General features: G+C 61.7%; 37 protein-coding genes, 2 pseudogenes and 1 CRISPR repeat array (1 of these 40 running past the window's edge). Of the genes and pseudogenes, 17 read left to right on the top strand and 22 right to left on the bottom strand.

The window, feature by feature from the left end; genetic code table 11:
- The 21 genes and pseudogenes from CKO42_RS15990 to CKO42_RS15895 form a co-directional block, all read right to left on the bottom strand.
- On the bottom strand, window positions 1-526 hold the 5' portion of the coding sequence (locus CKO42_RS15990; protein ID WP_200246196.1) for a phospholipase C/P1 nuclease family protein. The gene continues 1,373 nt to the left of window position 1, outside the view; 526 of the gene's 1,899 nt are visible here — the first part of the coding sequence; it begins with the start codon at window positions 524-526; its stop codon lies beyond the left edge, outside the window.
- Between the two features lie 168 nt (window positions 527-694).
- Window positions 695-1,315 (bottom strand): hypothetical protein, encoded by a 621-nt coding sequence (locus CKO42_RS15985; protein ID WP_200246194.1) that lies wholly within the window; start codon window positions 1,313-1,315, stop codon window positions 695-697.
- Window positions 1,316-1,451: 136 nt separating this feature from the next.
- Complete coding sequence (locus CKO42_RS15980) at window positions 1,452-2,840, bottom strand: trypsin-like serine protease (protein WP_200246193.1); 1,389 nt, start codon at window positions 2,838-2,840, stop codon at window positions 1,452-1,454.
- A 26-nt stretch (window positions 2,841-2,866) separates the two neighbouring features.
- Window positions 2,867-4,771 carry a glutamine--fructose-6-phosphate transaminase (isomerizing) gene (gene glmS / locus CKO42_RS15975; protein WP_200246191.1) on the bottom strand — a complete coding sequence of 635 codons (1,905 nt, stop codon included), beginning with the start codon at window positions 4,769-4,771 and terminating at the stop codon, window positions 2,867-2,869.
- A 108-nt stretch (window positions 4,772-4,879) separates the two neighbouring features.
- On the bottom strand, window positions 4,880-6,247 hold the full coding sequence (glmU, locus tag CKO42_RS15970) for a bifunctional UDP-N-acetylglucosamine diphosphorylase/glucosamine-1-phosphate N-acetyltransferase GlmU (RefSeq protein WP_200246189.1): 1,368 nt from the start codon (window positions 6,245-6,247) through the stop codon (window positions 4,880-4,882).
- A gap of 181 nt (window positions 6,248-6,428) precedes the next feature.
- Window positions 6,429-6,851, bottom strand: coding sequence for a F0F1 ATP synthase subunit epsilon (locus CKO42_RS15965; RefSeq protein ID WP_200246187.1), 423 nt, complete (start codon window positions 6,849-6,851; stop codon window positions 6,429-6,431).
- Window positions 6,852-6,880: 29 nt separating this feature from the next.
- A complete protein-coding gene (atpD, locus tag CKO42_RS15960) occupies window positions 6,881-8,257 on the bottom strand; it encodes a F0F1 ATP synthase subunit beta (RefSeq protein WP_200246185.1) in 1,377 nt (458 codons plus the stop codon).
- A 114-nt stretch (window positions 8,258-8,371) separates the two neighbouring features.
- A complete protein-coding gene (atpG, locus tag CKO42_RS15955; protein ID WP_200246183.1) occupies window positions 8,372-9,241 on the bottom strand; it encodes a F0F1 ATP synthase subunit gamma in 870 nt (289 codons plus the stop codon).
- A 116-nt stretch (window positions 9,242-9,357) separates the two neighbouring features.
- Window positions 9,358-10,899, bottom strand: a complete 1,542-nt coding sequence (gene atpA, locus CKO42_RS15950; protein ID WP_200246181.1) for a F0F1 ATP synthase subunit alpha — start codon at window positions 10,897-10,899, stop codon at window positions 9,358-9,360.
- Between the two features lie 13 nt (window positions 10,900-10,912).
- Window positions 10,913-11,452: a F0F1 ATP synthase subunit delta gene (locus tag CKO42_RS15945; protein ID WP_200246179.1), complete on the bottom strand. Its 540-nt coding sequence runs from the start codon at window positions 11,450-11,452 to the stop codon at window positions 10,913-10,915.
- 9 nt (window positions 11,453-11,461) lie between these two features.
- Window positions 11,462-11,932 (bottom strand): F0F1 ATP synthase subunit B, encoded by a 471-nt coding sequence (locus CKO42_RS15940; protein WP_200246177.1) that lies wholly within the window; start codon window positions 11,930-11,932, stop codon window positions 11,462-11,464.
- A 60-nt stretch (window positions 11,933-11,992) separates the two neighbouring features.
- Window positions 11,993-12,226, bottom strand: a complete 234-nt coding sequence (gene atpE, locus CKO42_RS15935) for a F0F1 ATP synthase subunit C (protein ID WP_200246175.1) — start codon at window positions 12,224-12,226, stop codon at window positions 11,993-11,995.
- Between the two features lie 72 nt (window positions 12,227-12,298).
- Window positions 12,299-13,165 carry a F0F1 ATP synthase subunit A gene (gene atpB / locus CKO42_RS15930; RefSeq protein ID WP_200246173.1) on the bottom strand — a complete coding sequence of 289 codons (867 nt, stop codon included), beginning with the start codon at window positions 13,163-13,165 and terminating at the stop codon, window positions 12,299-12,301.
- A 15-nt stretch (window positions 13,166-13,180) separates the two neighbouring features.
- Entirely contained in the window at window positions 13,181-13,528 is a 348-nt protein-coding gene (locus tag CKO42_RS15925) for an ATP synthase subunit I (protein ID WP_274608928.1), read from the bottom strand.
- 296 nt (window positions 13,529-13,824) lie between these two features.
- A complete protein-coding gene (locus tag CKO42_RS15920; protein ID WP_200246171.1) occupies window positions 13,825-14,757 on the bottom strand; it encodes a ParB/RepB/Spo0J family partition protein in 933 nt (310 codons plus the stop codon).
- A gap of 56 nt (window positions 14,758-14,813) precedes the next feature.
- Complete coding sequence (locus CKO42_RS15915) at window positions 14,814-15,608, bottom strand: ParA family protein (protein WP_200246169.1); 795 nt, start codon at window positions 15,606-15,608, stop codon at window positions 14,814-14,816.
- On the bottom strand, window positions 15,601-16,311 hold the full coding sequence (gene rsmG / locus CKO42_RS15910; RefSeq protein ID WP_200246167.1) for a 16S rRNA (guanine(527)-N(7))-methyltransferase RsmG: 711 nt from the start codon (window positions 16,309-16,311) through the stop codon (window positions 15,601-15,603). Before rsmG ends, CKO42_RS15915 begins: the two co-directional genes overlap by 8 nt.
- Before the next feature lie 75 nt (window positions 16,312-16,386).
- Window positions 16,387-16,653: pseudogene (gene gidA, locus CKO42_RS28565) on the bottom strand (tRNA uridine-5-carboxymethylaminomethyl(34) synthesis enzyme MnmG); the annotation flags it as partial.
- A gap of 332 nt (window positions 16,654-16,985) precedes the next feature.
- Window positions 16,986-18,552 (bottom strand): annotated as a pseudogene (mnmG, locus tag CKO42_RS15905) (tRNA uridine-5-carboxymethylaminomethyl(34) synthesis enzyme MnmG); the annotation flags it as partial.
- Between the two features lie 150 nt (window positions 18,553-18,702).
- The gene (locus CKO42_RS15900; protein WP_242479435.1) at window positions 18,703-19,581 is read right to left on the bottom strand and encodes an Rpn family recombination-promoting nuclease/putative transposase; all 879 of its coding nucleotides are present in this window, start codon (window positions 19,579-19,581) and stop codon (window positions 18,703-18,705) included.
- 104 nt (window positions 19,582-19,685) lie between these two features.
- Window positions 19,686-20,585 (bottom strand): Uma2 family endonuclease, encoded by a 900-nt coding sequence (locus CKO42_RS15895; protein ID WP_200246161.1) that lies wholly within the window; start codon window positions 20,583-20,585, stop codon window positions 19,686-19,688.
- A gap of 426 nt (window positions 20,586-21,011) precedes the next feature.
- Between CKO42_RS15895 and CKO42_RS15890 the strand changes: the two genes are divergently transcribed.
- From CKO42_RS15890 to CKO42_RS15875, 4 genes are all read left to right on the top strand, one after another.
- A complete protein-coding gene (locus CKO42_RS15890) occupies window positions 21,012-22,001 on the top strand; it encodes an AAA family ATPase (protein WP_200246159.1) in 990 nt (329 codons plus the stop codon).
- Between the two features lie 234 nt (window positions 22,002-22,235).
- The gene (locus CKO42_RS28290) at window positions 22,236-23,435 is read left to right on the top strand and encodes a DUF58 domain-containing protein (RefSeq protein ID WP_338034932.1); all 1,200 of its coding nucleotides are present in this window, start codon (window positions 22,236-22,238) and stop codon (window positions 23,433-23,435) included.
- An 83-nt stretch (window positions 23,436-23,518) separates the two neighbouring features.
- Complete coding sequence (locus tag CKO42_RS15880; RefSeq protein ID WP_200246157.1) at window positions 23,519-25,657, top strand: transglutaminase TgpA family protein; 2,139 nt, start codon at window positions 23,519-23,521, stop codon at window positions 25,655-25,657.
- 289 nt (window positions 25,658-25,946) lie between these two features.
- Window positions 25,947-27,731 carry an AAA family ATPase gene (locus CKO42_RS15875; RefSeq protein ID WP_200246155.1) on the top strand — a complete coding sequence of 595 codons (1,785 nt, stop codon included), beginning with the start codon at window positions 25,947-25,949 and terminating at the stop codon, window positions 27,729-27,731.
- 254 nt (window positions 27,732-27,985) lie between these two features.
- Here the strand turns inward: CKO42_RS15875 and CKO42_RS15870 are convergent, their stop codons facing one another.
- On the bottom strand, window positions 27,986-29,518 hold the full coding sequence (locus CKO42_RS15870) for a LysM peptidoglycan-binding domain-containing protein (protein WP_242479434.1): 1,533 nt from the start codon (window positions 29,516-29,518) through the stop codon (window positions 27,986-27,988).
- A 349-nt stretch (window positions 29,519-29,867) separates the two neighbouring features.
- Here CKO42_RS15870 and rlmH point away from each other — a divergent pair, with 349 nt between their 5' ends.
- The 13 genes from rlmH to cas6f all read left to right on the top strand — a co-directional run bounded on the left by rlmH (window position 29,868) and on the right by cas6f (window position 52,157).
- Window positions 29,868-30,392, top strand: a complete 525-nt coding sequence (rlmH, locus tag CKO42_RS15865) for a 23S rRNA (pseudouridine(1915)-N(3))-methyltransferase RlmH (RefSeq protein ID WP_200246153.1) — start codon at window positions 29,868-29,870, stop codon at window positions 30,390-30,392.
- Window positions 30,389-31,108, top strand: a complete 720-nt coding sequence (locus CKO42_RS15860; protein ID WP_200246151.1) for a Maf family protein — start codon at window positions 30,389-30,391, stop codon at window positions 31,106-31,108. Before rlmH ends, CKO42_RS15860 begins: the two co-directional genes overlap by 4 nt.
- 55 nt (window positions 31,109-31,163) lie before the next feature.
- Window positions 31,164-32,618, top strand: coding sequence for a ribonuclease G (gene rng, locus CKO42_RS15855; RefSeq protein WP_200246148.1), 1,455 nt, complete (start codon window positions 31,164-31,166; stop codon window positions 32,616-32,618).
- Window positions 32,619-32,783: 165 nt separating this feature from the next.
- Window positions 32,784-37,769 carry a YhdP family phospholipid transporter gene (locus tag CKO42_RS15850; protein ID WP_200246146.1) on the top strand — a complete coding sequence of 1,662 codons (4,986 nt, stop codon included), beginning with the start codon at window positions 32,784-32,786 and terminating at the stop codon, window positions 37,767-37,769.
- A 97-nt stretch (window positions 37,770-37,866) separates the two neighbouring features.
- Entirely contained in the window at window positions 37,867-38,694 is an 828-nt protein-coding gene (locus CKO42_RS15845; protein WP_200246143.1) for a carbon-nitrogen hydrolase family protein, read from the top strand.
- A gap of 234 nt (window positions 38,695-38,928) precedes the next feature.
- Window positions 38,929-40,383: a metalloprotease TldD gene (gene tldD / locus CKO42_RS15840; protein WP_200246141.1), complete on the top strand. Its 1,455-nt coding sequence runs from the start codon at window positions 38,929-38,931 to the stop codon at window positions 40,381-40,383.
- A 201-nt stretch (window positions 40,384-40,584) separates the two neighbouring features.
- Window positions 40,585-43,440, top strand: coding sequence for a UvrD-helicase domain-containing protein (locus CKO42_RS15835; RefSeq protein WP_200246138.1), 2,856 nt, complete (start codon window positions 40,585-40,587; stop codon window positions 43,438-43,440).
- Window positions 43,441-43,566: 126 nt separating this feature from the next.
- A complete protein-coding gene (cas1f, locus tag CKO42_RS15830) occupies window positions 43,567-44,556 on the top strand; it encodes a type I-F CRISPR-associated endonuclease Cas1f (RefSeq protein ID WP_200246136.1) in 990 nt (329 codons plus the stop codon).
- Window positions 44,553-47,939, top strand: a complete 3,387-nt coding sequence (gene cas3f, locus CKO42_RS15825; RefSeq protein WP_200246133.1) for a type I-F CRISPR-associated helicase Cas3f — start codon at window positions 44,553-44,555, stop codon at window positions 47,937-47,939. The genes cas1f and cas3f overlap by 4 nt, the downstream gene beginning before the upstream one ends.
- A gap of 239 nt (window positions 47,940-48,178) precedes the next feature.
- On the top strand, window positions 48,179-49,477 hold the full coding sequence (gene csy1, locus CKO42_RS15820; RefSeq protein WP_338034931.1) for a type I-F CRISPR-associated protein Csy1: 1,299 nt from the start codon (window positions 48,179-48,181) through the stop codon (window positions 49,475-49,477).
- Window positions 49,467-50,549 (top strand): type I-F CRISPR-associated protein Csy2, encoded by a 1,083-nt coding sequence (csy2, locus tag CKO42_RS15815; protein WP_200246130.1) that lies wholly within the window; start codon window positions 49,467-49,469, stop codon window positions 50,547-50,549. The genes csy1 and csy2 overlap by 11 nt, the downstream gene beginning before the upstream one ends.
- Window positions 50,546-51,586 (top strand): type I-F CRISPR-associated protein Csy3, encoded by a 1,041-nt coding sequence (csy3, locus tag CKO42_RS15810; protein WP_200246128.1) that lies wholly within the window; start codon window positions 50,546-50,548, stop codon window positions 51,584-51,586. Before csy2 ends, csy3 begins: the two co-directional genes overlap by 4 nt.
- Window positions 51,587-51,590: 4 nt before the next feature.
- Entirely contained in the window at window positions 51,591-52,157 is a 567-nt protein-coding gene (gene cas6f, locus CKO42_RS15805) for a type I-F CRISPR-associated endoribonuclease Cas6/Csy4 (protein WP_200246126.1), read from the top strand.
- 130 nt (window positions 52,158-52,287) lie between these two features.
- Window positions 52,288-57,416: a CRISPR direct-repeat array (repeat unit 28 nt; unit sequence GTTCACTGCCGCATAGGCAGCTCAGAAA).
- Window positions 57,417-57,671: the final 255 nt, after the last annotated feature.

Raw genomic sequence — 57,671 nt, 5'->3', positions numbered from 1 at the left:
CGGCGGCCTCAACCCAAGGTGAATAGAGGCGATTAGCGCGCGGTATCGCGACCTCGGCCCATGCCATGACCTGATCCCAGCGTCGGATGCCAGGGTCGGCGAACTGCGGCAGCTCAGCGCGGCGGGCATAGGTCTGCTGCTCTTGCTGCCGATGCAGTAAAGCTGTTTCCCGAGGGTCGTTGCCCGTGTGGAGCGGATGCAGGTGGTCTTGTGCGTAGTGGAAGAACTCACCGAGTCGCTGAGCCGCACTGCTGGAGCCAGAACCAAGCTCGTCAACGACCTGGGCCGCGGTCGCCTGAAGATTGAGCAGCGATTCTGGCCGGCTGAAGTCGATACTCGGATGCAGATCGATCTCGTGGTTGATCCAGTCGCCGAGCAAGTCGGGGGCGATCGAGCCACGCTTGACGTCGTCTAAGCGATCACGAAAAGCCTGCTGAATGTCAACAGGCAGGGCATTGTAGGCGGCCTCGACGATGAGAGGATGCGTGAAGGTATGCCAAGCCCCTGCGGACTGTGAGAACAACAATAGCAAAAGCGCGTTAGCAATAACCCAAGGCCGCGCCGGTTGGCGCGGCCACGGCTGCGATCGCCTGTAATGGTTGCGCATCAGTGGATGCAGCGGGCCTGTTGTTGACGTGTTATCTAGGCTGACAGTGTCAGTGCATTCGTTTGATCACTCTGCTGCTACAGGCGGTCACTCACCGGCGCTCGGGATGATGAGATTCAAGAGATTTGACTGCCCATCACTGTAGCCGCCCAGCACATCGATACCACCTCGGCTGTTCTGCATGATCAATGTCATGATCACATCCCAGAGCTCTCGTTTAACGAACATGCCGCCGATCGTGGCAACTCCGGGCGGGATGCCGAGCATCGACAAATCATTTTGTCCCGCATCGATGTACAAGCGGAAGCACATCTGGTTTTCGTTCTGGTACTCACAGCGGAAGGTACTGAGAAAGCCGACAGCATCAGCAGGTTGACCACCGAAGGTACAGACTGAGGTGCCTTTGTCGAGGAAAGCGCTGAGCAGCCCCTCTCCAGTATTCCCCCCTGCCTGTACCTGAGACGGTAGTTGATTATCCACGAGCACATCGCCCGTATCGACATCCGCCAATGCCCCGAACAACACCGTGTAGAGCGCGTCTGCCTGGGACAGGGTATAGGAGCCATCCGATGCCTTGAAACGCGCGATCACGCAGGCATTCATCCCTTCGGCCTGCAAAAACGTGACTCCAGCATACCAGTCCTCTGCGAAGGCTTTCAGGGGTGCGACCAAGCTAACTAAGAGGGTAAGCGCAATCAACTTTTTCATCATAAATCTCCTAACACCACGATTACGACTTACAGTTTAGTCTAACTTTATGGCTACAGTATGGTTGTGACGGCGTTAGCTCGCAGGCGGCGTCGCATATTGACCTAGATCAAGTTCAAGTGGCGCGACTCAGGCTTTATTGAGGATTGTCAGCGCGGACGCCATAGGAGAACCAGGCAATCCCTTGGTCGATGAAGTGCGGGTAGTTCTGCAAAATCGACACTTTTTCAGCTTCGCTGGCGGTATAGAATGGCGCTTGCACCAGGCTGTTCCAAAACCGGTGTACAGGTATCGTGCCAGAAACCTGGGTGAGATAGGCGTACCAAGCAATGCCCTCATAACCCCATTCTGGCAGCGTCTCTAAAATATTCTCTTTTTCTTCTCTGTAGGCCGTATAAAACCAAGAGCCTGTGATTGAATGACGAAAGCGGTAGACAGGCACCAGTGAGTCGTTTTCTAAATCTGTTGGCTCGCTCCAGACTGGTCCTTCTTCAATATAGCTTTCTGGGAAATTCTTGGTTAAATAATCACGCTCCAGCGAGGATGAAGTATAAAAGTGGGATTCGCTCTGGATGTTTTGGAACCGATAGATGTTTCTTCGGCTTGTGAGCGCGAAATCAAGCCCTGTTTGGCCTTCGATCCAATCAACATAGCGTGATACTCGGGTGTAGACACCTGGGTATCCAGGGCGCGCACAACCGTTACCCCAGCTTACAATTCCGGCTAGCCGATATCCCCTAGCCTGATCAGCAACCATGAGTGGACCTCCACTATCACCTTGGCAAGCATCCTTGCCTCCTTCTAGAAAGCCAGCACATAGCATGTTCTCAGTGATCAGCGCGCCATAGAGGGTTTGACGACATCGCTCTGAGGTCAATAGGGGTAGCGTGACTTGTTGCAGGATGTCGGATGCCGCTCCATTTTCACGAAGCGTCCCCCAGCCAATGACGATGGAATCTCCTCCATTCGGAGCCAAATCCGGCTCCTGTGACGGCAACAAAGGAGAAATGGTTCCAATATATTCACCAACGATCGGCTGAGAAACACTTAATAAGGCAATATCATTTTCAAATGTGAAAGGATTATATTGAGGGTGACGAATAACCTGGAAAATCTCTCTTGTTTGCCCTCCTGAGCGAAAACTCAGAGAACCCGCCCTAACACGCATTTCCGACACATTGAACGGCCACCCTGCTCCGTCGAAGGTGCAATGGGCGGCAGTAACGATCCAGTGAGGTGAGATGAGGGAGCCACCGCATAAGTAATTGCCCGCGAGAACGGCAACCTGCCAAGGCCACTGACCTAATTGAGCGTCAGAGCCATCGACGATTCGTGTCTCGGGCAGTCGTCCGCCCGCGACTGACGATGCCGCTAACAGCCCAGCGGATTGTGTTTCGCCATTGAACAGCGCTTGATCAGGTTCACAATGGCCGGGCGTGATCAAGCCGACGTGGATAACCCCGGTGACTTCGGCCATCAGTAGTATCAGCCCGAATAGGCTTGCCTGGATGTTACTCGGCTTCATGCGAGCCTCCTCCCGGACCTTGATGGTCATTCTACTGTGACAGATTTCGCCAGGTTGCGAGGCTGATCAACATCGGTGCCCTTCAGCACGGCGACGTGATAGGCCAGCAGTTGCAGCGGGATGGTGAAGACCAGCGGATCAATGAGATCGTCGGTCTCGGGCACCCGGATGATGGTGACACCGGGGCCTTGCTGGAACGCGACCTGGTTATCGGCAAAGACAAAGAGCTGGCCGCCGCGGGCGCGGACCTCCTCGAGGTTGGATTTGAGCTTCTCGAGCAGGGCGTTGTTCGGCGCGACCACGACGACGGGCATGTCCTCGTCGATCAGCGCCAAGGGGCCATGTTTGAGCTCACCGGCCGGATAGGCCTCGGCATGAATGTAGGAGATCTCTTTGAGCTTGAGCGCCCCTTCCATCGCGATGGGATAGGCTTCGCCGCGGCCGAGAAAGAGGCAATGGTGCTTCTCGACGAATTGTTCAGCGAGGGCGGCCACCTGGTCATCGAGCGCGAGAACACGCTCCAACTGTGCTGGTAGCGAGCGTAACAGCTCAATCTGTTGGGCAGCACGCGCCTGTTCATCAGACCGCTTGTCATCAGGCCGCTTGACGTCATCGCCTGGTCGGGGCTGATCGGCCTGATCCCCCTGAATCGCCGGCTGCAGACGCGCCAGTGTCAGCGTCAACAGCAGCAGCGCCACCAGCTGGGTGGTGAACGCCTTGGTTGAGGCAACACCGATCTCGGGTCCCGCGCGGGTCAGCAACACCAGATCAGACTCGCGTACTAGGCTGCTTTCCGGCACGTTGCAGATCGCCAGCGTGGTCGCGTAACCACTCTCCTTGGCGATGCGCAGCGCGGCCAGGGTATCGGCGGTCTCCCCCGATTGTGAGATCGTCACGAACAACGAGCCCGGCGGCACCACATGTTTGCGATACCGGTACTCGCTGGCAACCTCGACATTGCAGGGCAGACCGACGAGCGATTCGATCCAGTAGCGCGCCACCAGCCCGGCGTGGTAGCTGGTTCCGCAGGCAACGATGGTGACCGCCTGCGCCTCAGTAAATATCTGTTCGGCGTCGACCCCGAAGGCCTCGGGCAGCACGCCTTCACTGCTGAGCCGACCCTCGAGGGTGTCGGCAACGGCCCGCGGCTGCTCGAAGATCTCCTTCTGCATGAAATGCCGGTATTGACCGCGCTCGGCCGAGTCCGCCGCCACCGACGATTCACGCAGCGGCCGCTCGACCTGCTCGCCCTGGGCGTTCCAGATACGAAGCTGGTCGCGACGCAGCTCAGCAACATCGCCTTCTTCGAGAAAGATGAAGCGGTTGGTGACCGGGAGCAGCGCGAAGACGTCTGAGGCGATGAAGTATTCTTGGAAGCCAACGCCGATAACGAGCGGACTGCCTTGGCGCGCGGCCACGAGCCGATCGGGGTAGTGGGTATCGATGACCCCAAGGGCGTAGGCCCCATCTAGGCGCGCGATGGTCTCTCGGACCGCCTCGGTCAGATCCCGGCCGGCCTCGAGCTGGTCGTAGATCGCATGGACCACCACTTCGGTATCGGTCTGGGAGGTGAAGCGATGACCGGCTGCGGTTTGTTCGCGGCGTAATACCTCATGGTTCTCGATGATGCCGTTGTGCACCAGAGCGCAGCGCTCGCGCGCCATGTGCGGATGTGCGTTCTGCGTCGAGGGCTCGCCGTGCGTCGCCCAGCGCGTGTGGGCGATGCCGAGGGTTCCGGCAAGTGGCTGCTCCTCCAGCGCGGCACTGAGCGTCGAGACCTTACCCAGCGTGCGCAGGCGGCCAATCGGTCCATCCGGTTGAATGACGGCAAGCCCTGCCGAGTCATAGCCACGATACTCGAGGCGCCGAAGGCCTTCGAGGAGGATCGGCGAGACCGGGCGATGCGCAATGGCGCCAACGATGCCACACATAGAGAAGCTCCTATAGCCGTTCACCTTGACCGCCGGACCCGAAGATTCCAGGCCGCGGATCTGTTCAGCCGATGCTGCTCGCTGTCATCGAGGGAAGCGGCTGTAAGCCTAGCTCGACGACTTCACCGGACGCTGCCAACCCTCAATCGTCGCCTGCCGAGCGCGGGTGAGGGTCAGCTTTTCCGCCGGGGCGTCGCGGCTGATCACCGAGCCAGCGCCAATGGTTGCGCCAGTGCCAACCGTCACTGGCGCGACCAGTGCCGTGTTCGAGCCAATGAAGGCGCCATCGCCAATCTGGGTTAGATGCTTGTGCGCGCCGTCATAATTGCAGGTGATGGTGCCAGCGCCGACGTTGACTCTAGCACCAATCTCAGCATCACCAATGTAGCTCAGGTGATTGACCTTGCTACCGGCGGCAATATGAGACTTTTTGACCTCAACGAAGTTACCGATATGGCAATCTTCGGCAATCTCAGTCTCCGGCCGCAAGCGGGCGAAGGGCCCAATGCGGGCGCCGGCCGCGACCGTGGCGCCGTCGATGATCGAGTTGGCGAACACTTCGACCCCGACGCCAAGGGTGCAGTCCTTGAGAAAACAGTTCGGCCCGATGCGGCAGTTTGCACCAATGCGTACCCGCCCCTCGCAGATGAGATTGACGTCGAGAAAGACATCTTGGTCACAGATCAGCGAGCCGCGCACGTCAATGCGCGTTGGGTCCGCGAGTGAGGTGCCGTCTCGCATCAGTTTCTCAGCGAGGCCATGTTGATAATGGCGCTCGAGCTGCGCGAGCTGCGCGCGGTCGTTGACACCTGCGACCTCCTCCGGGCTCTCCGGCGCACAGGTCGCAACAGCGACGCCATCGCCAACCGCCAGCCCAATGACGTCGGTGAGGTAGTATTCGCGCTGCACGTTATCGTTACCAACCCGGCCGAGCCAATCAGCCAGGCAGGCACGCTCAGCGACGATGATGCCTGTATTCACCTCGGTGATGGCGCGCTCCGCGGTGCTGGCATCCTTCTGCTCGACGATCCGCAACACGCGGTTGCTCTTATCGCGCACGATCCGGCCATAGCCGGTCGGATCAGTCAGCTCCATGGTCAACAAGCCCAAGCGAGTCTCAGCCGTGTCATCGACGAGCCGATTGAGGGTCTCGGGCTCGATCAGCGGCACATCGCCATAGAGCACTAATACCCGATCCATCGCCGCCATGGCCGGCATCGCCTGCAGAACGGCATGGCCTGTGCCCAAGCGTTCGGCTTGTTCAACCCAAACCGCCTGCGACTGCGGGAAGGCCGCCGGCACTTGCGCGCCGCCGTGGCCATAGACGACACACACCTGCGCCGCACCCAAGGCCACAGCCGCATCGAGCACATGGCCCAACAACGGGCGCCCGGCGAGTGGATGTAGGACCTTCGGCAGGGTGGATCGCATCCGCGTCCCCTTACCGGCGGCAAGAATGACAACACCGAGCTTCATCGACGCTTCCCCTTCAAACAGTCAGCGGCCTAACAGTTATAGCGCGCGGCGCGAGCGCTGATAATAACCCAACCGCATCGCACAACGCCTCTGCGGCCTCAAGTCCCACAAAGCAAAACACCCCCGCTTTAGAGGCGGGGGTGTCGATCGGACATCAAGCTCGGCGTGATCGCCGTTGCGATCAGCCTCTCATCTTGCGCAGCTTCTCGATCGCGCGCAGCTGAGCGATGGCCTCGGCGAGCTCGGCCTGTGCCTTCGCGTATTCAAACTCAGCGGTCTGGCCAGCCAGTGCATCCTCGGCGCGGCGCTTGGCCTCCAAAGCCTTGGCCTCGTCAATGTTCTCGGCTCGGATCGCGGTGTCCGCTAGGACAGTGATGATGTCGGGCTGAACCTCGAGCATGCCGCCGGAGACGTAAAAGTGCTCCTGCTTGCCGTGGTCGTCCTCGACTCGGACATCGCCGGGCTTGAGCCGGGTGATCAAGGGCGCGTGACGCGCTGCGATACCCAGCTCGCCCATCTCACCCGGTGCGTAGAGCATCGCTGCGAGGCCGGAGTGGATCGCCCCCTCCGCACTAACGATGTCGACGTGAACAGTCATTGCCATGATTCAGACCCTCCGCGACCGCAATGCGATCACATGCTCTCCGCTTTGGCGACGGCCTCGTCGATCGAGCCAACCATGTAGAACGCCTGCTCAGGCAGACCGTCATGCTCACCTTCGACGATCGACTTGAAGCCGGCGATGGTGTCCTTGAGGTTGACGTACTTGCCGGGCGAGCCGGTGAAGACCTCGGCGACGAAGAACGGCTGCGACAAGAAGCGTTGGATCTTCCGCGCGCGGGAAACGATCAGCTTGTCGTCCTCGGACAGCTCATCCATACCAAGGATGGCGATGATGTCCTTCAGCTCCTTATAACGCTGCAGCGTGCCCTGCACGGCCCGGGCGGTATCGTAATGCTCTTGGCCGACGATGTTCGGATCGAGGATACGACTGGTCGAATCCAGCGGGTCCACGGCGGGGTAGATACCCAGCTCGGCAATCTGACGCGAGAGCACCAGGGTCGCATCCAAATGCGCGAAGGTGGTAGCTGGCGATGGATCGGTGAGATCGTCCGCCGGCACGTAAACGGCCTGGAACGAGGTGATCGAGCCGGTGTGGGTCGAGGTGATGCGCTCCTGCAGGGCGCCCATCTCAGAGGCCAGCGTTGGCTGATAGCCCACGGCCGACGGCATGCGGCCCAGCAATGCCGAGACCTCGGTGCCGGCCAGGGTGTAACGGTAGATGTTGTCGATGAACATCAGCACGTCACGACCTTCCTCACGGAAGTACTCGGCCATGGTGAGGCCGGTCAGCGCCACGCGCAGACGGTTGCCCGGAGGCTCATTCATCTGACCGTAGACCAGGGCAACCTTGTCCAAGACGTTGGATTCGGTCATCTCATGGTAAAAGTCGTTACCCTCGCGGGTACGCTCACCGACACCAGCGAACACCGAGAAGCCCGAGTGCTCGGCGCCGATGTTGCGGATCAGCTCCATCAGCGTGACGGTCTTGCCGACGCCGGCACCACCGAAGAGGCCAACCTTGCCGCCTTTGGCGATCGGCATGATCAGGTCGATGACCTTGATGCCGGTCTCGAGGATCTCGGTCGCACCGGCCTGCTCCTCAAACGAGGGCGAGTCGCGATGGATCGGCCAAGATTCCTCGGCGCCGATGTCGCCCTTCTCGTCGATCGGCTTGCCAAGCACGTCCATGATGCGCCCGAGGGTCTTCGGACCGACCGGCACCGAGATCGGCGCACCGGTGTTACTCGCATCGATGCCACGCTTGAGGCCGTCGGTCGAGCCCATCGCGATTGTGCGCACGACACCATCACCAAGCTGTGCCTGGACCTCAAGCGTCAGACCGGTCGAGTCGACCTGCAGCGCATCGTAGACCTTCGGCATCGCGTCGCGCGGGAACTGAACGTCGACGACGGCGCCAATGATTTCCACCACCTTACCGGAACTCATAGCGGATTCCTCTGTTCTGCCTTGCGGCTGTTCGCAAGGGCGTGTTTACCTTGAAGTCGGTTGCCGTCGCGATCAGAAGCGCTTGCCCTGACAACTCGCGAGCAAGATCGGTCGTTAGCCAACGGCGGCTGCGCCGCTGACGATCTCGGACAGCTCTTGCGTGATCGCCGCCTGGCGCGCCTTGTTATAGACCAGCTGGAGCTCGTCGATCAGGTCGCCAGCGTTGTCGGAGGCCGCCTTCATCGCCACGCGACGCGCGGCCTGCTCGCAGGCACCGTTCTCGACCACGGCCTGATAGACCAGGGACTCGATATAGCGGGTCAGCAGACTGTCGAGGACCAACCTCGCATCTGGCTCGTAGAGATAGTCCCAGACCGGCCCCGTCGGTCGCTCTTCGTCGCCGGCTTGCAAGGGCACGAGTTGCCGAATCATCGGCTGTTGCGTCATGGTGTTGACGAATTCGTTGTAGACGACGTAAACCGCGTCGACCTCACCGTTCTCGAAGGCGTTGAGCATCACCTTGACGGTGCCGATCAGGTCCTCGATGTGCGGCTTGTCACCAAGCTGCGTGACCTGTGCCTCGACCTTGCCGCCAAAACGGCGGAAAAAGCCTAGGGCCTTGCCACCGATCGTGCAAAAGACCGGCTCGATACCTTGCGTCTTTTGCTCTTTGATGCTGGCCACCAGGCGCCGGAACAGATTGCTGTTCAAGCCGCCACACAGGCCTCGGTCCGAGGAGACGACAATGTAGCCGACGCGCTTGATCTCGCGCTGCTCGGCCATGAAGCTGTGTCGATACTCGGGCGATGCCTTCGCCAGGTGGCGAATCACCTGCAGCATCTTTTCTGCATAGGGACGCGAAGCATGCATACGCTCTTGCGCCTTACGCATCTTTGAGGTCGCGACCATCTCCATCGCACCCGTGATCTTTTGGGTACTCTTGATGCTCGAAATCTTGGTGCGGATCTCTTTGGCGCCTGCCATTGCGTGCTCCGTGTGTGAGCGGGCGCGCCCGGATGGACGCGCTCACGCCAGACCTCTATCTCGGTTGAGCCAAACTCACCTGTCGCGCCGCCCGGACGTCTGCCCGGGCCGGCACATCACCAGGTGTTGTTGGCCTTGAAGTCCTTCAGCGCACTGTGCAGCGCGCTCTGAACCTCGTCGTCGTATTTGCCCGAGGCGTTGATGTCGTCGAGCAGCGCCTTGTGACTGCTGGACATATAGCTCTGCAGGGCACGCTCGAAGTCGACGACCTTCTTCACGTCGACGTCGTCGAGATAGCCTTCATTCGCCGCGAACAGCGAGACGGCCATCTCACCGACATTCAGCGGATGATACTGCAGCTGCTTCATCAGTTCGGTCACGCGCTCGCCGCGCTCGAGTTGCTTGCGCGTCGCCTCATCAAGATCCGATGCAAACTGCGAGAAGGCCGCCAGCTCACGGAACTGCGCCAGTGCCAGACGGATACCACCGCCGAGCTTCTTGATGATCTTGGTCTGAGCCGCACCACCAACACGCGATACCGAGAGACCGGCGTTGATCGCAGGCCGAATGCCAGCGTTGAACAGATCACTCTCGAGGAAGATCTGACCGTCGGTGATCGAGATGACGTTGGTGGGGACGAAGGCCGAGACGTCACCGGCCTGGGTCTCGATGATCGGTAGCGCGGTCAGGGAGCCGGTCTTTCCCTTGACCTTACCGCCCGTGGCCTTCTCGACGTAGTCGGCGTTGACGCGCGCGGCACGCTCGAGCAGACGCGAATGCAGATAGAACACATCACCCGGATAGGCCTCACGACCCGGCGGACGACGCAGCAGCAACGAGACCTGACGATAGGCCCAGGCCTGCTTGGTCAGATCGTCGTAGACGATCAGCGCGTCTTCGCCCTTATCGCGGAAATACTCGCCCATTGCGCAGCCCGAGTAGGGTGCGATGAACTGCAGCGCCGCTGAATCCGAAGCGCCAGCGTGGACGATGATGGTGTGCTCCATCGCGCCAAACTCTTCGAGCTTGCGCTGCACCGCGGCGACCGATGAGTTCTTCTGGCCGACAGCGACGTAGATACACTTAACGCCGGTGCCCTTCTGATTGATGATCGCATCCAGGGCGACGGCGGTCTTACCGGTCTGGCGGTCACCGATGATCAACTCGCGCTGGCCGCGGCCGACCGGAACCATGGCGTCGATGGCCTTGAGGCCGGTCTGCATTGGCTGATCGACCGACTGACGTGCGATAACGCCGGGGGCGATCTTTTCGATCGACGACTGCGCCTCAGCCTTGACCGGGCCTTTGCCATCGAGCGGCGTTCCGAGCGGATCAACCACGCGACCGAGCAGGCCCTCACCCACCGGCACCTCGAGCACGCGGCCGGTGCAGCGCGCCCAGTCGCCTTCGGAGAGATGCGTGTAGTCGCCGAGGATAACGGCGCCCACCGAGTCCCGCTCCAAGTTCAGCGCGAGCCCGAAGGTGTTGTTCGGGAACTCCAGCATCTCGTAGTACTGGGCGTCAGAGAGCCCGTAGATGCGGACGATACCATCGGTCAAGCTGACAATCGTGCCTTCGGCTCGCGCCTCGGTCTTGATGTCGAACTGCTCGATCTTCTGTTTGATGAGATCACTGATCTCGGAGGGATTGAGTTGCATGGCGGTGTCCCGTTCAGAATTGCAATTCGTTAGCCAGCTGCTGCAGCCTGCCACGCACCGAGCCGTCGATAACGACGTCGTCGGCGCGGACTTCGAGACCGCCGATGAGGCTTGAGTCTTCCTCGACCGTCAGCTCGACCTCAGCGCCAAAGTGGCTCTTCAGTGACGACTGAAGGGTCTTCTGCTCTGCAGCCGACAGTGCATAAGCGCTGCGGATCTGGATGTGGCGAACACCCTGGACCGCGGTTTTGCGGGCCTCAAAGAGGCGAGCGAGATCGGGCAAGACCGTCAGCCGCTCATTTTCGGCGAGCAGACGGACCAGATTCTGGACCTCGACGCTCAACCCCTCGCCAGCGACCGCAAAGAGCAGATCCACCAGTTCGCGATCACTGAGATTCGGATTCCCGATCTGGGAGGCGACCTGCGGATCAGCAACAATGTCGGCAAGCTTGGCTAGGGCGTCGGACCAAGCATCGAGCTGCTTGCTGGCGCGGGCCACCTCGAAGGCGGCCTCGGCATAGGGTCGCGCGATGGTTGTGCTGTCTCCGGCCATTGACGCGTCCTAAAGCTGTTTTGCGAAGGAGTCGATCAGTGCCTTGTGCGCACTGGCATCGATCTCTTTTTCCAAGACCTTCTCGGCAGCGGCCACGGCCAGCGCGGCCATGCGCTCACGCAATTCCTCGCGCGCCCGATTGGTTTCCTGCTCGATCTCGGCATGGGCCGCCGTTTTGATGCGATCGGCCTCGCCCTGTGCATCACGCTTGGCCTCATCCATGACCTCGTTGTAACGCTTCTGGGCCTGAGCAACGATATCGGCCGCCTTAGCCTTTGCCGCTTTCATCTCTTCCAGGGCCTTCTGGCGGCCAATCTCTTGCTCTTGCTGGCCACGCTCGGCGGCTGCCAAGCCTTCGGCGATCTTGGTCGCCCGCTCGTCTAGCGCCTTCATGATCGGCGGCCAGACGTATTTCATACAAAACGCCACGAAGATCGCGAATGCGATCATCTGGCTGATGAGGGTCAGATTGATGTTCATCCTATTGCCTCGTTGGGGGACGCGCGGTGAGCGTTGCTGTCCGTCCGGGACGAGACGAGATCAGAGTGCGAACATCGCGTACAGACCCATCGCGATAGCGATGACTGGCAGCGCGTCGGTCAGACCCATGACGATGAAGAATTGGGTGCGCAGCATCGGGATCAGCTCAGGCTGGCGGGCAGCGCCTTCAAGAAAACGGCCACCGAGGACACCGATACCCACACCGGCACCAATGGCACCAAGACCCAGCATCAGACCGGCCGCGACGATGATAAGAGCTTCTGCGATTTCCATTTGAATTCCCCCTCGGGAGAGCGTTGAGTGATCGGAAAGATCAGTGAAATGAAAGATCAGTGAAAGTAAAGATCAGTGATCGGTCTGATGAGCCATGTCGAGATAGACGATGGTCAGCACCATGAAGATAAAGGCCTGCAGGGTGATGATCAGGATATGGAAGATCGCCCAAGCCAACTGCAGTGCGCCGCCACCCAGGCTCAGCACGATGTTATGGCCGTACATCAGCGCCACGAGAATGAAGATCATCTCGCCGGCATACATGTTTCCGAACAGTCGCAGCGAGAGCGAGAGCGGCTTCGACAGCAGGCTGATGCCTTCGAGGATCAGGTTGGCCGGGATGCCGAACTTACCGAATGGGTGTAGGGTCAACTCGCCAACGAAGCCCCCCACGCCCTTTATCTTGATGCTGTAGTACAGCACCATGAAGAAGACGGCGAGGGCCATGCCGAAGGTCACGTTCGGGTCGGTGGTTGGAACCACACGCATGAACACATGATGCGGATCAGCACCAAACAGAGACATGAATTGACCGAAGGCCCATGGAATCAGGTCCACCGGAACCAGGTCCATCAGATTCATCAAGAAGACCCAGGCGAAGATAGTGAGCGCTAGGGGAGCGACCATATCGTTCTTCGCGCTGAAGGAGCCGCGCACGTTCTCGTTGACGAAATCAATGATCATCTCAACGAAATTCTGTGCCTTGCCCGGAACGCCGGCCGTCACATTGTCGGCAACCTTGCGGAAGCCAATGAGGAACAGATAGCCGAGGCCGATCGACCAGAGCAAGCTGTCGACATGCAACGCCCAGAAGCCCATGGCGGCGGCCTCATCAGCATTGTGCGCGAAGACAAGACCTTGATCCGGCAGCCAACCCAGCGTGAGGTTGGTCAAGTGATGCTGGATGTAGTCGCTAGCGGTAAGCTCTGCGGTGGCCATCGATGAGGTCTCTTCTTAGCTATTCGAGCGTGCATCCGGGCGCTGCGCGAGCACCGCTGGCACCATTTGGACCGCCAAGTAAGCGCCAAATAGCGCCAGCGGTCTTAGGTCGTCCAGCAGTGCGAACGCCAGGCCGAAAACGGCTAGGGCAATTGCAATCTTCGCGAGCTCGGCGCCATAGATGCGAGCGAGCAAACGTCCCGGCTCTTGCGCTTGGTAGCGCTGAAAGACGCGGTATGCGAAGTACCAATTCGCGAGGAGGCAGGCGCCAGCGCCAACGGCTGCTGAGCGCACTACATCCAGACCGAACGGGAAGGCGGCCGATACGACCATCACTGCCACAATACCCTGCCAGACGAGCAGCCGTTTGAGCTGTACGCGGTCTGGAATACTCAGACTGTCGGCGTGGGTTGAAATGTGGCCGCCCTCCTAAAGCCCGAGGAGTATAAGTTCTGCTGAATATTCGGGTCAACGCCTATGGGCGACGGAGAACCGCTCACGGCGCCAAAATAGCACCGGCTTCAGGGGACAGTAAGCCACCTAAAAACAATAAAATCTCTTTAAAAACAGTGTGAAGAAGCGACACAGCGTTTGCCCTGATGCAGCCATAAACTGTTTTATATCGATAGGGCCCATCGAGATTGCTTATGCCCTTTTGGCTAGCGGATATGTGCCAGGATGCCGTCAAGCTCGTCGAGGCTGTTGTAGTTGATCACCAGCCGGCCCGTCCCCTTGCTGCCGTGCTTGATCGCCACCCGCGCCCCAAGACGCTCGGCAAGAGCGTCTTGCAGTTGGCGGATGTTCGGGTCCGGCGCCGGCTCGGTATGGCTCACGGGCGGATCATCGGCATCGGTTTGTAGGCGGCGAATCAAGCGCTCGGTGTCGCGCACCGAGAGCCCCTGCATGACTACTTGGCGCGCAGCCTTGATCTGCTGCTCTCCACGGAGGCCGAGCAGCGCGCGCGCATGCCCCATCTCGAGGCGCCTGTCGTCCAAGAGCGTCTTGACCTCATCCTCGAGTTCGAGCAGGCGCAGCAGATTCGTCACCGTACTGCGGGACTTACCCACCGCCTCGGCCACCTGCAGATGGCTGAGGCCGAACTCGTCCAGTAGACGCCGAAGCGCACCGGCCTCCTCGAGCGGATGCAGGTCATCGCGCTGAATGTTCTCGATCAGCGCGATGGCCAGCGCAGCCTGTTCGGTGACATCACGCACCACCACCGGGATACGCTCGAGCCCTGCTTGCTGGCTCGCACGCCAACGGCGCTCGCCAGCAACGATCTCGTAGCGCCCGGGCTCGACTGAGCGCACCACGATCGGCTGAATCACACCTTGGGCCGCGATTGAGTCGGCGAGCTCGCGCAAGCGCTCCTCATCGAAATCGCGTCGCGGCTGATAACGCCCCCGCTGGATCTGGTCCAACGGCAGCTCACGCACCGCCTCGCCGACGACCGGGGCGATGAGCGCTTCAGCCATAACGGGCGTTAGCTCCGCGTCGGATTCCGGCAGGGATTCCGGCAGGGCAGACTCGCGCGCCCCGCCAAGCAATGCATCGAGCCCACGGCCCAATCCTTTCTTCTTAGCAACTGTCATCGGCACTGAGGCTCCGAGATAGCGAGACGATAGCGAGACGATGGCACGGCAAGCCGCTAGGCCGCGCTCGGCGTGCGCTCGCGCCGCCGCAACACCTCGCTCGCCAAGGCTTGATAGGCAACAGCGCCGCGCGAACTCTGATCGTAGAGCAGCGCCGGCAGCCCATGGCTGGGTGCCTCGGCCAGCCGCACATTGCGCGGGATGATGGTGCGATAGACCTCAGCGGTGAAATGCGTCACCAGCTGGGTCGAGACCTGATTGGCGAGATTGTTACGCGGATCATGCATGGTACGGAGGATGCCCTCGATGCGCAGCCCGGCATTGCGGCTGCCGCGGATCTGCTCGACCGTATCGAGCAGCGCTGACAACCCTTCCAGCGCGTAGTACTCGCACTGAATCGGGATCAGGACCCCGTCAGCGGCGACCAACGCATTCACTGTCAGCATGTTCAACGAGGGCGGACAATCGACGAGCACGATCTCGTAGGCATCGGCGACACTGGCCAGCGCCTCCGCCAAGGCCCGCTCTCGCTGGTCAGACTGCATCAGCCCGACCTCGGCAGCGGTCATATCGCCGTTCGAGGGCAGCAGATCAAACCCCGGCGCCGGGGCCTCGATCCGCACCACACAATCAGCGAAGCCGGCCTCGCCCATCAGGAGATCACAGCCGGTGCGCTCGAGTCCGTTCTTATCGACCCCGACGCCCATGGTCGCATTGCCCTGGGGATCGAGGTCGACCAAAAGCACGCGCCGACCAATCGCAGCCAGCGAGGCCGCTAGATTGACCGCCGTCGTTGTCTTGCCAACACCGCCTTTTTGGTTGGCGATGGCGATGGTTCGGATACTAGACATGGATACTGCCGTCGAGGGGAACTTCAATCAGGGAACGCTCGCCGTCGACACCAGGAACAACGAGGGGGTGGAGACGGGGCTCGCCGAGCCGAGCCTCAGTCGCTAGCGATGCATCGGACTCAGCGCTGCTCCGGCTTGCGATCAGCGCCGCCAGCTCGTCCTCAGCCAAACGGCCCTTCAACGCCAGCAGGCGGCCATCTGCGAGCGATAAGCCCTGGGCGCTGGCGCAGAGGCTCGGCAGCGACGCTAAAGCGCGGGCGACAATAGTAGCGAATTTGCGCTCCGGCCGGTACGCCTCAAGTCGAATCTGGATCACCTCGACATTCTTTAGGCCGAGATCCAACACCGCCTGACGCACGAACCGCGTCTTTTTGCCATTGCTATCCAGCAGGGTGAAGTCCAGGTCCGGCCGCGCCGTGGCCAGAGGAATACCGGGAAGCCCGGCACCGGTGCCCAAGTCCAGCACCGGCCCGCGGGTCAACCAAGGCAGCACCGCCAGACTGTCGAGCAGATGCCGCGCGACCTGCTCGCGCGGATCACGGATCGCGGTCAGGTTATAGGCCTGATTCCACCGCCCGAGCAGCTGCAGATACTGGATCAGCCGGTCACGCGCGGGCTGGTCGAGGGCATGGCCGATCTCCGCCGGCATTGCCGCCAACCCGGCGTCGAGCTGGGCTCGCAGCGCCGAAGGATCAACAGCCACGCGAATCGAGTCTCATGAATCTGATCTCAACGGGATATGGGATATGGGATATGGGATATGGGATACGCAGCTCGATCAGGCACTCAGCCGCTTGAGATGGATCAGCAGGAGCGACACCGCTGCCGGGGTCACCCCCGGAATCCGCGCGGCCTGGCCCAAGGTTGTGGGCCGCACCCGCCGCAGTTTCTCCGATACCTCTGACGATAAGCCGCGAACCTTCTCGTAATCGAAATCGACCGGCAGCGAGCGCGCCTCCTGCCCACGCTGACGCTCGACCTCATCCAGCTGTCGCGCGAGATAGCCGCCATAGGCTGCCTGGATCTCGACCTGTTCGGCGATCGCTGCTGCATCCGGATGACGCGCGGCAGAGGACACTGTAGCCGCTTCGCTCGCGCCGCTTTGATCAGGTAACATGGCAACTGGCCCGCTAACTAGCTCCGGTAAGGTTTCACCTGCGCTATCGGTTTCACCTGCGCTATCGGTTTCACCTGCGCTATCGGTTTCACCTGCGCTATCGGCGCCATCAGCAACCCTGAACTCAGCGCCACCCTGACCAGCATCATGCTCATTCAGCATGGCGTCAGTCTCGGCATGGTCAGAAAGCGATGGCGATGACCGCGCAGACACACCGAGCGGATCACCGATACCCTCGCAGACAACCAGATCGAGATACCCAACCGCCGGCCGGGCCAGCAATTCCAGCGCCCGCACCTCCCGCTTGATCGACTCGCCGGTATGCCGCTCGACCTCCGCCGCCAGCTCAGTCCCAGGCCGCACCCAGCAGGCACGCAGGCGCTGCTGCTCGCGCTCAATCGCCTCGCGCTTGGCCTCGAAACGCTGCCAGCGCACGTCGTCTACCAACCCAAGCCGGCGCCCGGTCTCGGTTAGGCGAAGATCCGCGTTGTCCTCGCGCAACATCAGCCGATATTCGGCGCGGCTAGTGAACATCCGGTAAGGCTCGTTGGTGCCACGCGTAATCAGATCATCGACCAGCACGCCGAGATAGGCCTCATCGCGCCTCGGCGACCAAGGCTCCAACCCCTGCACCTGCCGAGCGGCATTCACGCCCGCCAGCAGGCCCTGTGCTGCGGCCTCCTCGTAACCGGTGGTGCCATTGATCTGACCGGCAAAGAACAGGCCCGGCACGAAATGCGTCTCGAGCGACGGCGAGAGATCGCGCGGATCAAAGAAGTCGTATTCGATCGCATAGCCAGGCCGGGTCAGATGCGCCTGCTCGAAGCCCGGGATCGAGCGCACCAGCGCGTGCTGGACATCGAAGGGCAGGCTGGTCGAGATACCGTTCGGATAGATCTCGCCGCTCTCCAGGCCCTCCGGCTCGACGAAGATCTGATGCGAGGTCTTGTCGGCAAAGCGCACGATCTTGTCTTCGATCGACGGGCAGTAGCGCGGGCCGATGCTCTCGATCACACCCGAATACATCGGCGAGCGCGACAGGCCGCCGCGGATGATCTCATGCGTGCGCTCAGTGGTACGGGCGATGTGGCAGCTGACTTGGCGCGGATGCTCAGCGGAGCTGCCGAGATAGGAGAACACCGGCACGGGTGCATCGCCTGGCTGCTCCTCGAGCTTGCTGTAGTCGATGCTGCGCGCGGCGATGCGCGGCGGCGTGCCGGTCTTCAGCCGCTCAACGCGAAACGGCAGCGCCCGCAGGCGCTCGGCGAGCGCATTCGACGGCGGATCACCGGCGCGACCGCCCTGATAGTTGCTGAGGCCGATATGGATCTTACCGCCTAAGAAGGTGCCGACCGTCAGCACCACCGCCCGCGCTCGAAACTCCAGCCCCATCTGGGTGCGCACGCCAACGACGCGCTCCGCCTGGCCATCCGACTCCAGCAGCAAATCATCGACCGCCTGCTGGAACAGATCCAGATTCGGCGCCGTCTCCACGGCCGCACGTACCGCAGCGCGATACAGCATCCGATCGGCCTGGGCGCGTGTCGCCCGCACCGCAGGCCCCTTGCGTCGGTTCAGCACCCGGAACTGGATACCAGCACGGTCGGTTGCGCGCGCCATCAGCCCGCCAAGCGCATCGATCTCGCGCACCAGATGGCCCTTGCCAATCCCGCCGATGGCCGGGTTACAGCTCATCTGGCCGATGGTCTCGATGTTGTGGGTCAAGAGCAGCGTGCGCGCGCCGACGCGGGCCGCGGCCAACGCCGCCTCAGTGCCAGCGTGACCGCCACCGACGACGATGACGTCGTACTGTTGTTCTGCCAACATGCGCCAGCTCTCCTCGCAAGTGAGCGGTTATGATAATTCGAATCGATGCGGGATCAGACGAGGGAGTCGCGAGCTGGAAGTGGCCCACGAGGCACATCGCGTGTTGACATCCGCGAGATGATTACGCAACTGAATCTGCAGCGACATGCGCTAACCAGCTCCACGCAGGCGCTGGATGTCGTCCAGGCTCAAGCCGGTTTTCTCGGCCAGGATCACGTCATCGGTGATGACATCGAGCAAGCTTCGAGCGATGCGTTCGCGCTCCATCCGACGCCCCTCCTTAAGGCCCTGCATCCGCCCGACACCATAGGACGACTGCACCATGCTCGCCTGCTGGTGTAGGTCGTCCTGATAGCGCTCGTAGGCGCGACGCTCGGGCTCTGGGAGCTTGAGCACATCGAGCTCATCCTTGGCCTGCTGCAGCCCGCGGGCAGTGAAGTCACTCTGGATCTCTTCGTTTTTCAGAAAGTAGATCCATTGGTCGAGCGGGTCGCGGGCGATGTCGTCGAACTGGTTGACTTTGATCAGGTAGTACTCGGGGAACAACTGGTGCGCTTGGTCGCATTGGTAGAGTTCACGCTGCTTGTCGCTAAGCTGTAATTCGTCTTGGCGATGCAGGCCGATGAAGCGGGTGGCGCCGTGGTAAACGTAATCCTCACCTTGGCCAAAGTCGAAATAGAGGATGCTGACCGAGATGACTTTGACAATGTCCTCGTAGGGGGCGCCTTTGGGCAGGTTGTCGACGACCGTGCGGGCGCTGCTGTGCAGGATGCGCTGCAGATAATCGAACTGGCGTTCGTACTGGACCTCGATCAGGATGATCTCGCCGTGCTGATTGCGGGCGCGTAGGTCGACCCGGTTGAGCTTCTCGAGCGGGGTATCGCGGCCGCTCTCGCTATCGAGGATTTCCAGGATCTGGATGTCATCTTGCAGCAGCTCGCTGAGGAAGCCTTCGAGAATGCCGAAGTGGGCCTTGCTGCGCAGCAGGCGCTTTAAGGCCCAATCGAAGCTGATCAGGCGGCGGGGCATGGGCATGGACTCAGAGGTTGGGTAACAGTCGTGGCTCAATAGAGGCAACGGCAATCAGCGCGTGAGCAGCGAGGTATGGAGTTGGATCGGCGAGTCCCCTGGCGTCAGGAGACGCCGCGCAGCCGGGCCAGCTCGGCCAAAAGTGCCGCTTTCTCCTCGCGCTCCTGCTGCGCGAGCTGCTCGGCCTGATGAAGCGCCTGCTCAGCCTGCTGGCGTGCCAGCTCAGCCTGCTGATACGCCTGCTCAGATTGTTCGCGCGCCTGCTCAGCGAATGCGCGCGCCCTGCGCTCCACCTCCAACACCTCCCGATCGCGCTGCCACTTAGGCAACACAAAGGGCGCATAGACCGCATCCTCGATCATCGCGGTCGGACCGGGCTGGCGCTGCAGATCCTCGAGCCGAAAGCGCAGGCCCGGCACCACCTCGGACTGCAACACGCCCTCGTCGGTTGGGATCGGTTGGTAGCGACCAAAGGCGTTACGACGGTAGAACCGTTGCCAGCGTGTTTCATGGTGCAAGATGTAGTATTCGCGCACCCCGGCGGCCTCGTATTCACGCCGCTTCTGCTCGGTGTCGCGGGCGATCTCAGCCGGAGTGCTGTCGGAGAGGGCCTCGACGCAGAGATCGAAGGTACCCTTGTAGGAGCGATCCAGATCCGCGAGCGGAATCGGGTTGCTGTCGAGCACCAGGCCGAGATCTGGCTTGCGGATCGCGACCTTGTCGGCGAGGCGCAAGCGAAAACCCATCTCCAGCGCGGTCAGCTGGGCGTTGTCGTGCGTCTCCAGATAGAACTGCAGCAGCTGGAGCAGCCATTGGTAGACGCGGATGGTCAGGGTATCGGACACCGGCTTGACCTCCAGATAACCGTCGTTCCATTCGTAGCCGTTGTCGTGCTCGTAGTAAGAGGCCCAATAATCGGCCTCGCTGACTCGGGTGCCGGCGGGGGGATCGGGGTCGAGACCGATCCTGGGCGGATCGGTTAGGGCGATGGCGGGCGGTGACATGATCTCAGACCCTCCTCGGTGCGCTTGAACAATCCAGTAAACCGACGATACCAAAGGCCATGTTCGAAAGCGATCGAGCGCGAGCCTCGCTGCCCGCAATCTAGGCTTGGCTTGCCATTTCCTCTCGCAGCACCCACAGGGACTAGACTAAGGCGATTGCTGGAAACGCGCGTATCGAATTGCGCAGGATGTTCGTTTGCCTTCCATTCGTTTGCCTTCCATTCGTTTGCCTTCTCGTTTAGCTTCTCGTTTAGCTTCTCGTTTGGCTTCTCGTTTGGCTTCTCGTTTGGCTTCAAGAAGCGTCGTCGGGAGCATAGCCGGGCTCTGTGACCGCCGAGGCGACGCGGAAGGCGAGCGAAAAGACAAGCCAGGCATTACAGGCTTTGACAGACATCGCCTAAGGGCCGATGTCCTTTGGAACCCTCTATGACCTTTGCAGAGAATCCAGCAACCGAGCTTGCTCGCTTCAAACTCACCACAGGCAAGCTTCGCAGCTCCCGCACGAGCCCCTTCGCCGCGCTGATCGAGACCGCCGGCTCGGTGATCCTCGGCAAGACCTATGAGATCAAACTGGCCTTCGTCTGCTTGCTCGCCGGCGGTCATCTGCTGATCGAGGATCTGCCGGGGGTTGGCAAGACCACGCTCGCACACCTGCTCGCGCGCCTGCTGGGTCTGCAGTATGCGCGCATCCAGTTCACCAGCGACATGCTGCCGGCCGATGTGCTCGGGGTCTCGGTCTATGACCGCGCCGCGGAGCAGTTTCGCTTCCATCCCGGACCCGTGTTCGCACAGCTGGTGCTGGCCGACGAGATCAATCGCGCCACACCCAAGGCACAGAGCGCGCTGCTCGAGGCGATGGAAGAGCGCCAGGTGACCGCCGATGGCGAGACTCGGGCGCTGCCGCAACCCTTCTTCGTCATCGCCACCCAGAACCCGGCGCACCAGATCGGCACCTTCCCGCTGCCGGAGTCGCAGCTCGACCGTTTCCTAATGCGCATCGCGCTTGGCTATCCGGACCAGGCGCAAGAGCGCATCCTGCTCGCCGGCGAGGACCGACGCGCGATGGTCGCGGGGCTGCAGCCGCTGATCGACGCGGCGACGCTGATGCAGTTCCAGACGCGCCTGGATGGCATCCATGCGGCACCGCCGATCATCGACTACTGCCTGCACATCCTCCAGTACACCCGTTCCAGCAACCGTTTTCGGCATGGGCTCTCACCGCGCGCTGGGCTCGGCCTGCTGCGCGCCGCCAGGGCCTGGGCGATGGTCGAGGGGCGCGATTATGTCGCGCCGGACGACATCCAGCAGGTGCTGCCAGCGGTGGTGCCGCATCGGTTGGCGCAAGAGACCGAACAGGGCGCGCGCACTGATTCAACCGTCGCGGCGCAGATCCTCGATGCCATTCCCATTCCTTGAAAGCGGCCGATAGGCTCAGACGATGATGACGATGATGACGATGACGCCGATGAACACCGCGTTTTCAATCAGCTTCCTCTTCATCCCCTCTGCACCTGCTGGGTGGTCTTGGCACCCTTGGCATCCTTGCGGGATCTTTGTTCTATCGCATCTTGATCGGCGTACCTCTGCGTCATCTGCGGTTGAAAAGACGAGAGAGGAGAGCGGGAGCGCCAAGGTACAGTGGCGTAGACGGTGACTCAATCACGCCAGCGCTGGCTCGACGGGCTGATGCGCCGCAACCCCCACGATCAACAGGGCGTGGCCTGCATCGGCGCGCGTCGTATCTATATCCTGCCGACCAGCACCGGAGTCACCTTCGGCGCCATGCTGTTTGCGACACTGCTCGGCTCGCTGAACTATCAGAACAACCTCGGTCTATTCCTAACCTTTCTGATGGCCGGCATCGCCTTGGTCAGCATGCACTATTGCTGGTACAACCTGCTCGGGCTCTCGGTGCGCTGTGTCGATGCCGAGCCGATCTTCTGCGGTCAGCCGGCCCGGTTTCGGGTCGAGTTCTGGAATCAGCGCGATCGGCGCCATGGCGAGCTGTGTCTGCGCGGTGGCGAGTGCGCCGAGATTGCAGCCGGCAGTCATGTCGAGATCGACCTGCACCAAAGCACGGATCAGCGCGGGCTGATGCGACTCGAGGAGTTGCTGATCGACACCCGCTATCCACTCGGCCTGTTCCGCGCCTGGGCGCTGGTGCGCACCCCGGCCAAGGTGCTGGTCTATCCACGCCCAGCGCCTCAGGCACCTCAACCGGGGCTGGACAGCGCACCAGAGCAGCGGACCAAGCAGCAAGAGGCCGCTAGGACAGCGCAAGACCAAGGGGCCGATGACTACATCGGCTCGCGCGGCTATCGCGACGGGGACTCGCCGCGGCAGATCGACTGGAAGGTGCTGGCCCGCGAGCGCGGCCTGGTGACCAAACAATTCGGCGCTGATCAAGCCGCCCAGGTGCAGCTCGACCTGCGTCAGCATTGCGGCGAGCTGGAGCAGCGGCTGTCGCTGCTGACGCGCCAGGTGCTCGATGCCAATGCGCGTGATCTCCGTTATGGGCTAACGCTCGGCGCTCAGGTAATCCCTTGTGGACGGGGCGAGCAGCATAGGCAGCGTTGCCTAGAAGCCCTAGCGCGTTGTCCGGCCGATGTCGCTCATGACGCCGATTTTGGTGCTGGTGCCGGTTCAGACAATGACGGGGGCGCAAGCTCTGGCTCTGGCTCTGGCTCTGGCTCTGGCTCTGGCTCTGGCTCTGGCTCTGGCTCTGGCTCTGGCTCTGGCTCTGGCTCTGGCTCTGGCTCTGGCTCTGGCTCTCGAGCTGATTCTAGCCAGAGCGCTCTCGATATCGCCAGCTCCAGCGCTCTTGCTGGCGCGCCGCGTGGCTCAGCATGAGTCAGCGACCCGCAAGCGATCGACCTAAGCGGTCCGCTGACCTTCCAGATCGGCCCAGTCTCCCGCGCATGTTCAGCAGGCTGTTGCAATCGCTGCGATTCAACCAGCCCTCCCAGCACAGCAAAACACCGCAGCCAAGCCGCCGTCGACATCTGCGCAACAGCCATCAAGACCGCTACCGCGATCGGCCCCCAGATCGCTGGCAGCTCACTGCCGCGACCCTACTGCTCGGGCTCGGCGCCGCGCCACTACTGTTCGAGCTACGCCTGCAGGTCGGGCTCTTCGTCCTCGGGCTCCTACTGATCAGCGGCGCAGCCATTCGCTGGCCACGCCTGCAGCCGAATCGCTGGGTCTTGGTTGCACTGACCCTGCTCGGCGGGCTCATCGTGCTCGAGAGCTATCGCTCGCTGGTTGGTCAGAACGCCGGCAGCGCACTGCTATTGGTCATGATCGCGCTGAAGCGGCTTGAGAGCCGCACGCGCCGGGATCTGCGAGTGCTGGTTATCGCCTTCGGCTTCCTGCTTGTGATCCAGTTTCTGTTCGGCGAATCGCCCTGGCTCGCGGTCTGGATGCTGCTGATGCTGATCGGCGCGATCGCCTTGCTCGCCGACCTCAGCGTCGCCGGACGATCTGACAAGCGCCTGGCAGACTGGCGAGCAGCCGGCCGCACAGCGCTCATCCTGACCGCCCAAGCCGCGCCACTCGCGCTAGTCCTATTCGTGCTCTTTCCACGCCTCGACGCACCGCTCTGGGATCTGCAGCTCGGCGACGAGCGCGCGGTCACCGGACTCAAGGACTGGCTCGAGCCCGGCTCGATCACTGAGCTGATCATCTCCGGCGAAGACGCCTTTCGGGTGCGTTTCGATGCCCCCCAGAACCCGCCGCAAGACCTGCCCGTCAACGCCATGTACTGGCGCGGCCCGGTCCTCTGGCGCACCAATGGGCAGCGCTGGCTGCCACTGTCATCGACAACGCCAACGCCAACGCCAACGAATCGGTCGGACAACGCCCAGCCAGCCGATGCCCTTCCTGTGCGAGAACTCCTCAGCGACCCCATCAGCTATACCGTGGTGCTCGAGCCGACTGATCAGCGCTGGCTGTTCGCGCTCGAGCTGCCCACTCAGCTACCGGAGCGCTCCCGACTCACCGCCGACTTCCAGCTCCTCGCCGAGAAGCCGGTGACCGATCTCCGGCTGTACCGTGCCAGCTCGGTCGTCGACTACCGGATGAGCCGACTCTCGCCAGCCCATGAGCGTGCTGCGCTGCAGCTGCCCGCAAACATCAGTGAGCGCATGCAAGCTCTAGTCGCTGACTGGCAGGCAAGCTCGGAAACACCAGCGCAAATCGTGCAGCAAGCCCTGACCTTCTTCAGCCAACCGCCGTTTCGCTACACGCTGCTACCGCCAGCGCTTGGTGCAAACCCTACCGATGAGTTCTTGTTCGAGACCCAGGCCGGCTTCTGCGAGCACTATGCCTCGAGCTTCGTCCTGCTGATGCGCCTAGCCGACATTCCGTCGCGCATCGTGCTCGGCTATCTTGGCGGTGAGTACAACCCCCTCAGCGGCGACTACCTGATCCGCCAATCCGACGCCCACGCCTGGGCCGAGGTCTGGCTCGACAGGCGCGGCTGGACCCGTGTCGACCCCACCGCGGCGATCGACCCCGCGCGCGTCGAGCGCGAGCTGCGCTTTGATACCCTCGGCCGCTCGGCGCCGGCGCGCTTCCGCGTCGAAGAGAGCAGCGCCCTCGGCCAACTGGTGCGCGGTGCCCGCTTCCTCGCCGGCGCCTTCGACTCCGGCTGGAAGAACTGGGTGCTCGGCTATTCGAGCCGCGACCAATTCCGGTTGCTGGACCAACTCGGCCTCGGACAGCTCCGAGAGTACGGTTTAGCGCTACTGATGACGGTAGCCGGATCGGCGGTGATGCTTGGATGGGCCTTAGCGTTATCACGCCGGCCAAGAGCGCGCGATCCGGTCCAACGCTGTTGGCAGCGCTTTGGGCAACGGCTCGCCCGCATCGGCCTTGGGCCGCAACGCCACGAAGCACCGCTTCATTACCGTGCGCGGGTCCTCAAGGCGCGGCCCGACTTACAGCCGACGGTCGACGCGATCGTCGACAGCTACCTCAGGCTGCGCTACCAAGCCCCTCCGACAAAGACCGACCATCGGATACTTTGCCGGCAGATTAGCCGCTTCCGGCCACGGCGCGATCGTCGGGCATAGAAGCCACCGAGACCGGTCAAGCCCGCCAGTAGCGCAAGCAGCCCAGCACCGGAAAGCGTCTGGGGCGGCTGCGCTCAGCCGCCACAGCTCCGCATGCCGGGGCCAAAGGGATTCAGCCACCAGCGGCAGCGCTCGGCGCGGTCAGCCTCTGATATCCATTGGCGCTGCCGCAGGCACCGTTGGTGATTTGCTCGAAGTTGGCGGTGATGGACTGGGAGGCTTCGATCGAGTCCCCAGCGCGACCCAGCGCTTTATACTAGCTATATGCTTCAGGTTTCGCTCATCCATTATGAAATTCCCTTACGGCACCGCTGACTTTCACAAAATCATTTCCGAGGGTTACTACTATGCCGATCGGACCGAACGCATTCGCACACTCGAAAACGTCGGCGACCAAGTGCTCTTCCTGCGCCCGCGCCGCTTCGGCAAGACCGCCTGGCTGACCACGCTGGAGAACTACTACGATCTCGCCCGTGCCGAGGAATTCGATACGCTGTTCGGGGAGCTCGCCATTGGCCAAGCACCCACCGAGCGGCACAATCAGTATTTCGTGCTGCGCTGGGACTTCTCCATGGTCGATGCCAGTGGCAGCCTGGCCGAGATTCGCCAGGCGCTGCACAACCACATCAATGCCCAAGTGGCCGACTTTGGCGTTCGCTATCGCAAGCAGCTCGGCGTGGACCTTCGCTATCATCCCAGTGATGGCCTAGTGGCTCTGCGCGCCGCGGTCAGCGCCGCGCGCGCCCAGGGCCATGATCTGTATCTCTTGATCGACGAATACGACAACTTCGCCAATGAGCTGATGCACGGGCGCCGAGCCGACTACGATGCACTGGTCTCCGGCGAAGGCCTGCTCAAGACCGTCTTCAAGGCGGTCAAATTCCTGGCCTCGGGCGCCGGCATCGACCGGGTCTTCATCACCGGGGTGTCTCCCGTCGTGCTGGCCGATATTTCCAGCGGCTACAACGTCTCCGAAAACCTCAGCCTGGACGCGCGTTTTATCGACCTCTGCGGCTTCACTGAGGCCGAAATCATCGCCGTGATCGACCAGCTCGCCGCCGAGCAGGGGCGTGATCACACCTGGTCCGAGCGCATGCTCGCGACCATGCGCACCTGGTACAACGGCTATCGCTTCGGCTACGAGCCCGGCCCAGGACTCTACAATCCCACCCTGGCCCTATACTTCTTCAAGCATCTGGCCACCACCGGGCAGCCGCCGCGGGAGATGCTCGACAGCAACCTCGCGATGGACCGCAACCGCATCGACTTCGTCGCCCGCCAGCCGCATGGGCAGGCGTTGATCGGTGCCGCGCTCGATCCTGAGCATCCACCGGTGATCGCCAGCCTGGCGCATCGCTTTGGCGTCGAGGACATGCGCCGCGCGCCCAAGGACGCGCCTTTTTTGGGCTCGCTGTTGTATTTTCTCGGTGCGCTGACACTCAAGGATCAGGATGCCATGGGGCGTCTGGTGATGGGCGTGCCCAATCTGGTCATCCGCAAGCTGTATGTCGAGAAGTTCCGCGATCAGCTGTTCCCTGAGTACCCCGAGCGCGAGAGCCTGCGCGCCGCCGCCGAAGGCTTCTACAGCAGCGGAGAGATCGCACCGCTGATCGAGGTGCTGGAGGCGAACCATCTACGTGTGTTCGACAATCGCGACTATCGCTGGTCAAACGAGCTGACGGTGAAGACGGTCTTTCTGGTGGCCTTGTTCGCCGACATCTTCTACGTGATGGACTCCGAGACGGCCATCGCGCGCGGTCATGGCGACCTGTCGCTGATGGTGCGCGAGGAGATGCGCCGCTTCGCGCTGCTCGATCATCTGCTGCAATTCAAGTACCTGAGCCTTCAGGATCTGAACCTCAGCGGCGAGTCAGTGCGCGAGCAGCCGCGCGATGCCCTCGCTGCCCTGCCCGTGGTGGCTTCGGCTTTGGACACCGCCGAGGCCCAGCTCGCCCGCCACCGCCTAGGGCTCGAGCAAGCCTACGGCGAGCGCCTGCGCTTGCACACTCACGCCGTGGTTGCGCTTGGCTTCGAGCGGCTGGTCTGGCGCAGCAGCCCGGGGCTAGGTGCTTGAGTCCTGAGGGTGCGGCCTATGGATTCATTCTCCGGGACGGCCCCGCGCCATAATGGGCCTTATGTCGGGCGCTCACCGCGCACCGGGCGGAAATAACCGATGGACTCCATTTTCCCCATGAATTCGGCGGAGCAGGCCTGCCTTGTTCGCCAGAGCGATTCTGCAAGATGGGTCATTTCTAGGAACCCTCGATTCCCATCAGCCAATCACCGTCAGCCAATCACCGTCAGCCACTCACCGTCAGCCACTCACCGTCAGCCACTCACCCTCAGCTTCTGACCAACCCGGATGGTGTTGTCATTGGGATCAAGCTGGTTGAGCTTGCGCAGCTTATCGACTGAGATACCGTTGTTGACCGCGACGCGATAGAGAGTCTCTTGCGGTTTGACGACGTGATACTTAGCCTTGGCCGTGGGTTTAGTCGTCGCCGCTGTCGCCGATGGCTTTGCGCTTGCTGGCTTGGCGGCTGGCGCCTTTGCGCTTGTCGGCTTGGCGGTACCGGTACTGGTATTGGCCAGTCTCACCGAGCCGGTCTTTGCTGCCTGCTTCGCAGAGCCGCTGTCGTTGCGAACCACGAGAGTCGCGGTGGATGGCACGCTGATGCGATCTCGGTAGGTCGGGGGATGGGCGGCAACGCGGCGCGTACTGCCGGCTGGTAGCCAGACTGTGCTCCCGGCTGGAAGCTGTGACCGACCATCGACAGCCGGATCACGCCAGTGCAGATTCGCGCGCGCCAGGCTGGCGGTCGAGACGCCGTAGTGATTCGCAACATGATGCGCTGGCATCGAGCTGCGGAGCACCAGGCGCTCATAGGACCAAGGCTGCTCGAAATTCACCCCTTCTGGGAAGTAGCGATTCGGATGATCGGCCACCTCGCGCGCAGCGACGAAGGAGGCGTAGAAGTTGCGCGAAGCAAAGCCAAACGCGCGCCCCTTGTAGTTCTTGACGATCTTGCCGATGTCGTCGCCATATTGAGCCTTGGCGTTGGCCATGCCGCCCTTACCGTGGTTGTACGATGTGATTGCCAGCGGCCAGCTGCCGAGCTTGCGATGCGCCGCTGACAGATAACGCGCGGCACCATCAGCACAGGTAATCGGGTCAAGCCGCTCATCGATGTTACGGTCGACCCGCATCCCGTATTCACGCCCAGTCGCCGGCATGAACTGCCAGATACCGGCCGCGCCGACGCTCGAGCGTGCATGGGTCTGGAATGAAGACTCGACATGGGGCAAGTAGGCCAGATCATCAGGCACGCCCTTCGCCGTCATGATCTGGCGAAAATAGGGATCGTAGCGGCCGCTGATCTCAAGCCCGCGTTTGAAGCGCTCGCGCACCCCGCGCTGGCTGCGAAGTCTGTCTGAGGCCCCGTAGATCGCACCCTTGCCCGCACCCTGCTCGATCTTGGCCAGCAACTCTTTGTCTGATGACGTCAGCGGTGTGCGCTCGCGTACCTTACGCTCGAGGGAACGCAGCTGGTCCCGATACATCGCCTCGCGCGCCTTGACCCAGGCGCGCTGTTCATTGGTGTAGCCTTCCTGCACCGTGCCGGGCAGCTCGCCCACCTCGTAGACCACCCCCATGTGCTCGTTATCATGGAAGGCGACCTGGCCGCGACTCCAGATGCCGTAGACATGGCGCCAAAAGTCGACATTGGGCTGGATCTCTTCGGGGACCGGGAACGGGCCGCTGGTGTCGTACTCGATCTTGGAGACGGAGTCGCTGCGTAGGTTGGAGCCACCCCCACAGCCACCGAGAGCAACCAGCGCCAGCAGGGCAAGCGCCCACAACAGGCCACGGGCTCTGGAAGCTATCGCAACCGGAGATCGCGACCTCAGGTTGTCTATCGTGCGACGGGGGGCGCGACGGGGAGCGCCCTTGGTCAAGCCACCCGGCAGGCTGCCAACGGTGCCCATCGCAAGTTGATCAATCGGCGATTGGATGCGGATTCCCAGTGGCTTGCTCATGGCGCAACCGCGACCTCCTCAGGTATTTTGAATGAAAACAGTGAGAATCGTCGCCTACCTGAGACGATTTCGCAAGAGCCGATCGGCACACGCTGCGATACTCCAGCGACATTCCAGCGACACTCCACTAACACGCCACCAATGCTCACCCGCAACAGTTTACCGGAGCCCGATGCGTATCCAACTCCTTTGCGTCGGCCGACGCATGCCAACCTGGGTCAACGAGGGCTTCGCCGAGTACGCGAAGCGCCTGCCGCCAAGCTGCGCCCTGTCGCTCGTCGAGATCGAGCCGGCGGCGCGAGGCAAGGGCTTAGGCCGTGGTCGCACTAAGACCGGACAGCGCGCGCAGCTCTCACCGGCAGAGCGCGACCGATTGCTGACGGAGGAAGGCGAGCGACTCCTGAAGGCGACCCCGAACACCGCGCTAGCGGTTGCGCTCGATGTACGCGGGCGCGCCTGGAGCACCGAGGCGCTGGCGCGCGAGCTCGAGGCCTGGATGGCGGGTGGGCGGGACTTGGCATTCTTGGTCGGCGGACCCGACGGACTCTCGCACGACTGCTTGGCGCGGGCCGAGCAACGCTGGTCGCTTTCACCCTTGACCTTCCCCCATCCACTCGTGCGTGTCATCCTCGCGGAACAACTCTACCGAGCCTGGACCCTGACGCAGGGCCATCCTTACCACCGCGGATCAGCATGACCGAGCACAACCACAGCCCTGATGACCCCGCGACTGATCCCGCGGCGGCGACGGCGACGGCGACGGCGGCGACCAATGTCCCCCAAGCCACCGACCTCTATCTGGCCTCACGCTCCCCACGCCGACTCGAGCTACTGGCGCAGCTGGGCCTGAGGCCGAAAGTCGTCGTCGCCGAGATCGACGAGACACCAGCAGATCACGAGGCGCCAGAGGCCTTTGTGGCCCGCATCGCGCAGGCCAAGGCACAGGCCGGCTGGGCCACCTTGAACGGGCGCGCCAGCAAACCCCTGCTCGCCGCCGACACTGCGGTCGTCATCGGCGCGCAGATCCTCGGCAAGCCGGCAGATGCCGATGCGGCGCTGCGGATGCTAGCCTTGCTTTCCGGGCGTCAGCACCGGGTGCTCACGGCCGTGACCTTGCTCGCGCCCGCTGCGAGCGCTGATCCACAGGCACGCAACCCAGCCTTGCAGCGGCAGGTCGTCGTCGAGACCCAGGTCCAGATGCGTCGAATCACGCCCGCAGAGGCCCGCGCCTACTGGGCGAGCGGCGAGCCCTCGGATAAGGCGGGCGCCTATGCGGTCCAAGGCTTAGGGGCGATCTTCGTCGAGGCGGTGCGCGGCAGCTACAGCAATGTCGTCGGTCTGCCACTGTTCGAAACCGCGCAGCTGCTGCGCGAGCAAGGCGTCGATCCGCTCGCGTTGCCCATCACATCATAACGAGGTCAAGACCGATGCCACTGAGCCACACCGCCGCCCTGCCTGCGGCCCGACGATGAGCGAAGAGATCCTCATCAATATCACTCCCCCGGAGACGCGCGTTGCGGTCGTCGAGAACGGCGTGGTACAGGAGATCATCATCGAGCGCGCCGAGCGCTGCGGGCTGGTCGGCAATATCTATCGCGGGCGTATCTGCCGCGTGCTGCCCGGGATGCAAGCTGCTTTTGTCGAGATCGGCCTCGATCGCGCGGCGTTCTTGCACGCGTCCGACATCATGAGTCCGGAAGGCGAGGCGCGCAGCGATAACATCAACAGTCTGGTCAAGGAGGGTGACCCGATCCTGGTGCAGGTGGTCAAAGACCCACTCGGCAGCAAGGGCGCCCGACTGACGACTAATATCTCCATCGCCTCGCGCTACCTGGTCTTCATGCCACGGCTCGGCAACACCGGCGTCTCGCAAAAGATCGAGGACGACGACGAGCGCAAGCGCCTGCGCGAGGTGCTGCAAGCCTACGTCGACGAGCACGAAGGTGTCGGCGGCTACATCGCTCGCACCGCGGCGGAAACGGTGAGTGACGAGAACCTCTGCCGCGACATGGCCTTTCTCGCCAAGCTCTGGAGCGGCATCCGCGAGCGCGCGGGCAACACCAGCGAGACCGGGCTGATTCATGACGACCTGCCGCTGGCGTTGCGCGCACTGCGCGACCTGGTGACACCCGAGGTCGAGCGGGTGCGGATCGACTCGCGCGCTACCGTCGATAAGGCGCGCCCGTTCGCGGTGAAGTACATCCCCGAGATCGTCGATCGCATCGAATACTACGGCGGCGAGCGGCCGCTATTTGATCTGTACGGGGTCGAGGATGAGATCCAGAAGGCCCTGCAGCGCAAGGTGCAACTGAAGTCCGGCGGCCATCTGGTGATCGACCAGACCGAGGCGATGACCACCATCGACGTCAACACCGGCGCCTTCGTCGGTCACCGTAACCTCGAAGAGACCATATTCAAGACCAATCTGGAGGCCGCGCAGGCGATCTGCCGCCAGCTTCGATTGCGCAATCTCGGCGGCATCATCATCATCGATTTCATCGATATGACCGATGAGGAGCACAAGCGCCAGGTGCTGCGCGCGCTCGAAAAGTGCCTCGCGCGCGATCACGCCAAGACCCACATCACCGAGGTCTCAGCGCTCGGCCTCGTCGAGATGACCCGCAAGCGCACCCACGAATCGCTCGAGCATATCCTCTGCGAGCCCTGTCCCTGCTGCAACGGGCGTGGCTCGCTGAAGACCGCCGAGACGACCTGCTACGAGATCTTCCGCGAGATCTTGCGTGAGTCGCGCCAATTCGAGGTCGAACAGCTGCTGGTGCTGGCCTCGCAAGAAGTGATCGACCGTCTGCTGGACGAAGAATCGGGGCATCTCGCCGAACTCGAGGAGTTCATCCACAAGCCAATCAAGCTCCAAGCCGAATCGCTCTATACTCAAGAGCAGTACGATGTGGTCTTGATCTGATCGTAATACGGATGGCGCGTTGCATCACACAAGCTACTCGCCCCTGTGACCTGAGCCCCGGAAACGCTAGGGGCCGGAGAAGCGGCGGGGGCTGGTACAGCTGCACTTGCAGTTGCAGTTGCAGTTGCAGCGGCCGCCAGCGCCCGACACCTCGACGACAGCGAGATGACGCGAACCCTGCATCGGCTCTTGATTAGAGGCACAGCTGCCGTTCTCGCGGCCGCCATCATCGCGCTCGCGGTCCTATCAATCGGCGTGCGGCTGCTGTTGCCCCACGCGGATGGGCTGCGCGAAACACTGGTCGCGCGCCTCGGCGATACCTTGGGCGTCGAGGTTGAGGTCGGCACCCTATCGATCCAGCTACGCGGGTTAACGCCGACGCTCAGCTTTGCCGATGCGCAGCTTTTGGCGCCTGCGGCGGCTGCCTCAGCTCCACGCCAGCCGCTGCTCTCAGCGCGCACCCTGCGCGTCGATCTCGACCTACTGGCCACACTCAATGCACTGCGGCCGCGGATCGAGGCGATTAGCCTGGTCGGCGCCGAGCTGCAGGTGCAGCGCGACGCAGTCGGCCAAATTCGGCTGCTCGGCTTGGATTCGATGCAGGGAAACGATGCCCAGGCGCTCGACTTCTTCCTCCGCGAGGGGCGGTTCCGGTTGCTCGACAGCCAGCTGAGCTGGCGCGATTTGGGTGCCAGGGGTATTGAACGCCGCATACACATCGAGGTTGCCGAGCTCGCGAATCGCGGTCAACGCCACGATCTGCGCCTCCGGGCGGTTGCGCTCGACCTGGCCACGATCGATACGACAAGACGCGATGCGCAAGTACAAGATGCACAAGGACAAGATGCGCAAGGACGCGATGCGCACAGACACGATGCGCCTGGACTCCAGGGCCCCAGGCCCGATACGGCCGAAACCATTGCGGCTGAAGAGGCGCCAGCGGAGACGAAGCAGGCGGGCACCCTTGAAATCCTAGGCCAGCTCGACGGCCCACCACAGCACCCCGAGCGTTGGTCCGGTCGCCTCTACGCGCGAGCCGACGGGAACGATCTCGGACTGATCACGCGCAGGCTCTTGCCGAATCAGCTCGCGCTAGACTCGAGCCACTTCCGAATCGAGAGCTGGAATCAGCTCGAGCAGGGTCGGCTAACGCAATCCCTGGCACGCGTCGGGATCGACGGGCTCCGTCTCAGGAGCCAGCGACAACCTGCTCAGGTCAGCCTCGGCGACCTCGCGGGCCTGGCACGCTGGCAGCGACAGACACGCGGCTGGCAGCTCGACCTCGGTGATCTCGAACTGCCCGGCCAGACCCGATCAGTGCCGACTAAGGCACGGGTCCGCTACCTGCGGGTCTCGGAGCCACCCCGAGCGGCTGCGTCGGACTCGTCCAAGGATCTTGCATCCGCGCCCGACCGTGCGTCCGCGCCTCATCATGCATCCACGCCTGACCGTGCGTCCCCGCCTGACCATGCCACGGCGCCCGACCAAGCCTCCGGGACCAACAAAACCTCCAGGTCCGACAATGCGTCCGGGGCCGACAATGCCTCCGAGACCAATCATGCCTCCGCGCCCAGCGCCGACCTCTTCGCCACAATCGGCGCGCTCGAGATAGGGCCAATTGCCGAGGCGCTCAGCTTGATCGTGCCTGATCTTCCCGAACCGATCATCGCGCTCGGCCAGGGCGGGCTCCATGGGCTAACCCGGAATCTCGCGGTTCGTATGACGCTCACCGCGCCAGCGGACGCTTTGCCAGAGTCCGCTGGCAATCCATCAACCGCCACCGAACAACTCCAGCAGCAGACCAGAACGCACAACGCTGAAACGCGCAACGCTGAGCAACAGGGCCTTGAGCATGGGATTGGTTCGGGAAGCCAGGCGAAGCTGGACTGGACAGCGCTCGCAATCAACGACTGGCGCCTCAGTGCCGAGATCGACAACTTGACGATCGACACCCAGGCACAGCGCGCATCGTCACCCCAAGCGGTGAGGCAGCTATCTCCGGGTAACGTATCGAGCACTGCGTCGAGCACTGCATCAAGCCATGCATCAAGCACGGCGTCGAGCAATACATCGAGGACGACATCGAGCAACGCCGCTCAGGGTCGATCGCCTGCTATACCGCCTGCTATACCGCCTGCTATACCACCTGCAACACCGCCTACTACATCGACTGGCGCCGCCATCCCGTCGCTCTCCGGACTCGATCTCAGCATCGATCTCGGCCCGCGTGGTGGCTACGCCCGCGTCGATGGCAGCAACGTCGGCCTCGACCTGCAACCGTTGTTCGCCGAGCCGCATCGGTTCACCCGCCTCGAGGGCCGCTTCGCGTGGCGCCTGATGCCGGCCGGCTCGATCCATCTGTGGACCGAAGCGCTCAGCGCCGAGACCCAGGACCTGGAGACCCTCACCCGCCTCAGCCTTTGTCTCCACCCCTCTGGCGTCAATCCCTTCATCGACCTGCACACTCATCTACGCAACGGCCGCATTTCAGCACTCCCACGCTGGCTGCCGGTCGGGATCATGGATGACCGCCTAGAGGATTGGCTGCTTCAGGCCGTGGTTGCTGGCCGCCTGGAATCCGGGGATCTGCTGCTACGCGGTCCCCTCGAACGCTTTCCATTCGATGACCAAGAAGGGCGGTTCATCCTCGAGCTACGCGCTGTCGACGGCGTACTCGACTACGGCGTTGCTGCGCAGGCCGCAGAGCCGCCGACGACCGGCCTCAGCAACGCCGAACAGACGCAGACGCTCAGCTGGCCGCCGCTACAACAGGTCGCCGCAACCCTCCGGTTCGAGAACCGCAGCCTCGAGATCGATGTGCCCAGCGCCGAGATCCTCAATACTCAGGTCGACGCCGGGCGCGTCAGCCTGCCCGACCTGTGGCGCCCGACCTATCTGGAGATCGAGGCCCAGGGCGCAGGCCACCTGGCCGATGGCATGCATGTGCTAGCCACCTCGCCTTTGGCACAACAGCTCGGCGGCCTCGCCTCGACGGTCACGGTCAGCGGCGACGGCGGTATCCGTCTGCAGCTCGGCGTACCGCTGAATCAAGCCTTGCCCTTTCGCTACGCCGGCGAGCTGCTCTGGGCGCCACCTTCGGAGATCGGCGCCGAGGAAGGTGCCGACCAGAACACGAATCGGAGCGCTGACCTCAGCCCTGATACTGTCGCCTCGGACAGCGACGACGCAAACCAAGACCGCACGCTCAGCATCAACGGCACCGACCTCAAATTCGACCAGATCACGGGCCGGCTGCGCTTCGACGAGACCGGCATCGAGGCCGACGGCATCCAAACGCAGCTCGGCAAGCAGGCCCTCGACGTCGATGTAAAGACGCTCGACAGCGGCAGCGCCGATGGCCGCACCCTGATCGACCTTCGCGGCCAAACCGCCGTCGATCGGCTCTCCGAGACGCTGCCGAGCCCGCTCTGGTCGCTCGTGAGCGGCACGCTCGATTGGCGCCTCGGCCTGACACTCAACAACCGCGACGCCGCCGAACAAAAGCCGCCGATCCATTTTGCCCTCAGCTCAGATCTCCGCGGCGTCGGTCTGGCCGTGCCCGCACCGGTTGGCAAACCGACCCGCGAGCCGCGCAACCTCCAGTTGAGCGGGCGATTCGAGGACCAATGGCCGTTCAGCGTCAACCTTGAGTATGGCGACATCGGCGGGTTGCTCGAGATCGATCGGCGGCCCAATGGCGCGATCGAGCTGCCGCGGTTGGCGATCGATCTGAACGGTCAGCCGACGGCCTTGCCGCCCGAAAGCGCGATCCAGATTCGCGGTGCGCTCGAACGCTTAGCGCTAGAGCCCTGGATAAACTGGTTCGGCCAGGCGGATCTCAAAGCGCTGCGGGGTGGCGGCGATGGTAATGGCGCAGAGGCTGGATTCCGCCTATTACCGGTCCAGCTACGGGTCGCCGATCTCAACCTTGGTGACTTACAGCTGAACGATGTCGAGGCGGTCCTCACCGCTGAGCCGGCCGGCGGCTGGGATATTCGCTTCAGCGCCCAGCAGACCGGTGACGCTCAGATCAGGCTACCAGCAACGACGGCCGACTCGGAGCAGCCGCGTCGAATCCGCCTTGAACGACTCGACATCGAGCCACTCCTCGCCGCGCACGACGGACCAACGCCCGAGCCCAAGCCCGAGCCCAAGCCCCTTTCGCGGGCCGACCCGCGGGAATTCGGCCGACTGGACCTCAGGATCGAGCAACTGCACTACGGTGAGGATCTGCTCGGCCAACTGCGCATCCGGAGCCAACCGGTTCCAAACGGCGTGCGCTTTGAGACCCTGACCTTGGCAGGCCCCCATGTCGACGCCACCGGCAGCGGCGACTGGCAGATTGACGCAACCGACTACATCGAGTCGTCCCTCCAGGTTAGCGCCAAGAGCAATGCCGTCGGCGAACTCTTGCGTGAGAGCGGCTTCTACAGCGCGTTGAGCGGTGCGCCAGGCACGCTGCAGCTCGCGCTCAGCTGGCCCGGCGGCCCCAGCGAGCTTTCGTTGGCAAGGGCGCGCGGCTCGATGAAGATCGAGGTCGGCTCCGGTCGCATGCTCGAGATGGAGCCCGGTGTCGGCCGCATGCTCGGCATCCTCAACACCGGCGCACTCAGCCGAAGGCTCAGTCTTGATTTCAGTGATGTGTTCAACGACGGTCTCAGCTTCGACAGCATGACCGGCGAGATCGCGATCGGCAGCGGCGACGCAACGATCCGCAACCTCAACATCCTGGCGCCACCCGCCGACATCCGCATCACCGGCCGCACCAACCTCGTCGACGGATTGCTTGACCAGCAGGTCGAGGTCACGCCCAAGATCGGCGTGGGTCTTGCGCTTGCCAGTGCTGTCGCGGGTGGCCCGGTGGTCGGTGCCGCCGTTTATCTGGCAGACAAGGTCACCGAGGGGGCCGTCGAGCGGCTTGGGCGCTATGCCTACCAGGTCAGCGGGCCCTGGCGCGATCCCGTCATCAGGCGGATCGATACCGTTGGCTCACCATCGGTCGGCAATCTCTTTGTCGATGACCCGCCCGCGGGAGGCTCAGCGGTGACTGACGCTGCCCCAAGCTCGAGCACTGGCACTCAGGCAAAACCCAAAGACCCAGCGCCCGCAGGCGCCGAAGACACCTCGAGCCCATTCCTCGAGGGGTTTTAGAGAATCTAAAGTTTCCTCGTTCTGAAAACCGGCTGCGAATCGCAGCCACTCGGTCGGTGGTGCTATGGTTACGGAAAATTGACCCTATCGAGTACCCATGAGCGATATCTCCAAGCTCGCGGCCGTGCAGATGGCCTCCGGCCCGAACACGACCGCCAATCTCATCGAAGCCGAACGCCTCATTGGCCTCGCCGCCGAGGCCGGCGCGGGCTTAGTGGTGCTGCCGGAAAACTTCGCCTTCATGGGCAAGCAGGATCGCGACCTGCTCACGCTGGTCGAGTCCAATGGCATCGGCCAGCTGCAGGATTTCCTGGCCAGGACCGCGCTCCGCTACGGCGTCTGGATCGTCGGCGGCACCATCCCATTGCGCGCCAGTAATCCCGCCCGCGTGCGCTCAGCAACCTTGATCTACAACGCCCATGGCGATCGGGTGGCGCGCTACGACAAGATGCACCTGTTCGACGTCGTACTACCCGACGCCAATGAGCGCTATCAGGAGTCGGCAACCATCGAGCCTGGTGATCAGAGCCCCGTGGTCGACACCCCCTTCGGCCGCCTCGGCGTGCTGGTCTGCTACGATCTGCGCTTCCCGGAGGCCGCCCGCCGGATGCTCGACAGCGGCCTCGAGATCCTCGCGATTCCCGCCGCCTTCACCGCACTGACCGGCAAGGCGCATTGGGAGACCCTGATACGCGCGCGCGCAATCGAGAACCTGGCCTATGTGGTGGCAGCCGCACAGGGCGGCTTCCATCTCAGCGGCCGCGAGACCCATGGTCACAGCATGATCGTCGATCCCTGGGGCAATGTGCTGGCGCAGATCGAGCGCGGCGTCGGTCAGATCTGCTGCGCGCTCGATCGCGACCGTCAGGCCTCGATCCGCCGCACCTTCCCCGTTCTCGAGCATCGACGCCTCAAGTGCCGCTGATCGACGACCTGACGACCAGCGTTTTTGCGGTCTGCTCGCTTGCGGTCTGCTCGCTTGCGGTCTGCTCGCTTGCGGTCTGCTCGCTTGCGGATTGCGCGTCTTCGTCACAGCACAAAAAGACTTGAGAGATAGGCTGGAACAAGCGCCGCGACTGGAAAAAGCGACGATGACCTCCCAACTCATTCAACATCGGGCCAATGCCCACCGTCTCTAGAGACCGAACAACTGAATCTTATGACCGACTCCCTCGACATCGCCCGCCAGAGCATCCTCACGCCCTTCGGCCTTGGCGACAGCGACCTCGATCGCCTGATCGGCGCGCTCCGCAGCCCCACGATCGACGCCGCCGACATCTACTTTCAGAGCAGCCGGCTGCAGTCCTGGATGCTTGAAGACGGCATCGTCAAAGACGGCAGCTTCAACATCGAGCAAGGCGCCGGTCTGCGCGCCATCAGCGGCGAAAAGACCGGCTTCGCCTACTCCGACGAGCTCGAGATCGCGGCCCTGACCAAGGCCGCCGATGCCGCGCGCGCCATCGCCCGGGGCGGTGGCGCGGCACCGGTCAGCATCGGCAGCGGCATGCCGGCAAGGCAACGGCTCTACGAGCCGATGAACCCGATCGAGAGTCTCGACGATGCGGCCAAGCTCGAGCTGCTGCACCGGGTCGACGCCGAGGCGCGCAGCATGGACTCGCGCGTGAAAGAGGTGATGACCAGCCTGGTCGCGGTGCAAGACACCATCCTGGTGATCTCCGACGATGGTCGGCTTAGCGCCGATGTGCGCCCGTTGATCCGCCTCAGCGTGGTCGCGGTTGTGGAGGAGAACGGCCGCCGCGAGCAGGCCCACAGCGGCGGCGGCGCCCGCCTCGACTTGGGCTGGATGCTGGCCGAAGACCGCGCGCTCGGCTTCGCCCGCGAGGCCGTCCGCCAAGCCCTGGTCAATCTGGAAGCCGGCCCCGCCCCGGCCGGCACCATGCCCGTGGTGCTCGGCGCCGGCTGGCCCGGTGTGCTCCTGCACGAGGCGGTCGGCCACGGGCTGGAGGGCGACTTCAACCGCAAAGGCACCTCCGCCTTCAGCGGCCGGCTCAATCAGCGCGTCGCCGCCAAGGGCGTCACCGTGGTCGACGACGGCACCCTGCCCGGCCGCCGCGGCTCGCTGAACATCGACGACGAGGGCACGCCAACCAATTGCACCACCCTGATCGAGGACGGCGTGCTGGTTGGCTACATGCAAGATCGGCTCAACGCCCGCCTGATGGGCATGGCGCCGACCGGCAACGGCCGGCGCGAATCCTATGCCCATCTGCCGATGCCACGCATGACCAATACTTACATGCTTGCAGGCAATCATGATCCAGGCGAGATCATCGCCTCGGTCGAGAAGGGACTCTACGCGGCCAACTTCGGCGGTGGCCAGGTCGACATCACCTCCGGCAAGTTCACCTTCTCGGCCAGCGAGGCCTATCTGATCGAAAACGGCAAGATCGGCCGCCCGGTGAAGGGCGCGACCCTGATCGGCAACGGTCCCGATGTGCTCACCCGTGTCAGCATGATCGGCAACGATCTCAAGCTCGATGAAGGCGTTGGCACCTGCGGCAAAGACGGCCAGAGTGTTCCGGTCGGGGTTGGCCAGCCGACCTTGCGCGTGGACAGCCTCACCGTTGGTGGCACGGGGGCGGGTGGTGACTGAGGCCTGAGGCCTGAGGCCTGAGGCTCAGGACGGGCTAAGCGGCCCTGATCCAGGGTCGCCTGCCGGATCGGCTGGGCTGCCTGCCGAATCGTGTCGGCTGCCTGCCGGATCGGGGCGCTCGACGGTTCGGAGCGCCCGCTGGATCTGAGGTAGGATGAGCGCGGCAAGAGACCGGCTCGCTCACCGACACCTGGGACTCGCATGAAGATTCTCACCTACCGTGGCCTGAACACCAGCGCCATCCCTGGCTATGACAAGCTCAGCGCGCACCTGAGCGCGGATGACTTCCGCTCCGCCGACGTCAAGAAGATCGGCGACAACCTCTATCGCGCGCGGCTCGATCGCAGCAATCGCCTGCTGTTCGCCCTCTATCGCCACGAGGGTGAGCGCTGTGCGCTGCTGTTGGAATACATCCCGCAGCACGCCTACGAGAAATCCCGTTTTCTCGCCCGCGGGGTCCAGATCGATGAGGAGCGCATCCCCGCCGTGACGGCGGAGGCCGCTGACGAGGCGCCAGAACTGCCGTACCTGAATCCGAGCCTGCCGCGCTTCCATCTGCTGGACAAGGTGCTGTCCTTCGACGACGACCAGGAGCAGGTCTATCAGCAGTCACCGCCGCTGGTGATCATCGGCTCCGCCGGCAGCGGCAAGACCGCGCTGACGCTGGAGAAGATGAAGGACGCCAGCGGCGACATCCTCTATGTGACGCGCTCGGCCTTCCTAGTCCAAAACGCCCGTGAGCTGTACTACGCCAACGGCTGGTCCAACGACGATCAGCAGGTCGACTTCCTCTCCTTTCGCGAATATCTGGAAAGCATCCAGGTGCCAGAGGGCAAGGAGATCACGCCGCGCATCTTCGCCGGCTGGGCCGGGCGCCAGCGCTTGCCCAAGGATCTGAAGGATAGCCACCAACTGTTCGAGGAGTTTCAAGGCGCCATCACCGGCACCGACCCAGAATCCGCCTACCTCAGCCGCGAGGACTATCTCGGCCTCGGCGTGAAGCAGTCGATCTACCCGCCCGAGACCCGCGCCGGCGTCTACGACCTGTTCGAGAAGTATCTGCGCTTCCTCGATGAGGAGGGCTGGTTCGACACCAATCTGATCAGTCACGCCTGGCTGCAGCGGGTGCAGCCGCGCTATGACTTCGTCGTCGTCGACGAGGTGCAGGACCTGACCAACGTGCAGTTGCTGTTGATCCTGCGGTCGCTGCGCGACAGCAGCGGCTTCCTGCTCTGCGGCGATTCGAACCAGATCGTCCATCCCAACTTCTTCTCCTGGTCCAAGGTCAAGACGCTGTTCTGGCGCGAGCAGGCCGATGCGTCCAAAACGGCGACGGGCACTGAGCTGATCCGCATCCTCAACGCCAACTTCCGTAACTCGCCCCAGGTCACCGAGATCGCCAACCGCTTGCTGCACATCAAGCACGCCCGCTTCGGCTCGGTCGACAAGGAGAGCAACTATCTGGTGCGCAGCTGTGGCCCAGCGCGCGGCCGCGTCGGTCTGCTGCAGGACAGCGAGCAGATCAAACGCGACCTCGACCGGCGCACCGCCGCCTCGGCGCGCTTCGCCATCCTGGTCTTGCATCCGGAGCAGAAGGCCGAGGTACGCAAGCACTTTCGCACCCCCTTGGTGTTCTCGATCCACGAGGCCAAGGGCCTGGAATACGAGAACGTGCTGCTCTATGGCTTCCTCTCCAGCGAGGAGAAGCGCTTTCGCGACATCGCCGGCCAGCTCAGCGAGGCCGATCTGCAGGGCGAGCTGCGCTATGCCCGCAGTCGTGACAAGAGCGACAAGTCCTTAGAAATCTATAAGTTCTACATCAACGCGCTGTACGTGGCGGTGACCCGCGCGGTGAAGAACCTGTATCTGATCGAGCCGCGACCAAAACAGCACCTGCTCGCCCTGCTTGGGCTGACTGAGGTCCACGAAGGCGTCGACGATGTCGAAGAGCAGACCTCGAGCCTAGAGGAATGGCGCAAAGAGGCCCATCGCCTCGAGCTACAAGGCAAGGACGAGCAGGCCGCCGACATCCGCGAGCAGATCCTCAAGCAGCGCGAGGTGCCCTGGACCGTGCTGCGCGGTGACGCGCTCACGGAGCTGGAGCAGAAGGCGCTCGACCAAGGCGAGAAGAAGGCCGGCATCGCGCTGATGGAATATGCCCTGGTCTATCGCGACCAACGCCTGATGAACCGGCTGATCCAGCAGGGCTTGAAGGCCGCCAAGCAGCCGGACAAGGCCCACTCGATGCTGGAGAAGAAGTACTTCTTCAACTACGGGCTCAAGCATGCCACCGGCGTGCTGCGCGAGGTGGATCAGTACGGCGTCGACTTCCGCAACGTCTTCGGCCAGACCCCTTTGATGATCGCCAGCCGCATGGGCAACGCCGAGCTCATCGCAGCGCTGCTGGACCGTGACGCCGACACCAGCCTGGTCGACGGCAATGGGCTCAATGCCTTTCAGATCGCCCTGGATCGGGCCTGCGCCGATGAACGCTTCGCGCGCACCAAGCTACCGGCGGTGTTCGAGCGCCTAGCGCCACCGAGCATCGACATCCAGGTCGACGGCCGCCTGATCAAGCTCGATCAGCGGCTCATGGAGTACCTGATGCTCAGTATCGCCATGGTGCTGTTCTACCAAGGGCTCGGCGAGCGTTGGGCGTATCGGCGTCATCTGCTCTCAGCGCCCGATTTCGTTGCGGTGCTGGAGCATTTTCCGGAATCCATCGTCCCCGAACGGCGCAAGAAGCGCCCCTACATCTCCTCGATCCTATCCAAGAACGAACTTAACCGCGACGCACCCTACAACCGCAAGCTGTTCCAGCGCTGGAAGCAGGGGCATTATCTGTTCAACCCGCAACTCTCACTGCGCATCGAGGACCAATGGCAGCCCATCTTCGAGCTGTTACAGCCGCAGCGGCTCGCTGCGCAGTTACAGGACGTCTACCACTGGGGTGGCCGGGTGTGGGACCCGAACGAGCGCAGCGAACAGGCCGTTGAAAAGCTGCGCACGATGTTACAGAAGCTGAATGAGGGGGTGGATTTGAAGTCGTTGTTTTAATCGACGGCTCGTCGTTGTCGCTGCCTCTGTTCGTCTCTCCTGGCAGAGCTGCATATCCAGTTGCAGGTCAATCGCTTGCCCCACATCAGCACCGACCGAGGACGACCTTAATCGTGAGTAAAACGAATGGACGACATTCACGCAAGCGATCTCAAGACCATCCTCCACTCCAAGCGAGCCAATCTTTACTATCTGGAGCATTGCCGAGTCCTGGTTAACGGTGGCCGCGTCGAGTACGTTACCGACGAAGGCAAGCGTTCGCTGTACTGGAACATCCCCATTGCGAACACGACCTGCGTGCTGCTTGGCACCGGCACGTCGGTCACTCAGGCAGCCATGCGCGAACTGGCTAAGGCCGGCGTCTTGGTGGGTTTCTGCGGTGGCGGTGGGACGCCGCTGTTCAGCGGAACGGAGCGCGATACGGATATCGTCTGGTTCTCGCCGCAGAGCGAATATCGCCCAACCGAGTATCTGCAAGCCTGGGTGCGTTTTTGGTTCGATGAAGACCTCCGGCTGGAGGCCGCCAAGCGGTTCCAGCAGCAGCGACTTCAACACATCCAAGCGCACTGGAGCGCGGCCCGCCATCTGAAATCAACCGGCTTTGAGCCCGATGTGACCGCCCTGAGTGCACTGCTCAGCCGTTCTGGCTCGAACATCCAGGTCGCATCCGACCACACCGCATTGCTCATGGAAGAAGCCCGGCTGACCAAGGAGCTTTACAAGCTCGCCGCTCGAGCAACCCAATACGGCGACTTCGTCCGCGGAAAGCGCGGCCAAGGGACAGACGCTGCAAACCAGTTTCTCGATCACGGAAATTACCTGGCTTACGGCTTGGCAGCAACCGCAACCTGGGTGCTCGGCCTCCCTCATGGACTCGCCGTGCTCCACGGCAAAACCCGCCGCGGTGGCCTCGTTTTCGACGTGGCCGATCTCGTCAAGGACGCGCTGATCCTCCCGCAAGCCTTCCTCTCGGCGGTGCGGGGCGACACCGAGCAAGAGTTTCGACAGGCCTGCATCGAGGCCCTGACACGCAGTGAAGCGCTCGATGCCATGATTGACACCCTCAAGGACATCGCGCAGCAGATGGGCGCAATGGTGCAGCAAGCCACCCCATGAACATCCTGCTCATCTCGCAATGCGACAAACGAGCGCTCACCCAAACCCGCCGTATCCTGGATCAGTTTGCCGAACGCCGCGGTACCCGGACCTGGCAAACACCCATCACCCGCGACGGTCTTGAGACGCTGCGCCGCCTCCTACGCAAGTCGGCGCGCAAGAATACGGCGGTCGCGTGCCATTGGATTCGTGGCATCGACCATTCTGAGCTGCTTTGGGTGGTCGGGGATCGCAAGCGCTTCAACACGCTCGGAGCCGTTCCGACCAATACCACCCAACACAATGTGCTGCGCAGCGAAGATGAGAACGACTGGCACAGCGGCGAGCTGATCCGCTTGCTGGTCGACCTCGCCGGGCTGCTGCATGATCTCGGCAAAGCGATCCAAGCCTTTCAGCAGCGTCTAACAGGGAGGTTTGAGGGGCGCAATCTCATTCGACATGAATGGGTATCGGTGCGCCTATTCGAGGCCTTCGTCGGGGTCGACGACGATGCCGCCTGGCTAGCGCGTCTGGCCGCTCCCAATGCAGACGATGACGCGCGCTGGCGGAAGGATCTGCGCTGCGATGGCCTGGACGGCGCGTTCGACTCCCCGTTCAAGACGCTGAGCAACGCCCCCCTTGCACAGGCCTTGGCCTGGCTCGTGCTCACCCACCATCGTTTGCCTGAGCTACCACTTGGTGAGCCCTTTCAAATGTCCGCGCTGTCTGGGCTTCTCACTCGGATTCAGCCATCCTGGAATGAGCGCGCCTTTCAAGGCGCGGAGCCAGACGCGCTGAGGTCTTACTGGGCGTTTCCCGAGGGTCTTCCGGTCACGACGCCAGACTGGCGTAAGCGCGCGAGTCGTCTCGCTCGCCGCCTATGCGCATTTGCTGCATCGACGCAGACCCAAACGGCAGCGACCTCAGTACTCAACAACCCCTTTGTGATGCATCTCAGCCGGCTCAGCTTGATGCTGGCGGACCATCACTACTCTAGCCTCGAGGGCGATCACGCCGAGCGGGTCAAGGTCTCGCCCGGGACAGCGCTGTTAGCCAATACCTGCAAAGGTGGCGCACCGAACCAAACGCTCGATGAACATCTCGTCGGGGTTGCGCGTCATGGCGCAGAGATCGCGCACTTTCTGCCCCGATTCGAGCGGCATCTACCCCGACTCGGCCGCCATCGGAGCCTCAAACAACGCGCCAAAAACGACCGTTTCCGTTGGCAGGATAAGGCTTTTGAAGCGGCCATTGGCATGCGCGAACGCTCCCAACAGCAGGGGGCCTTCATCATCAACATGGCCTCGACTGGCTGCGGTAAGACGCTCGGCAATGCACGCATCATGTACGCATTGGCCGACCCCGCCCTCGGCATGCGCTGTGCGTTCGCGTTGGGATTGCGCACCCTAACCCTACAAACTGGCCAAGCGTTCCGCGGCCTGCTCAGCTTAGGTGACGATGAGCTCGCCATTCGGGTCGGTGGCTCGGCGAGCCGCGCGCTCTTCGAGCACCATGAGGCCGAGGCAGAGGCCACAGGCTCAGCCTCGCGGCAAGCATTGCTGGATGAAGAGACGCATGTGCTCTATGAGGGCCAGCTCGACGAGCATCCTCTGCTGCGCAAGGCGCTGACCGATCCAAACATCAAGAAGCTCTTGGTCGCCCCGCTTCTGGTCTGCACCATCGACCATTTGACGCCAGCCACCGAAAGCCAGCGTGGCGGCCGCCAAATCGCCCCCATGCTGCGCTTGATGAGCGGCGATCTCGTGCTCGATGAGCCCGATGATTTCGGCCTGGACGACCTCCCTGCCCTTACCCGTCTCGTGCACTGGTCCGGGCTGCTTGGAGCGCGCGTGCTGTTGTCATCCGCGACCCTGCCGCCGTCACTGGTGCAGGGTCTTTTCGAGGCCTATCGCAACGGCCGCCAACACTTTCAGCACAACCGTAGCGCACAGCCAGAACGCACAGCGGCGCCACCCGTCGTGTGCTGCGCCTGGTTCGATGAGTTTCATCAGTCGGTTCAAGACTGCGCCGACCCGGCCTGTTTCGCTCAGGCGCACCAGACGTTCGCGCAGCGCCGAGTCGGTGAGCTGGCCAAGCAGGCGACGCAGCCGCGACGGCGAGCCGTCATCCATCCATTGCAGGGAATGCAAGCCGCGCGTCAGTGGCAACCACTCGCGGAAGCCTTCGCGCCCCAAGTCCTCGATGCCGCGGCAAGCCTGCACGCGGCCCATCACAGTGTCGATCCGCTGACGGGCAAGCGCGTCAGCTTTGGCCTGGTGCGCATGGCCAACATCGAGCCCTTGTTCGAGACCGCGTTAGCGCTGTTCCAACTCCGCCCGCCGACGGGCCTGCGCGTCCATCTCTGCGTCTATCACTCCCGTCATCCCTTGCTGATTCGCTCTGCCATCGAGGCCCAGCTCGACCAGACGTTGAGCCGTCATCAGCCCGAGGCGGTCTTCGCCCTGCCAGACATTCGCAACCGTTTGCAGCGCACCCAAGAGCCCGATCAGCTCTTCATCGTACTCGGCTCCCCAGTGACGGAAGTCGGTCGTGATCACGATTATGACTGGGCCGTGGTCGAGCCCTCGTCGATGCGCTCACTGATCCAACTGGGTGGACGCATCCAACGACATCGCAACAAGCCTGTGTCCGCTCCCAACATCCTAGTGCTGAGTCACAACCTGCGCCATTACCGCTATCCAGGTCAGGCGGCTTTCATCAAACCCGGCTTCGAGACGGATGACGAGCGTTTCCATCTCGTCTCGCACGATCTGCGCGAACTGCTCAGCGCCGAAGACATCGCCGTCATCGACGCCCGCGCGCGCATCGTCTCCCTGGAAGCCGCCGCGCTGCGCCCTAAGGAGCGCCTCATCGACCTCGAGCATGCGCGGCTTTATGGCCAGATGCTGCCGCCATTGCAGACCGTCACCGCAACACCTTCGGGGCGCCGCCCTCGTGCTGCGAGCAAATCGCCAACACCCAAGCTCAATGCCAGCACCTGGTGGCAGCAGACACCCCAAGACGCCTTGCTGAGCGCCGTACTGCCGCAGCAGCAGCCATTCCGCAAAGCCGCCCTCCCTGAGGATGTCACGCTCGTATTGCTTACAGACGAGGATGAAGAAAAGGCCGTGCTGCATCGGGTGATGGATGGCACCCGCCGCGGTGATCCGATCTATGTCCCTTATCAGCACATGTGCGCGCACCTACCCGACGCACAAGTGCAGGGAGAGCGCATCGAGCCTTGGGGGACGACCGACTACATGGCGTCCTTGTCTGCCCTGGCGACGGCCTTGGATCTACCCCCGTCCTCCTGTGCCAAGCGTTTTGGGATGACGTCTGTACGACCCAGTGACAACGGCTGGCGCTATCACCCATCCTTGGGATTTGCCTTGCGAAAACCTTGATCTTACAAGGGCCTGAAGGTGGCTCACAGCGTGCTTGAGCCGACTGCCTATGCGGCAGTTGATGGCCATGGCCTCTTGGCCAAACCTCATTTTTCTTAGCTGCTTCTCAGCAGTCCGCTAAAGTTTACCTTTCTCCAATATCCTTAAATTATTGGTCAAACTTCATTGGTTGCCTTCTTGGTACGATTGAGCTAGATTACCGCCCTTCAGGAACCGGCCAAGCGGCCGCATGCACAACTGTGGAGTGTCATGTGTCAACACAACTGAACGGACGTCAACAGCAAATTCACAACCTTATCAAGGCGTTTCTAACCGAACGCCTCAACGCCAAATTAGAAAAACTTCCCGAAGACGATCCCAAGCGCGCTGCGCTGATCGCGCAGTTTGAACCCGCCGCCTGGCTTAAAGATGCAGCCCACCGGTCTGGACAGATCCAGGTCGTGACCCACTCCCTCAAGCCCCTGCATCCAGATGCGAAAGGTACCAGCCTATTCCGCGAGCCCACCTCGCTAGAGGCGCTCGAAGAAGTCGGCAGCCATGTGCTCGGTGACGACTTCGAGATCGATGTCGTCGGCAACGCCGCCGCCTTGGATGTCTATAAATTCCTCAAGATCGAATACGACGGGCGGACCTTACTCAGCTTAGCGCTTGAGCAGGATGCAGACCTCGCCGCCGCGCTCGATGACAACCTCGATTTGGCGCATGCGTGGATGCAGGCCTTTGCGGGTCTCGCCCAACCACGATTACCACTGCGCAGCCACACCCACGCGAAACAGATCTACTGGCTCGTCGGCCCTGACCCACACGACGATACCGGTTACCACTTGCTAGCGCCGCTCTATCCCACCTCGTTGGTGCATCGCGTCTACCAAACCCTCCAAGACGATCGCTTCAGTGAAGACGCCAAGGCCGCGCGCGCGGCTCGCAAGGCGCAGCAGTGGCATGAACGCCCGGTGCATGAATATCCGAACCTCGCCGTGCAAAAGCTAGGCGGCACCAAACCGCAGAACATCAGCCAACTCAACAGCGAGCGCCGCGGCGACAATGTTCTGCTCGCCTCATTGCCACCGGTCTGGCAGTCCCTGACGATTAAGCCCTTGTTGGCCGTCGAGTCCCTGTTCAATGTCTTTGGTTGGCGCCGTGAGGTTAAGACACTAATGCGCCAACTATGTCAGTTTCTGGAGAGCGACCCCGCCAACAACCTGCGCACGCGCCAGCGGCGTGATGCCTTGGTCGACGCCCTCATCGATGAATTGATCCAGTTCAGCGCTGAACTGCGAACACTCGAGCCCGGCTGGAGCACGGACCCAGAATGCGCTTTACCGCCCACGCAACGGGCGTGGCTGGACCCGGATGCGGATGCGGAGCAGCAACAGCACGACGACATAACCGATCGTCTCGCTGACGATTTCTCACGTTGGCTGAACAACCGACTGCGACAGCCGCTTCCGCTTGGCGATCCCGAGTACCTGTACTGGCGCAAGCTCGCCGGCGAACAACTGCGGCAATACGCCTGGGAGGTCGGCCATGACGCATGAAAGCAACCAGCCCGCGCATCGCGCCGTTCTGGCGATACCCCATCTGCGGGTCCAGAACGCCAACGCGATCTCCAGCCCACTGACGTGGGGCTTTCCGGCGATGACGGCCTTCGTCGGCTTGATGCGGGCGCTTGAACGTCGCTTAGGGCTTGATCCCGGCATTGCCTTCTTTGCTGTCGGCGTGGTCTGCCATGACTTCGAGGCGCAGATCAACCGCGGCGGCTTCACCCACGCCTTCCGCCTCACGCGCAATCCCGTCCAGCACGATGGCCGCTCAGCCGCCATCGTCGAGGAAGGCCGGGTGCATTTGGAGGTCACGCTGGTGTTCGACGTCGAGATCAGCGATGCGCATCTGGCCGATGCGCCGCGCCAGGCATTGGCAGAACGCATCGCCGATGAGCTAGCCGGAATGCGTTTGGCAGGCGGCAGCATCATGTCCAGGCTGCAAGGCACGACGCGACGCGTACCGACGCGTCCTGTACTGGAGCCGGTTCCCGATGCTGACGACAACGACGCGGGTGAACAGCACAAGTGGTTCCGACGTTTAGCGCGACGCTGGCTACCCGGCTTTGCCTTGGTGTCGAGGAATGATCTTCTGGGAGCGCGTCTAACCGAGCTGCGTGCCGAAAATCCCACAGCGACCGCATTGGACGCTTGGCTGGATCTGTCGCGCTGGAACAGCCATGCCGATGCGCCTCCTGTAACTGCGGAGGGTGATCCAACTGCAAAGGTGGAGTGGCAGACCGACCACCGACCCGGTTGGATCGTACCGATCCCAGTCGGTTTCTCAGCGCTTTCAGCCTTACAGCCGCCGGGCAGTGTGCGAGGCGCTCGCGACATGACCACCCCTTTCCGTTTTGTCGAGACGGTGTGGTCTGTGGGGCAGTGGATCAGCCCACATCGCCTCAAGCGCTTGGACGATCTGCTCTGGGAGCCCGTCCACGACCCTGAGCATCCAACAGCATCCGGCCTTTACCGCTGCCACAACGGGTATCAGCCACCACCCGAGTCGCCTGAACCGGCAAACCCGATCAACGACAGCACCCAACGATCCATCAGGAGAGCCCAATGACAAGCAAAGACGCGACCCTCAAGACCGCTACTGTTCTCGCTTTCGAGCGCAAGCTAGACCCCTCTGACGCACTGTTCTTCAGCGGGGACTGGGAGCAGCGTGCCGATCCAAACGCCTGGTCGGCCATCGGCCTGCGCGAGAAATCCGTGCGCGGGACGATCTCCAACCGGCTCAAGACCAAGGACCAAGACCCGGCAAAGCTCGATGCCGCCATTGAGAACCCGAATCTTCAAACCGTTGATGTCGCAGCGCTGCCAGCCGATGCGGATACGCTGAAGGTCAGCTTCACCCTGCGCGTGCTAGGCGGGACTGGCACGCCGTCGGCCTGCAATAATGCCGCCTATCAAGCGAAGCTCGTCAGCACCGTCCAAGGCTACGTCGACTCCCAAGGGTTTGCTGAGCTAGGCCGACGCTACGCGCACAACCTTGCCAATGGTCGTTTCCTCTGGCGTAACCGCATGGGCGCCGAACAGATCGAGGTGCACATCCAGCACCTCGTGCAAGGCCGGGCGGCCACATCTTGGACCTTCTCGAGCCTAGATTTGCCGCTCCGCACGTTTGAAGTTCCAGCCACGATGCAAGCGGATGTGCAAGCGGTCGCCGACCTCATTACCGAGGGACTTGCCGGCACGAAGCATCTTTTGCTTCAGGTCACTGCCTACGCCCGAGTCGGCGCCGGGCAGGAGGTCTATCCCTCGCAAGAGCTGATTCTCGACAAAGGCAACAGCAAGAAGAGCAAGACCCTTTACGACGTCCAGGGTATCGCGGGCATGCACTCACAGAAGCTCGGTAACGCGCTGCGCACCATCGATACCTGGCATCCCGACGTGGCCGAGCTCGGTCCCATCGCTGTCGAGCCTTATGGCTCGGTGACGACGCTCGGAAAGGCCTGCCGCAAACCAACCGACAAGCTCGACTTCTACAACCTGCTCGACGGCTGGTTACTGAAAGACAAGACGCCACCGCTTGAACAGCAGCATTTCGTAATGGCCACACTGATCCGAGGTGGTGTTTTCGGTGATGCCGGAAAGGACTGATCGCATGGATCACTACATCGACATCCATCTGCGGCCTGATCCGGAATTTCCTGCTCACCAGCTCATGGCCGCCCTTTATGCCAAGCTGCACCGAGGATTGGCCCAACTCCAATTAACCAGCGTTGGCGTGAGTTTCCCTGGCTATCAGGAAAAACCTCCATCACTTGGTGAAACACTTCGACTTATTGGACCGGAACAGGATCTGGCGCGCTTGATGGCACAGGCCTGGCTCCAGGGAATGCGCGATCATGCTGAAGTCAAGGACATTGCGCCGGTGCCGAAGGACGCTGTTCATCGCAGCCTGCGAAGGGTTCAGGCCAAGAGTAGCCCAGAGCGCTTGAGGCGCCGACAGATGCGTCGACATGGGCTCAGCGAAGACCAAGCACGCGCTCGCGTCCCAGATACCGCGGCTGAGGCGCTACGTCTACCTTTTGTGACCCTGAGAAGCGCAAGTACCGGTCAAACCTTTCCGCTCTTTTTGCAACTAGGCCCGCCTTTACCGACAGCTCAGCCGAAGCACGACTTCAACACCTACGGATTGAGCGGCATGGCGACAGTCCCCTGGTTTTGACCCTTTTCCGGATCCTCCTCTTAAGCTACTGTTTTACAAGCCTCCCGCATGGCTCAAGTTGTGGAGGGTGTAGATGCTGATAGTTCTTTAAAAAGATTCAAAACCAAGAGCTTAAGTCAATTTTTGGCTTGTTCACTGCCGCATAGGCAGCTCAGAAAGCCGCCACCGGCACCGCTGAGCAGACCATCGAGTTCACTGCCGCATAGGCAGCTCAGAAACTGTGCAAGAGGCCATGCTGAGACTCAAAACCGTTCACTGCCGCATAGGCAGCTCAGAAAAGATGAGCCTGGTTTCATTGAGTCGCAAGTGCGTTCACTGCCGCATAGGCAGCTCAGAAATGTAGGCGTGACATTCCTGGAGTTTCCTTCATGTTCACTGCCGCATAGGCAGCTCAGAAAATACTAAGACCGACTGCCATTATGCAATTGGCGTTCACTGCCGCATAGGCAGCTCAGAAACATGGGCGGCTCCGTGGCGCTGGCTCGTCCGGGTTCACTGCCGCATAGGCAGCTCAGAAAAACGGGAACACGCCCAGGTCATCAAGGGATTCGTTCACTGCCGCATAGGCAGCTCAGAAACTTCAGGAGCTGGGAGACGACATAGAGCGTTTGTTCACTGCCGCATAGGCAGCTCAGAAACTCTTTCTGCGAATCCAGCCATTCCTCGTAAGGTTCACTGCCGCATAGGCAGCTCAGAAATGTTCGACATCTTCAAGCGCAGCCTCGCTCAGGTTCACTGCCGCATAGGCAGCTCAGAAATGCTCCATGAACGTTCTGGCTTTCTTGGAAATGTTCACTGCCGCATAGGCAGCTCAGAAATGGTGCCGCCGCACGGATCAGCACCTCACGCCGTTCACTGCCGCATAGGCAGCTCAGAAATCGTCGGTGACGCGGTGACGAATGGGCATGTCGTTCACTGCCGCATAGGCAGCTCAGAAATTATCAGACCCGCACCATTGCCGATCTATGGCGTTCACTGCCGCATAGGCAGCTCAGAAAAAATCAATCGTGTTAAATCCGCCAGCGAGCCCGTTCACTGCCGCATAGGCAGCTCAGAAAAGCTAATCGTGCCTGAGCCGACTGCGGGTTGTGTTCACTGCCGCATAGGCAGCTCAGAAATAGAAGAGATCGGCAGCGACATCCAAAGCCACGTTCACTGCCGCATAGGCAGCTCAGAAATGCCGGCAAGGGCCGCGCAAGACGACTACACCGTTCACTGCCGCATAGGCAGCTCAGAAACTGGACACTCGCCACCTTTGCGCTGAACCTCTGTTCACTGCCGCATAGGCAGCTCAGAAACTGTTGATGGTGCTGCGGTTGATCATGCTGGGGTTCACTGCCGCATAGGCAGCTCAGAAATTGCAGCGCGGCGAACTTCGACTGCCGACATGGTTCACTGCCGCATAGGCAGCTCAGAAATGCAAGTCGGTGGCGAACTGATCGCCTGCACCGTTCACTGCCGCATAGGCAGCTCAGAAATATTGATGCTCCTGATCCTGGTGATACGCCTCGTTCACTGCCGCATAGGCAGCTCAGAAACGTTGGCGATTGGTGCAGTTCTTCGCCGCCCTGTTCACTGCCGCATAGGCAGCTCAGAAAATGCAAGAAAACACTGGCTTCAAAGCCTTCACGTTCACTGCCGCATAGGCAGCTCAGAAAGTTGGTGATCAGCGCCTCGGCCAGATGCGGCAGTTCACTGCCGCATAGGCAGCTCAGAAACAGCGCCCGCAGCTTGGCCCCTGTCTCAGCTGGTTCACTGCCGCATAGGCAGCTCAGAAAGAGCCAGACCCTCGCCGATGCGACCGCGAGAAGTTCACTGCCGCATAGGCAGCTCAGAAATGGTCCGATGTTGCAGGCGCGATCAGCACCGGGTTCACTGCCGCATAGGCAGCTCAGAAAATACCGGCCTGAGTGGCCCAGGGACCGTCAGAGTTCACTGCCGCATAGGCAGCTCAGAAATGCTTGCGTTCGTTGGGAGAATGATTGTCCGGGTTCACTGCCGCATAGGCAGCTCAGAAATTTTCACCAACGGTGGGGATTATCGGATTTCCGTTCACTGCCGCATAGGCAGCTCAGAAACTTGCGCGCCACCGATCGCATCATCTTGAGTATGTTCACTGCCGCATAGGCAGCTCAGAAAAGGAAGCGATGACAGCGAAGCCGATAAGCGCAGTTCACTGCCGCATAGGCAGCTCAGAAATCGGATTCAAAGCGCTTCATAGGCCGCTTGATGTTCACTGCCGCATAGGCAGCTCAGAAAATGCGGCCGGGGCGAAAACATAAAGGCCAGGCGTTCACTGCCGCATAGGCAGCTCAGAAAATCGACATAGGCGAGCGCGCCAGGGATCGTGAGTTCACTGCCGCATAGGCAGCTCAGAAATCAATTGGCAGGACTCATATCCGCAATTTCGAGTTCACTGCCGCATAGGCAGCTCAGAAACATGGGCGAGGCCGGGAGATCAACAACGGTTGGTTCACTGCCGCATAGGCAGCTCAGAAATGCTCCTCGGCCGGGGGCTGGCGTCATGTGTTGTTCACTGCCGCATAGGCAGCTCAGAAAAGTGCGGGATCTCAGGATCACAGTCAACGCGAGTTCACTGCCGCATAGGCAGCTCAGAAAACTCCCCGGCCAGCGGCTAGCCTGCTCTTTGGGTTCACTGCCGCATAGGCAGCTCAGAAAATTCTGGAATCCCGGCAGGCTTGGCGATCAGTGTTCACTGCCGCATAGGCAGCTCAGAAAATGATGATGTTACCTGGTCGGATGTTGCAGGCGTTCACTGCCGCATAGGCAGCTCAGAAAACCACGGTCCTGTTCGCCCAACTCCCCCTTGCGTTCACTGCCGCATAGGCAGCTCAGAAATTGCCCGTAATCGCTCAAAGCCCCTGCATTCAGTTCACTGCCGCATAGGCAGCTCAGAAAATGCTGAAGCTCCAAACCGAGCAAGCCCTGCTGTTCACTGCCGCATAGGCAGCTCAGAAAGCGCAAGGAAACTTGAAAGGGCACGACATCAGGTTCACTGCCGCATAGGCAGCTCAGAAAATCGTTGCGTTGCCAACGGCGACCGACCAGGTGTTCACTGCCGCATAGGCAGCTCAGAAAACATCAGCAAACCTTTGTCGATCAAGATACAAGTTCACTGCCGCATAGGCAGCTCAGAAATTAGAGTAAGCTCTTGATATTGGTTCACCTCCGTTCACTGCCGCATAGGCAGCTCAGAAAGCTTGATTGTGATGGATGACGAAGATATGCATGTTCACTGCCGCATAGGCAGCTCAGAAAAGCCCAAGACGTCATAGATGCGATGGTGATACGTTCACTGCCGCATAGGCAGCTCAGAAAGACAGATCGACCGAAGTAGCAATGTCAGCAAGTTCACTGCCGCATAGGCAGCTCAGAAAACCGAACCACCTAGTCACAGCCGCCCAGGTGCGTTCACTGCCGCATAGGCAGCTCAGAAAGTCGCGCCATCTTCCACATTCAGCGCCGTGCGGTTCACTGCCGCATAGGCAGCTCAGAAATGCTGATGCGGCCCATTCCTGAACAGCGAGCCGTTCACTGCCGCATAGGCAGCTCAGAAAACGCCGCCGGCATCGCCCGCGTTGCGATGCCGGTTCACTGCCGCATAGGCAGCTCAGAAAAATGCCGACGGCCGCCCGCTCGATCTACACGGGTTCACTGCCGCATAGGCAGCTCAGAAAAAGCGCTGCGAGTTGTTCTGGCGTTCGGACTTGTTCACTGCCGCATAGGCAGCTCAGAAAAGTGACGCTGTTCTCCGCGCTGGATGATGAGTGTTCACTGCCGCATAGGCAGCTCAGAAATGACCGGTGAGGCTTAGGTAGCTCATGCGGCTGTTCACTGCCGCATAGGCAGCTCAGAAAAAGGGTCTCGCCCTCATCAAGATCATCATCGCGTTCACTGCCGCATAGGCAGCTCAGAAAAGAAAGATCGACCGAAGTAGCAATGTCGGCAAGTTCACTGCCGCATAGGCAGCTCAGAAATTGTAGGCGCGTGCAACTGAGCCCATCGAGATGTTCACTGCCGCATAGGCAGCTCAGAAATACGACGGCCTCTCATGGACCGAAGTCGGCATGTTCACTGCCGCATAGGCAGCTCAGAAATGGCGAATGCCGTAGGTCGGTGCCGCTGCGATGTTCACTGCCGCATAGGCAGCTCAGAAAGTAGAGGCCAACGCGATCACCCGCGTCGTCATGTTCACTGCCGCATAGGCAGCTCAGAAATTGTAGGCGCGTGCAACTCAGCCCATCGAGATGTTCACTGCCGCATAGGCAGCTCAGAAATACGACGAAGCTGTTGCTGACACCGCGACCACGTTCACTGCCGCATAGGCAGCTCAGAAATGTGGGCGCCTACGTCCGCAATGGCGCTCTATGTTCACTGCCGCATAGGCAGCTCAGAAAACCGAGGATATGGGCGACCTCTCCATTCCGATGTTCACTGCCGCATAGGCAGCTCAGAAACAATCGTGGAAGTTGAACGTGATACGCTCATTGTTCACTGCCGCATAGGCAGCTCAGAAAGATCTGATTCGCAACGGCGAATTGACCGAAGCGTTCACTGCCGCATAGGCAGCTCAGAAAACCGAGGCAAAGCGCTTCGCCCTGGAGCTGAAGTTCACTGCCGCATAGGCAGCTCAGAAAATGGACCGAGCAATTCCTTGCCGTGCTCAAGGGTTCACTGCCGCATAGGCAGCTCAGAAATTCCCGCGATGCTGCGGCGGCTCGTCTTGAACGTTCACTGCCGCATAGGCAGCTCAGAAAGGTTTGGAGCAGTGAAGAGGGCTGAAGAAGCAAGTTCACTGCCGCATAGGCAGCTCAGAAAGATGACCCGCATCTGTTTAAGCCGTTGATAGGGTTCACTGCCGCATAGGCAGCTCAGAAAAAAACGACACATTGAAGCGCATCAGGGTTAGCGTTCACTGCCGCATAGGCAGCTCAGAAAATTGATCACGCCCCAGTAATCCCCGATCTGCTGTTCACTGCCGCATAGGCAGCTCAGAAAGTGATGAGGGTTACAAAAATCGTCAATATTTGGTTCACTGCCGCATAGGCAGCTCAGAAAAGCGCGGCCGAGAGGCATTCGGCCTCGCTGAAGTTCACTGCCGCATAGGCAGCTCAGAAATCGCAGACTCCTTCGAGGACCTCTTCAACGGCGTTCACTGCCGCATAGGCAGCTCAGAAATATGACGAAGCCATCACCGGCACAAAAACCACGTTCACTGCCGCATAGGCAGCTCAGAAAGCACAAGCGCAGCTGGCCCGCACGCTGTCTAATGGTAACCGTTCACGGCCTCTTGAACCCGAAGTAGCTGACCCTTTTGGTCCTAGACTCAGAGTCGAGATCCGGTTAATGTTGGCGCATGCATCCGATCATGCACGCGGTACAAGGCCGGCGCTGTTCGCCCGCGCTCAGGTTGATCACACGGTGCGATGACACCTGAGCAGGCACAAGCGATCTATGCGGCCGGAGAGCAGGCGGTTATCGAGCGCCTGTGTG

This window comes from Lamprobacter modestohalophilus, from assembly GCF_016583905.1.
Taxonomy (GTDB): domain Bacteria; phylum Pseudomonadota; class Gammaproteobacteria; order Chromatiales; family Chromatiaceae; genus Lamprobacter; species Lamprobacter modestohalophilus.
This window is presented reverse-complemented; position numbering and strand designations above follow the sequence as displayed.

Bases quoted from the DNA above. Each gene is read 5' to 3' on its own strand.
- CKO42_RS15985 (WP_200246194.1), bottom strand. From the start codon at position 1,315: ATGAAAAAGTTGATTGCGCTTACCCTCTTAGTTAGCTTGGTCGCACCC.
- CKO42_RS15980 (WP_200246193.1), bottom strand. From the start codon at position 2,840: ATGAAGCCGAGTAACATCCAGGCAAGCCTATTCGGGCTGATACTACTG.
- glmS (WP_200246191.1), bottom strand. From the start codon at position 4,771: ATGTGTGGCATCGTTGGCGCCATTGCGCATCGCCCGGTCTCGCCGATC.
- glmU (WP_200246189.1), bottom strand. From the start codon at position 6,247: ATGAAGCTCGGTGTTGTCATTCTTGCCGCCGGTAAGGGGACGCGGATG.
- CKO42_RS15965 (WP_200246187.1), bottom strand. From the start codon at position 6,851: ATGGCAATGACTGTTCACGTCGACATCGTTAGTGCGGAGGGGGCGATC.
- atpD (WP_200246185.1), bottom strand. From the start codon at position 8,257: ATGAGTTCCGGTAAGGTGGTGGAAATCATTGGCGCCGTCGTCGACGTT.
- atpG (WP_200246183.1), bottom strand. From the start codon at position 9,241: ATGGCAGGCGCCAAAGAGATCCGCACCAAGATTTCGAGCATCAAGAGT.
- atpA (WP_200246181.1), bottom strand. From the start codon at position 10,899: ATGCAACTCAATCCCTCCGAGATCAGTGATCTCATCAAACAGAAGATC.
- CKO42_RS15945 (WP_200246179.1), bottom strand. From the start codon at position 11,452: ATGGCCGGAGACAGCACAACCATCGCGCGACCCTATGCCGAGGCCGCC.
- CKO42_RS15940 (WP_200246177.1), bottom strand. From the start codon at position 11,932: ATGAACATCAATCTGACCCTCATCAGCCAGATGATCGCATTCGCGATC.
- atpE (WP_200246175.1), bottom strand. From the start codon at position 12,226: ATGGAAATCGCAGAAGCTCTTATCATCGTCGCGGCCGGTCTGATGCTG.
- atpB (WP_200246173.1), bottom strand. From the start codon at position 13,165: ATGGCCACCGCAGAGCTTACCGCTAGCGACTACATCCAGCATCACTTG.
- CKO42_RS15920 (WP_200246171.1), bottom strand. From the start codon at position 14,757: ATGACAGTTGCTAAGAAGAAAGGATTGGGCCGTGGGCTCGATGCATTG.
- CKO42_RS15915 (WP_200246169.1), bottom strand. From the start codon at position 15,608: ATGTCTAGTATCCGAACCATCGCCATCGCCAACCAAAAAGGCGGTGTT.
- CKO42_RS15900 (WP_242479435.1), bottom strand. From the start codon at position 19,581: ATGCCCCGCCGCCTGATCAGCTTCGATTGGGCCTTAAAGCGCCTGCTG.
- CKO42_RS15895 (WP_200246161.1), bottom strand. From the start codon at position 20,585: ATGTCACCGCCCGCCATCGCCCTAACCGATCCGCCCAGGATCGGTCTC.
- CKO42_RS15890 (WP_200246159.1), top strand. From the start codon at position 21,012: ATGACCTTTGCAGAGAATCCAGCAACCGAGCTTGCTCGCTTCAAACTC.
- CKO42_RS15875 (WP_200246155.1), top strand. From the start codon at position 25,947: ATGAAATTCCCTTACGGCACCGCTGACTTTCACAAAATCATTTCCGAG.
- rlmH (WP_200246153.1), top strand. From the start codon at position 29,868: ATGCGTATCCAACTCCTTTGCGTCGGCCGACGCATGCCAACCTGGGTC.
- CKO42_RS15860 (WP_200246151.1), top strand. From the start codon at position 30,389: ATGACCGAGCACAACCACAGCCCTGATGACCCCGCGACTGATCCCGCG.
- rng (WP_200246148.1), top strand. From the start codon at position 31,164: ATGAGCGAAGAGATCCTCATCAATATCACTCCCCCGGAGACGCGCGTT.
- CKO42_RS15850 (WP_200246146.1), top strand. From the start codon at position 32,784: ATGACGCGAACCCTGCATCGGCTCTTGATTAGAGGCACAGCTGCCGTT.
- CKO42_RS15845 (WP_200246143.1), top strand. From the start codon at position 37,867: ATGAGCGATATCTCCAAGCTCGCGGCCGTGCAGATGGCCTCCGGCCCG.
- tldD (WP_200246141.1), top strand. From the start codon at position 38,929: ATGACCGACTCCCTCGACATCGCCCGCCAGAGCATCCTCACGCCCTTC.
- CKO42_RS15835 (WP_200246138.1), top strand. From the start codon at position 40,585: ATGAAGATTCTCACCTACCGTGGCCTGAACACCAGCGCCATCCCTGGC.
- cas1f (WP_200246136.1), top strand. From the start codon at position 43,567: ATGGACGACATTCACGCAAGCGATCTCAAGACCATCCTCCACTCCAAG.
- cas3f (WP_200246133.1), top strand. From the start codon at position 44,553: ATGAACATCCTGCTCATCTCGCAATGCGACAAACGAGCGCTCACCCAA.
- csy2 (WP_200246130.1), top strand. From the start codon at position 49,467: ATGACGCATGAAAGCAACCAGCCCGCGCATCGCGCCGTTCTGGCGATA.
- csy3 (WP_200246128.1), top strand. From the start codon at position 50,546: ATGACAAGCAAAGACGCGACCCTCAAGACCGCTACTGTTCTCGCTTTC.
- cas6f (WP_200246126.1), top strand. From the start codon at position 51,591: ATGGATCACTACATCGACATCCATCTGCGGCCTGATCCGGAATTTCCT.